Annotated in this window: 50 protein-coding genes, 1 pseudogene and 2 riboswitches (2 of these 53 running past the window's edge); of the genes and pseudogenes, 25 read left to right on the top strand and 26 right to left on the bottom strand. The window is 63.0% G+C overall.

What is annotated here, in order from left to right; genetic code table 11:
• Positions 1–385, bottom strand: partial view of a collagen-like triple helix repeat-containing protein gene (locus AAIL67_RS01790; protein WP_343483255.1) — the 5' portion only. It extends 1,169 nt beyond the left edge of the window; 385 of the gene's 1,554 nt are visible here — the first part of the coding sequence; its start codon is at positions 383–385; the stop codon falls past the left edge of the window.
• Positions 386–684: 299 nt separating this feature from the next.
• Here AAIL67_RS01790 and AAIL67_RS01785 point away from each other — a divergent pair, with 299 nt between their 5' ends.
• The gene (locus tag AAIL67_RS01785) at positions 685–1,881 is read left to right on the top strand and encodes a PLP-dependent aminotransferase family protein (protein WP_063660887.1); all 1,197 of its coding nucleotides are present in this window, start codon (positions 685–687) and stop codon (positions 1,879–1,881) included.
• Entirely contained in the window at positions 1,878–2,099 is a 222-nt protein-coding gene (locus AAIL67_RS01780; protein ID WP_003063015.1) for a SlyX family protein, read from the top strand. The genes AAIL67_RS01785 and AAIL67_RS01780 overlap by 4 nt, the downstream gene beginning before the upstream one ends.
• Positions 2,100–2,225: 126 nt before the next feature.
• Here the strand turns inward: AAIL67_RS01780 and AAIL67_RS01775 are convergent, their stop codons facing one another.
• From AAIL67_RS01775 to AAIL67_RS01765, 3 genes are all read right to left on the bottom strand, one after another.
• Positions 2,226–2,369, bottom strand: a complete 144-nt coding sequence (locus tag AAIL67_RS01775; protein ID WP_012837967.1) for a DUF3149 domain-containing protein — start codon at positions 2,367–2,369, stop codon at positions 2,226–2,228.
• Between the two features lie 216 nt (positions 2,370–2,585).
• On the bottom strand, positions 2,586–4,013 hold the full coding sequence (locus AAIL67_RS01770; protein ID WP_343483251.1) for a M20 family metallopeptidase: 1,428 nt from the start codon (positions 4,011–4,013) through the stop codon (positions 2,586–2,588).
• Between the two features lie 90 nt (positions 4,014–4,103).
• Entirely contained in the window at positions 4,104–5,129 is a 1,026-nt protein-coding gene (locus AAIL67_RS01765; RefSeq protein ID WP_343483250.1) for a tripartite tricarboxylate transporter substrate-binding protein, read from the bottom strand.
• A 467-nt stretch (positions 5,130–5,596) separates the two neighbouring features.
• Here AAIL67_RS01765 and AAIL67_RS01760 point away from each other — a divergent pair.
• From AAIL67_RS01760 to AAIL67_RS01695, 14 genes and pseudogenes are all read left to right on the top strand, one after another.
• Positions 5,597–5,967, top strand: a pseudogene (locus AAIL67_RS01760) (IS5/IS1182 family transposase); the annotation flags it as partial.
• A gap of 202 nt (positions 5,968–6,169) precedes the next feature.
• Complete coding sequence (locus tag AAIL67_RS01755; protein WP_343483249.1) at positions 6,170–8,839, top strand: LuxR C-terminal-related transcriptional regulator; 2,670 nt, start codon at positions 6,170–6,172, stop codon at positions 8,837–8,839.
• A gap of 300 nt (positions 8,840–9,139) precedes the next feature.
• A complete protein-coding gene (locus AAIL67_RS01750) occupies positions 9,140–10,198 on the top strand; it encodes a phosphotransferase family protein (protein ID WP_343483248.1) in 1,059 nt (352 codons plus the stop codon).
• A 21-nt stretch (positions 10,199–10,219) separates the two neighbouring features.
• Entirely contained in the window at positions 10,220–11,470 is a 1,251-nt protein-coding gene (locus AAIL67_RS01745; protein ID WP_343483247.1) for an acyl-CoA dehydrogenase family protein, read from the top strand.
• Between the two features lie 10 nt (positions 11,471–11,480).
• Positions 11,481–12,278 carry an enoyl-CoA hydratase-related protein gene (locus AAIL67_RS01740; RefSeq protein ID WP_343483246.1) on the top strand — a complete coding sequence of 266 codons (798 nt, stop codon included), beginning with the start codon at positions 11,481–11,483 and terminating at the stop codon, positions 12,276–12,278.
• Positions 12,279–12,317: 39 nt separating this feature from the next.
• Positions 12,318–13,319 carry a nitronate monooxygenase family protein gene (locus AAIL67_RS01735; RefSeq protein ID WP_343483245.1) on the top strand — a complete coding sequence of 334 codons (1,002 nt, stop codon included), beginning with the start codon at positions 12,318–12,320 and terminating at the stop codon, positions 13,317–13,319.
• Positions 13,320–13,324: 5 nt separating this feature from the next.
• On the top strand, positions 13,325–14,944 hold the full coding sequence (locus tag AAIL67_RS01730; RefSeq protein WP_343483244.1) for an AMP-binding protein: 1,620 nt from the start codon (positions 13,325–13,327) through the stop codon (positions 14,942–14,944).
• A gap of 14 nt (positions 14,945–14,958) precedes the next feature.
• Positions 14,959–15,765, top strand: coding sequence for an enoyl-CoA hydratase-related protein (locus AAIL67_RS01725; RefSeq protein WP_343483243.1), 807 nt, complete (start codon positions 14,959–14,961; stop codon positions 15,763–15,765).
• 9 nt (positions 15,766–15,774) lie between these two features.
• Entirely contained in the window at positions 15,775–16,299 is a 525-nt protein-coding gene (locus AAIL67_RS01720; RefSeq protein WP_343483242.1) for a MaoC family dehydratase, read from the top strand.
• A 251-nt stretch (positions 16,300–16,550) separates the two neighbouring features.
• Positions 16,551–17,858, top strand: coding sequence for an MFS transporter (locus tag AAIL67_RS01715; protein ID WP_343483241.1), 1,308 nt, complete (start codon positions 16,551–16,553; stop codon positions 17,856–17,858).
• 679 nt (positions 17,859–18,537) lie between these two features.
• The gene (locus tag AAIL67_RS01710) at positions 18,538–19,440 is read left to right on the top strand and encodes a glutamate ABC transporter substrate-binding protein (protein ID WP_343483240.1); all 903 of its coding nucleotides are present in this window, start codon (positions 18,538–18,540) and stop codon (positions 19,438–19,440) included.
• Between the two features lie 3 nt (positions 19,441–19,443).
• Positions 19,444–20,106 carry an amino acid ABC transporter permease gene (locus AAIL67_RS01705; RefSeq protein ID WP_045839036.1) on the top strand — a complete coding sequence of 221 codons (663 nt, stop codon included), beginning with the start codon at positions 19,444–19,446 and terminating at the stop codon, positions 20,104–20,106.
• Positions 20,103–20,903, top strand: coding sequence for an amino acid ABC transporter permease (locus AAIL67_RS01700; protein ID WP_343483239.1), 801 nt, complete (start codon positions 20,103–20,105; stop codon positions 20,901–20,903). The genes AAIL67_RS01705 and AAIL67_RS01700 overlap by 4 nt, the downstream gene beginning before the upstream one ends.
• Before the next feature lie 267 nt (positions 20,904–21,170).
• Entirely contained in the window at positions 21,171–22,178 is a 1,008-nt protein-coding gene (locus AAIL67_RS01695) for a LysR family transcriptional regulator (protein WP_343483238.1), read from the top strand.
• A 118-nt stretch (positions 22,179–22,296) separates the two neighbouring features.
• On the opposite strand, the gene cobF is transcribed toward AAIL67_RS01695, so the two are convergent.
• Genes cobF through cbiE form a run of 4 tightly spaced genes read right to left on the bottom strand, consistent with a single transcriptional unit; the run spans position 22,297 to position 25,482 of the window.
• On the bottom strand, positions 22,297–23,055 hold the full coding sequence (cobF, locus tag AAIL67_RS01690) for a precorrin-6A synthase (deacetylating) (RefSeq protein ID WP_343483237.1): 759 nt from the start codon (positions 23,053–23,055) through the stop codon (positions 22,297–22,299).
• Positions 23,055–23,849: a precorrin-4 C(11)-methyltransferase gene (cobM, locus tag AAIL67_RS01685; protein ID WP_063660912.1), complete on the bottom strand. Its 795-nt coding sequence runs from the start codon at positions 23,847–23,849 to the stop codon at positions 23,055–23,057. The genes cobF and cobM overlap by 1 nt, the downstream gene beginning before the upstream one ends.
• A complete protein-coding gene (locus AAIL67_RS01680; protein ID WP_034407857.1) occupies positions 23,846–24,289 on the bottom strand; it encodes a cobalamin biosynthesis protein in 444 nt (147 codons plus the stop codon). The genes cobM and AAIL67_RS01680 overlap by 4 nt, the downstream gene beginning before the upstream one ends.
• Entirely contained in the window at positions 24,286–25,482 is a 1,197-nt protein-coding gene (gene cbiE / locus AAIL67_RS01675) for a precorrin-6y C5,15-methyltransferase (decarboxylating) subunit CbiE (protein WP_343483236.1), read from the bottom strand. Before cbiE ends, AAIL67_RS01680 begins: the two co-directional genes overlap by 4 nt.
• On the opposite strand from cbiE, the gene AAIL67_RS01670 reads away from it, so the two are divergent.
• Positions 25,475–26,230, top strand: a complete 756-nt coding sequence (locus tag AAIL67_RS01670) for a cobalt-precorrin-6A reductase (RefSeq protein WP_343483235.1) — start codon at positions 25,475–25,477, stop codon at positions 26,228–26,230. The genes cbiE and AAIL67_RS01670 overlap by 8 nt on opposite strands.
• 31 nt (positions 26,231–26,261) lie before the next feature.
• On the opposite strand, the gene cobJ is transcribed toward AAIL67_RS01670, so the two are convergent.
• The 13 genes from cobJ to AAIL67_RS01605 form a co-directional block, all read right to left on the bottom strand.
• The gene (cobJ, locus tag AAIL67_RS01665) at positions 26,262–27,050 is read right to left on the bottom strand and encodes a precorrin-3B C(17)-methyltransferase (RefSeq protein ID WP_343483359.1); all 789 of its coding nucleotides are present in this window, start codon (positions 27,048–27,050) and stop codon (positions 26,262–26,264) included.
• Positions 27,051–27,075: 25 nt separating this feature from the next.
• Positions 27,076–27,816, bottom strand: coding sequence for a precorrin-2 C(20)-methyltransferase (gene cobI / locus AAIL67_RS01660; protein ID WP_343483234.1), 741 nt, complete (start codon positions 27,814–27,816; stop codon positions 27,076–27,078).
• Between the two features lie 11 nt (positions 27,817–27,827).
• Positions 27,828–28,457: a precorrin-8X methylmutase gene (locus tag AAIL67_RS01655; RefSeq protein ID WP_343483233.1), complete on the bottom strand. Its 630-nt coding sequence runs from the start codon at positions 28,455–28,457 to the stop codon at positions 27,828–27,830.
• Positions 28,441–29,712, bottom strand: a complete 1,272-nt coding sequence (locus tag AAIL67_RS01650; protein WP_343483232.1) for a nitrite reductase — start codon at positions 29,710–29,712, stop codon at positions 28,441–28,443. The genes AAIL67_RS01655 and AAIL67_RS01650 overlap by 17 nt, the downstream gene beginning before the upstream one ends.
• 197 nt (positions 29,713–29,909) lie before the next feature.
• Positions 29,910–30,150, bottom strand: a riboswitch (cobalamin riboswitch).
• Positions 30,151–30,323: 173 nt separating this feature from the next.
• Complete coding sequence (locus AAIL67_RS01645; RefSeq protein ID WP_343483231.1) at positions 30,324–30,944, bottom strand: VWA domain-containing protein; 621 nt, start codon at positions 30,942–30,944, stop codon at positions 30,324–30,326.
• Positions 30,945–30,988: 44 nt separating this feature from the next.
• A complete protein-coding gene (locus AAIL67_RS01640; RefSeq protein WP_343483230.1) occupies positions 30,989–32,203 on the bottom strand; it encodes an ATP-binding protein in 1,215 nt (404 codons plus the stop codon).
• Positions 32,200–36,036 (bottom strand): cobaltochelatase subunit CobN, encoded by a 3,837-nt coding sequence (cobN, locus tag AAIL67_RS01635; protein WP_343483228.1) that lies wholly within the window; start codon positions 36,034–36,036, stop codon positions 32,200–32,202. The genes AAIL67_RS01640 and cobN overlap by 4 nt, the downstream gene beginning before the upstream one ends.
• A 63-nt stretch (positions 36,037–36,099) precedes the next feature.
• A complete protein-coding gene (cobW, locus tag AAIL67_RS01630) occupies positions 36,100–37,146 on the bottom strand; it encodes a cobalamin biosynthesis protein CobW (protein ID WP_034351882.1) in 1,047 nt (348 codons plus the stop codon).
• 21 nt (positions 37,147–37,167) lie between these two features.
• A complete protein-coding gene (locus AAIL67_RS01625; protein ID WP_063660926.1) occupies positions 37,168–38,025 on the bottom strand; it encodes a (2Fe-2S) ferredoxin domain-containing protein in 858 nt (285 codons plus the stop codon).
• Positions 38,022–38,837 (bottom strand): ABC transporter ATP-binding protein, encoded by an 816-nt coding sequence (locus tag AAIL67_RS01620; protein ID WP_082877225.1) that lies wholly within the window; start codon positions 38,835–38,837, stop codon positions 38,022–38,024. The genes AAIL67_RS01625 and AAIL67_RS01620 overlap by 4 nt, the downstream gene beginning before the upstream one ends.
• A complete protein-coding gene (locus AAIL67_RS01615; RefSeq protein ID WP_343483227.1) occupies positions 38,837–39,973 on the bottom strand; it encodes an iron ABC transporter permease in 1,137 nt (378 codons plus the stop codon). The genes AAIL67_RS01620 and AAIL67_RS01615 overlap by 1 nt, the downstream gene beginning before the upstream one ends.
• Complete coding sequence (locus AAIL67_RS01610; protein WP_063660928.1) at positions 39,970–41,013, bottom strand: ABC transporter substrate-binding protein; 1,044 nt, start codon at positions 41,011–41,013, stop codon at positions 39,970–39,972. Before AAIL67_RS01610 ends, AAIL67_RS01615 begins: the two co-directional genes overlap by 4 nt.
• Positions 41,014–41,101: 88 nt before the next feature.
• Positions 41,102–43,234, bottom strand: a complete 2,133-nt coding sequence (locus tag AAIL67_RS01605) for a TonB-dependent receptor (RefSeq protein ID WP_343483226.1) — start codon at positions 43,232–43,234, stop codon at positions 41,102–41,104.
• A 156-nt stretch (positions 43,235–43,390) separates the two neighbouring features.
• Positions 43,391–43,634: riboswitch (cobalamin riboswitch) on the bottom strand.
• A gap of 261 nt (positions 43,635–43,895) precedes the next feature.
• Between AAIL67_RS01605 and AAIL67_RS01600 the strand changes: the two genes are divergently transcribed.
• Positions 43,896–44,393, top strand: coding sequence for a DUF2721 domain-containing protein (locus AAIL67_RS01600; RefSeq protein WP_343483225.1), 498 nt, complete (start codon positions 43,896–43,898; stop codon positions 44,391–44,393).
• A gap of 14 nt (positions 44,394–44,407) precedes the next feature.
• Positions 44,408–44,737: a hypothetical protein gene (locus AAIL67_RS01595; RefSeq protein ID WP_063660932.1), complete on the top strand. Its 330-nt coding sequence runs from the start codon at positions 44,408–44,410 to the stop codon at positions 44,735–44,737.
• 1 nt (position 44,738) lies between these two features.
• On the opposite strand, the gene AAIL67_RS01590 is transcribed toward AAIL67_RS01595, so the two are convergent.
• Positions 44,739–45,659 carry an HTH-type transcriptional regulator ArgP gene (locus tag AAIL67_RS01590; RefSeq protein WP_034407878.1) on the bottom strand — a complete coding sequence of 307 codons (921 nt, stop codon included), beginning with the start codon at positions 45,657–45,659 and terminating at the stop codon, positions 44,739–44,741.
• Between the two features lie 91 nt (positions 45,660–45,750).
• Between AAIL67_RS01590 and AAIL67_RS01585 the strand changes: the two genes are divergently transcribed.
• Complete coding sequence (locus tag AAIL67_RS01585; protein ID WP_003062963.1) at positions 45,751–46,401, top strand: LysE family transporter; 651 nt, start codon at positions 45,751–45,753, stop codon at positions 46,399–46,401.
• A 58-nt stretch (positions 46,402–46,459) separates the two neighbouring features.
• Here AAIL67_RS01585 and AAIL67_RS01580 read toward each other — a convergent pair whose 3' ends face one another.
• Positions 46,460–46,768: a hypothetical protein gene (locus AAIL67_RS01580; RefSeq protein ID WP_003062961.1), complete on the bottom strand. Its 309-nt coding sequence runs from the start codon at positions 46,766–46,768 to the stop codon at positions 46,460–46,462.
• 164 nt (positions 46,769–46,932) lie between these two features.
• On the bottom strand, positions 46,933–47,409 hold the full coding sequence (locus AAIL67_RS01575; RefSeq protein WP_003062959.1) for an Lrp/AsnC family transcriptional regulator: 477 nt from the start codon (positions 47,407–47,409) through the stop codon (positions 46,933–46,935).
• An 88-nt stretch (positions 47,410–47,497) separates the two neighbouring features.
• Here AAIL67_RS01575 and AAIL67_RS01570 point away from each other — a divergent pair, with 88 nt between their 5' ends.
• The 4 genes from AAIL67_RS01570 (at position 47,498) to AAIL67_RS01555 (ending at position 53,761) form a co-directional block, all read left to right on the top strand.
• The gene (locus tag AAIL67_RS01570) at positions 47,498–48,397 is read left to right on the top strand and encodes an EamA family transporter (RefSeq protein ID WP_034369627.1); all 900 of its coding nucleotides are present in this window, start codon (positions 47,498–47,500) and stop codon (positions 48,395–48,397) included.
• A gap of 465 nt (positions 48,398–48,862) precedes the next feature.
• Positions 48,863–50,785 carry a PrkA family serine protein kinase gene (locus tag AAIL67_RS01565; protein ID WP_003062956.1) on the top strand — a complete coding sequence of 641 codons (1,923 nt, stop codon included), beginning with the start codon at positions 48,863–48,865 and terminating at the stop codon, positions 50,783–50,785.
• Between the two features lie 76 nt (positions 50,786–50,861).
• Positions 50,862–52,130, top strand: a complete 1,269-nt coding sequence (locus AAIL67_RS01560) for a YeaH/YhbH family protein (protein WP_034352205.1) — start codon at positions 50,862–50,864, stop codon at positions 52,128–52,130.
• Positions 52,127–53,761, top strand: a complete 1,635-nt coding sequence (locus tag AAIL67_RS01555) for a SpoVR family protein (protein ID WP_343483224.1) — start codon at positions 52,127–52,129, stop codon at positions 53,759–53,761. Before AAIL67_RS01560 ends, AAIL67_RS01555 begins: the two co-directional genes overlap by 4 nt.
• 239 nt (positions 53,762–54,000) lie before the next feature.
• Here AAIL67_RS01555 and AAIL67_RS01550 read toward each other — a convergent pair whose 3' ends face one another.
• On the bottom strand, positions 54,001–54,786 hold the full coding sequence (locus AAIL67_RS01550; RefSeq protein WP_003055852.1) for a MetQ/NlpA family ABC transporter substrate-binding protein: 786 nt from the start codon (positions 54,784–54,786) through the stop codon (positions 54,001–54,003).
• A gap of 167 nt (positions 54,787–54,953) precedes the next feature.
• Between AAIL67_RS01550 and AAIL67_RS01545 the strand changes: the two genes are divergently transcribed.
• Complete coding sequence (locus AAIL67_RS01545; RefSeq protein ID WP_012838051.1) at positions 54,954–55,193, top strand: DUF3820 family protein; 240 nt, start codon at positions 54,954–54,956, stop codon at positions 55,191–55,193.
• A gap of 220 nt (positions 55,194–55,413) precedes the next feature.
• On the opposite strand, the gene AAIL67_RS01540 is transcribed toward AAIL67_RS01545, so the two are convergent.
• Positions 55,414–56,554, bottom strand: partial view of a sensor domain-containing diguanylate cyclase gene (locus tag AAIL67_RS01540; protein ID WP_034377502.1) — the 3' portion only. Its footprint extends 689 nt past the window's final position; only the last 1,141 of its 1,830 coding nucleotides appear in the window; the start codon falls outside the window, past its right edge; its stop codon occupies positions 55,414–55,416.

Raw genomic sequence — 56,554 nt, 5'->3', positions numbered from 1 at the left:
CAGTGTCGCGCACCGGCGTGAGCGGAGTGCTTGCCACAGGCGGATTGCCCGTGCCGCCATCACCGCCACCGGTGTTGCCACCACCAGTACCGCCGCCTGTGCCTCCACCTGTTCCACCGCCAGTTCCACCGCCAGTTCCACCGCCAGTTCCGCCTCCGGTACCTCCACCAGTTCCGCCTCCGGTGCCTCCACCAGTGCCTCCACCAGCAACAACATCTCCGCCGCCGGTGCCGTCGGGTCCGAGGTCGCTGCGCAGAGAGCCGCTCGAGCCACAGGCAGCCAGACTGGCAACCAAGGCTACGGCACACAGGCTGCGCAGGCTCAGCGGGGTCTTGCCATCAATGGCAACAGACAGGGCCTTGCCGGTAAAAGTAGTAGTACGCATAAATCCTCCATCCCAAAAACAAGTGAAAAAATCCGTCAAATACGCGGTCCGTTGATCGGTAGGCGTATGTTCTTGTCAGAGGCTTGGCGCTGTCCAATTCAAAGTTTGAGACACGAAGTTATGCGCAATTAACAATTGCTATCAACTTTTGCAAATTGGTAGGAGTTTGATTACTTGCCGCATGGAATCGCGCCTACATAAAAGCCACTTCCTGTCTCTGGAGCTATTCGCGCGCCACAATGGGCATCTGCCGCTCAAGCAGCGACGAGATTCCCGTAGCGCTTTAACCTAGAAAACGTATGCAATTTGCCAATCGACTCGATAACGTAGAAACCTCTGCGATCCGCGAACTCTTCAAGCTGCTGGGCAAGCCAGGCATCATCAGCTTTGCGGGCGGCTTTCCGGACAGTGCCATGTTTGACGTAGCCGGGATCAGCGCTGCCTCTGCGGCAGCCCTGCAGCAGGAGGCGGGAGCCGCATTGCAGTACGGTGCGACAGAGGGTTACCAGCCGCTGCGCGAGCAACTGTCGTCCTTTATGGCCGGCAAGGGCGTGCCCGATGTGTCGCCTGATCAACTCATCGTCACTACCGGCAGCCAGCAGGCGCTGGACTTGCTGGGCAAGACCATGGTGGGAGAGGGTGACAAGGTCATCGTCGAAGGCCCGACTTTCCTGGCCACGATTCAGTGTTTCCGCCTCTATGGCGCAGAGGTGATCTCCGCCCCTGTGGATGAGCATGGCGTGAAGACCGACGAACTGGAGCACCTGATTGCCGAGCACAAGCCCAAGCTGGTCTATCTGATCCCGACCTTTGGCAACCCCAGTGGTGCCATGCTGAGTCTGGAACGCCGCAAAAAGGTGCTGGAGTTGGCCGTCAAGTACCAGACTCTGGTGGTGGAAGACGACCCCTACGGCGATCTGTACTTCCATGAAGCGCCTCCTGCCAGCCTGCTGTCGCTGACACGCGAAGTCCCCGGCAGCCGAGAGTGGCTGGCTCACTGCGGTTCATTGTCCAAGGTGCTCAGCCCCGGTCTGCGTATCGGCTGGCTGATTGCACATCCCGAACTGCTTGCTCGCGCCGTGATGTGCAAGCAGTTCAGCGATGCTCATACGAGCACCTTTGCCCAGGCCACTGCAGCCCAGTATCTGAAGTCCGGCGCCATGCCCAAGACCCTGGCCCATGTGCGCGAGGTCTATGCCAAGCGCGCCGAGACCATGGGCGATGCGCTGCGTGAGCAACTGGGCGATGCCGTCGAGTTCGTACAGCCTGCGGGCGGCCTGTTCATGTGGGTGCGCCTGACGGGCGCGCGTGGCCAATTGGCGGATGCGGCTGTGCTGGCCAAGAAGGCCATTGAAGAGGGCGTGGCCTTTGTACCGGGCGCTCCGTTTTATGCACAGAACCCTGATACGGCGACCTTCCGCCTCTCGTTTGCCACGGCTGACGAGGACAAGATTCGCGCAGGCATTGCTCGTCTTGCCAAGGCGCTGAAGTCATGAGCGACAGTCACGAAGCGCTGCAAGAGCGAATCATGGAGCTGGAGATCAAGGCCAGCTACACCGAGGATTTGCTCGAGCAACTCAATATGACGATCTACCGCCAGCAGCAGCAGATCGATCTGTTGATCAATGAGGTGAGGGAACTCAAGCGCCAAGCGCCAGAAGGCGGGGGCGCGATGGTGCGCAATCTGCGCGACGAGCTGCCGCCGCATTACTGAGCACGAATGGGCGATGCGGTCAAGAAAAAGGCCGGAGTGAAAGCTCCGGCCTTTTTTGTGCCCAAACTGCGTCATATCGCCAGCAACCCAAGGCAGTGCATGTGCAGCGCGCTATGAAGTTTGGATTTACTCCAATGGGGTGCTGGCAACGTTCTTCATCTTGCCCAGGAAGAGGCGGGTAAAGAAAGCGGCCATGACGATGATCAGCAAAATCACGGCCAGGCTCATCAGTCCGTAGTCGGTGGAAAAGAGATCGATCATCAGCTTCATGGTGCCTCCCTGTTGAGTTTCCGCAGTCTTGCGGCATGTCTCACTATGGCCGTTTGGTCTGGCTGGAGGCTTGTGCTGCATCAAGCTTTGACTGCTGCCGCTTTGAGGCAGAGCAAGCTGGCGCGCATTGCGAATCCTCAATCCTGGCGGGAGTTTTCAGGGATTTTTGCTTTGAAGCTGCCGAAATTCCTTTCAGAGGAGGGAGCCGTTGCCAACTTACTTTCGCAAAAATGGCAAAGCCACCTCTGCAGGAATGGGACAGACATAGGGCTTGCCCTCGCGGCGTTGCAGCAGTTCTTCCTTGGCGCGTTCCAGCAACTCGGGCTGGGCGAACAGCTCCACGGCGGTGGCTGTCAGAATTTTTGCGGCGTGCACCATGCCGGTGTGAGCCAGGCCGGACTGACCTTGCGACACCATCTGCCAGGAGTGCAGCGGCGTGCCGAAAGCATAGCAGGCCACCCAGGCCTGAGCCGTGGGCGTGATCCAGCTCACATCGGCCACGTCGGTGGAGCCGAACATGATGTCTTTGGCGTTCGGGTCGTAGGGCGTCAGACCTTCAAAAATGGCCGGCACCTTGCCGCGCAGCACGCTGGCCAAAGGGCGGCTGACGGCATCGACATCGTTTTTGTCCAGCGTGGCCTGGAACTGGCCGGCAACAGCATGCGCCTGTGCATCGGCTTGCAACTGTCCCAGTGCCTGCATCTGCGCATGCATCACGCTGTTCAGCGTGCTGTTTTGCAGCAGATTGGAGCAGGCCTTGTCGAAGATGATTTCGAGCTTGCAGTCCGTCATCAGCGCGGCGCCACGCGCCACGTTCTGAACCCGCTCATAGAGTTCGGTGGCTTCGTGGTTGCGTGCAGCCCGCACCAGGTACAGCACTTCGGCGCGCGCCTGCACGACATTGGGCGACAGACCACCGCTATCGGTGACAGCGTAGTGCACGCGGGCGTCCGAGGGCATGTGCTCGCGCAAATAGTTCACCCCTACGTTCATCAGCTCCACTGCATCCAAAGCGCTGCGGCCCAGGTGGGGAGAGTGCGCGGCATGCGATGCCTTGCCGTGGAAGACAAACTTCGCCTGAATATTGGCCAGCGTGCTCTGGCTGAACAGACCGGTGTAGCTGGCTGGGTGCCAGGTCAGTGCTGCATCCACATCATCGAACACACCGGCGCGGGCCATGAAGGTCTTGCCGGAGCCGCCTTCCTCGGCCGGACAGCCGTAATAGCGCACGCGTCCATTCGTTCCGGTGCTTTTCAGGTGCTGTTGCAGAGCAATAGCAGCAAAGTGCGCCGAAGTGCCCAGCAGATGATGGCCGCAGCCGTGGCCGGCCAGACCGGGGCTGTCGGTGGACGGGGTGCAAACCAGAGCACCGCTTTGCTGGTTCAGGCCTGACAGGGCATCGTATTCACCCAGCAAAGCAATGACCGGGCCCGCATCGCCCCATTCGGCCATGAAGGCGGTGGGGATGCCCGCCACATCGCGCATGATGCGAAAGCCAGCCTGCTGCAGCGCATCGATGTGGAGCTGGACCGAAGCGTTCTCGGCATAGCGCAGCTCGGCCAGAGACCAGATCTGGTCGGCCAATGCCGTCATGCGCGGTGTCTCGCGTTGAAAAAAATCCTGCAGGGCGCTCATCGCTTGCATGGCAAAAGGGTCCTTGAGCTGTGGTGAAGAAGATAGGGCATGAAGAAGCAACCGGCCGGCTGCAGCGAGTGCCGGCTGCAGGGCGGGCTCTTATTCGGGCTTGACGCCGGCCTTGTCGAGCAGGGCCTTGTTGCGCTTGAGTTCGGCGGCGATCTGGGCCGGGAACTGGGAGGGCGCTGCCTCGGTCGCCGTCGCGCCCAGATTCTTCAGATGCTTTTGCACCTCGGGCAGGTGTACTGCCTTGACAGCCGCATCCTGCAACTGCTTCACGATGGGGGCCGGTGTGTTGCTGGGGACGACCAGACCGAACCAGCTGATGCCCAGTTCGTTGAGTTCGTCGTAGCCCAGTTCCTTGAAGGTCGGCACATTGGGCAGGTCGGGTGAGCGGCCATGTGAGGCCACCACCACAGGCAGCAGCTTGCCGCCCTTGATCTGTGGCATTGCCGAGGGCAACTGGTCGGTCATGATCTGAACCATGCCGGCCAAGGCGTCATTGAGTGCAGGTCCGTTGCCGCGATAGGGCACGATCTGGATCTGGGTCTTCATGGTTTCGTTGAACGAGGCAACCATCAGGTGTCCCAGCGTTCCCAGCCCCGGTACTCCGGCACTGTAGGTGCCGGGCTGGGCCTTGACCTTGGCGAGAAAGTCCTTGAAGTTGTTCACGCCCATCTTGGGGTGAGCCATATAGACCGACGGCATGGTCACCAGATTGGCTACCGGCAGCAGCTTGCCTTCAATCTTGCTGGCGCGTTTGTAGAGCAGGGGGTTGATGGTGGCCGTGCTCACGGTAGCCATGCCAATGCTGTAGCCGTCTGGAGCTGCCTGGGCGATGGCCTCGCTGCCGATCAGCCCCCCGGCGCCGCCCTTGTTGTCCACGATCACTGGTTGCCCCAGCGTGGTGCGCATGCCTTCGGCAATCACGCGGGCCACGATGTCGGTGGAGCCGCCGGCGGCAAAAGGCACGATGAGCTTGACAGGCTTGCTTGGATAGACGTCAGCGGCCAGCGCTTGCGACGCGGCCAGGGTCCACAAGGAGCTGGCAACCGCCAGCGAGAGCAGGCCGACGCGGCGAGTGAGGCCATTTGCACAGCCGCGAGTGCGTGAAGAGATGGGCATGGAGGGCTCCTGAAAGATATCGGCCAACGCGTGCCTGCACCATCAGTGCGGCTCACGAATTTCTGCCGTCATGGAAATGGAATATAGAAATTTCGGAGCCTAGGCAGTACATGTTATTTGCGGTTATCTATAAGCTTTGCCGATACCTTGAGTGCACCTCTCTCTATGGGTTGTGATGTTGACTGGTGAAAACCCTTATATCTATCGCAGTCATTGAGATCATTGATCACGTTTGCCATGGACACTGCCTGGGACAGAGATGCCGCTCGACATCGCTGGATCTATTGATGGGTCGTGTGTATCTGTTCACGCTCGGTGACGGCGGAGGTTTCGACTTCTCAAGTTGATGACTTGAAAGCTGCCGTCGAGGTGCTCTCAGCAGTTTGCCTTGGCGGTGTGATCGAGTAGCAGCAAGATTGCCTTGCCTGCAGCAGGCGCTGCTTAGCCGGCTTGGGCGCCAGAAATCGCATCTGGCGATGCTGATGCGACTGCGCGAATATGACGAGATTGATTGGAGCCGGGCCAGCATCGATGGCACATCGGTACCAAGCCCCGGGGGGCAGGAAACGGGCCACAACCCCACCGACTGCCGTGCTTACTTGATGCCGCGCGGTATCGTGAGCAGGATTGCCAGACGAGGAGTCGAGAGCAGCGAAAAGCTGAGCAAACATCGCAGGGGTGTGGAGAGAATGCACGGATGGTTTGCAGGCTTTGGCAAGCTGCGCATCCGCTTTGAAGGCTGGACATCCACGAAGCATTGCTGAAACTGGTCGCTGCGATCATCTGTGTACGCTTCGTGAATCGGTGGTGTTCGCCGCTCTTAGGGCATTCGGCATGATCGTCCATGCGGCGACATTGCCCTAGGTATCCGCTGGGTGGCACGGGTGCAAGTCTGATGGCCGCGTTGCTCCCTGCTCTGCAGCAGCAGAGTGGCCGTCACGGCGGAGACCAGGATGGCAAAGCGAATGTGGCCGTGATTGAGCGGTTGTGGAAGTCGTGACACCATAAGGGGATAGACATGCCGTGCAACGACAAGAACAGTGACCGAGACAAATCCCACACTTCCCCGCCTGGAGCCCCGGCGCATTGAGCGCAAGCATCTTCTGGCGCGCCTGTCCGAGGCTCGCAACAAAACCTGCCTGCTGATCCACGGCCCGGCGGGCAGTGGAAAAACCTCGCTGGCGCTGCAGTGGCGGGCGCAGGCGCTGACCTTTGGCCATGACGAGGCCTGGGTGACGGTGCAGCCCGGCGACGACGGGCAGGCGCTGATGGCTGCGCTCTTCGATTCGCTGGACCGCATTGACCGCGATATCGCGCGGGAGGCACGCCTGCTGTCCAACCGGGGTGGCGAGGCGCGTGCCGACGCCATCGTCATCGCCTTGCTGCGCGCTTTTTTGGCGCGCAGCCGGCCTTTGCTGGTGGTGATCGACGATTGGCAGAACATGGGCGACGCGCGCGCGGGCGAGGCGCTACAGACGCTGCTGGATTTTGCGCCGGCTGCCTTGCGGCTGGTGATCGTCTCGCGCAGCATGCCCCAGCTGCTGTTTGCGCGCCTGCGTGACCAGGGCTTGCTCGAAGAGATCGGGCCCGCCGAGCTGCGCTTTACCCTGGAGGAGGTGCAGCAGTTTCTGCAGGCCCGCCAGCAGCGTGCCACCAGCCCGGCTACGGCGCGCCAGCTGCTGGAGGTGACTGATGGCTGGGCCGCAGGCCTGCAGCTGCTGGCACTGCAGCCGCGTACCCCCGCATCGCCGGTGCAGAACGCGCAGGATTTTAGCGCCTACTTCAACCGCGAGGTGCTGTGCCGGGTCGACAAGGACGAGATCGACGCGATGACGCGGCTGGCCGCGGCGCGCAGCTTCAACCAGGCGCTGGCGATCACCGTTGCCGGCGAGCCCGTGGGTCCCGCCTTGCTGGAGCGCCTGCAGCGCGAGAACCTGTTTGTGCTGCCCCTGCAGGATGCCGCCAGCCAGGGCTGGTACCGCTTTCACCCCTTGTTCCGCGAGCTGCTGCTCACCCGCTTCAAATCACTGCCGCAGGCTGAACGCCAGCGCACCCACGCTGCATTGGCGCAGTGGCTGGGCGCCCGGCGCCATCTGCGCGATGCCGTGCACCATGCGGTCGAGGCCGGTGACATGGAGCAGGCCGTGCACTGGGTGGAGCGCTGGGCGCGCGAGCTGTTTTTGAACGGCCAGTTGCAGCAGCTGGTGCGCGCCGTGTCCGAGCTGCCACGCGCCATCGTCAATGCCCGGCCGGCGCTGCTGCTGTGGCTGGGCTGGACCCAGTTGTGCTACTACAAGCTAGCCGCCTGCCACGAGACCCTCAATGCGCTGCGCACGCAGCTGGGCGAGCGCGACCATGAAGGCCGCGCGCACTGCGTGCTGCTGGCCTTCTCCCTGGCCTTGCAGGAGGACGACCTGGGCACCGCGCAAGCCTTGCTGCCCGAGCTGATGTCCATCCAGCAGGGCGATGATGCCGTGCTGGTGGGCGGCAAGCGCAATTTGCTGGGCTGGATGTACGGCCACAGCGCCGAGTACGACAAGGCCCGTGAGGTGCTGCGCGGCTCGCCGCCGCTGCTGGAGGACGGCACGCCGCTGCTCGATTCGGCCTTTGGCCATTTGATGACCGAATCCCTGCGCGGCCTGTCCTGGCTGTATGCCGGCGATGTGCGCAATGCCGAGCCGGTGCTGCGCGACGCGCTGGCCCATGCCGAAAAAGCGCTGGGTCGTCACAGCGAGATGGCCTGCAACGCCGCCGCTTATTTGGCGGCCGTGCTGTATGAAACCAATGAGCTTGACGAGCTGCGCCAGCTGCTCGATGGCCGGCTGGACACCACCGAGCGCGTGGTGCTGCCCGATGCGCTGGTGACCGTGGCCTTGGTCTGTGCGCGCCTGAGCCGGCTCGACGGCAACCCGCTCGAAGCGATCGAGGGTCTGGCGCGCATCGAAGAAATCGCCCATCGCCGCTCGCTCGACCGCTTGCTGGCCTTTGCGATGGGCGAACGTGTTCGCTGCCTGATGCAGATGCGCGATATGGATGGCGCACGGCAGATGCTGCTCCAGATCGAGCTGCTGGCCCAGCGCCATGCCGACGCCCGCAGCCCCGTGAGCCTGCGCATCACCGGCATGGCCCGCTACACGCAGGCACTGTTCCACGAGGCCAACCTGGATGACCGTGCCGCGCTGGAGGCGCTGGGTGAGCGCGGCAAGGACGACACCGCGCTTTTGCAGAGGCGCGACCGTTGCGCCATCTTGGTATTGCGTGCGTTGCTGCTGAGCCGCCAGGGGCGCCAGGAACAGGCGTTGGACGTCATGCGCGATGCCTTGCTGCAAGGCATGCAGCTGGGCTTGGTGCGCAGCCTGCTCGACTTGGGCGAGCCCGCGCTGGTGCTGGCTGAGGCCTGCGCACAGGCCTTTGGTGCCTCCGATCCCTTGCTCGCCTTTTATGTGGAGCGGCTGCAGCAGCAATCGCGCCGTTACCGCGGCGCGCAGCAGCCCGCCGATGCGGAGATCAGCGAGCCCCTGTCCGACCGGGAGCTGGAGATCTTGCGGGCGCTGGCGCACAGCATGTCGAACAAGCGCATTGCCCAGGTGCTGGGCATCTCGCCCGAGACCGTCAAATGGCATTTGCGCAATGTCTACGGCAAGCTCAAGGTGGTGGGCCGCGATGATGCCGTGGCCCGGGCGCGCGACCTGGGGCTGGTGCAGGGCTGACCGCCAACATGGCAAGGGGAAACCCGAGCCACCCACATCGGGTGGGGCGGGGTGGGGCGGCTGGCCGCATGATGGCTAAAAATAGCAAAGACAGGAGACAAGCCATGTTCGCATCCATCATCCGCCTGGCGGAAAGCAAACCTGCTCCCTTGCACAGTCTTGGCACTGACGCCATAGCGCTCCGCCGTCCTGCGCGCAGCTAAGCGCTTTTTTCAACCTCAACACCGCTATGCCGTCTGCGGACGGCCAGGGCGCAGCTTTGCCTGCCTGCCATTGCAACCCATTCAATCCCCTTGCTCGATGACCCCCTCCAGCACCCCTCCTACCCTTCCGCAAGCCTTCGACCCGGCCCGCCTGGATGACTTTCTGCGCTCGCAGTTGCAAGGGCTGCAAGGGGCGATGGCGCTGCAGGCCATTGGCGGCGGGCAGTCCAACCCGACCTTTTTTGTGAGCTACGGCAGTCGGCATATGGTGCTGCGCAAAAAGCCCGCTGGCGAGGTGCTGCCATCGGCCCATGCGGTGGACCGCGAGTACCGCGTGATGAAGGCGCTGGCATCGACCGCGCTGCCTGTGCCCCAGATGCTGCTCTACCACGCAGACAGCGATGTGGTCGGCACGCCTTTCTATCTGATGGAAAAGGTCGAAGGGCGGGTGTTCAGCGATAACGCACTTGCCGGCATGCGCCCGGCCGAGCGCCGTGCGATCTACCTGGCGATGGCCGACACCCTGGCCAGCTTGCATGCGGTGGACTGGCGTGCCGCCGGGCTGGAGGGCTTTGGCAAGGAGGGCGGTTTTTTTGAGCGGCAGCTGCACCGCTGGCAAAAGCAGTGGGATCTGTCGCGCATAGCACCCAACCCGGCCATTGATGCGCTGCTCGCCTGGTTGGGCGCGAACCGCCCCAGCGATGACGAAACCACGCTGACCCATGGCGACTTCAAGCTCAACAACCTGCTGTTCCACCCCACGGAGGCGAGCGTCGTGGCCGTGCTGGACTGGGAGCTGTCTACCCTCGGCCATCCGCTGGCCGATGTGGCCTTCAACACCGTGGCCTGGCGCACCCTGCCCGAGGAGTTTGGCGGGCTGCGCGGGCTGGACCTGGCCGCGCTGGGCATTCCGTCCGAGTCCGAATACCTGGCGCACTTCTACCAGCGCGCCGGCCGCAGCGATCCGGCCCGCCAGGCCGCCCCTTTCCACTGGGCCTTTGCGTTCATGCGCTGGGCCGTCATTTTTGAAGGCATTGCCGCCCGTGCCGCACGGGGCAATGCGGTGGCCGACAACGCCTCGGAGGTGGGCGCCATGGCCCAGGCCCTGGCCCGGCGCGGGCTGGAGGCCATCGAGGCCCCAGCGGCGGTGTTTTGAATTTTTATCGAGGAGACGCTCTTGAACTTCCAGTACCCAGAGGACACACAGCAGATGCAGCGCACGCTGCGCCAGTTCATGGAGCGCCATGTGCTGCCCCGCTACCACGACTACGAGCGCATAGCGGCAACGGGCGCCTATCCGACCGAGGTGGTCGAGCCCCTCAAGCAGCTGGCGCGCGAGGCTGGGCTGTGGAACCTCTTCCTGCCCGGCCTGCGCGACGATGAGCCCGGCACCCGCATGAGCAATATGCAGTACAGCCCGCTGGCCGAAATCATGGGCCGCGTCTACTGGTCGGCCGAGGTGTTCAACTGCAATGCGCCCGACACCGGCAACACCGAGCTGTTGCACCTGTTTGCCACGCCCGAACAGCGCAAGCGCTGGCTGGTGCCCTTGCTCGATGGCAGCATCCGCTCGTGCTTCTCGATGACCGAGCCCGATGTGGCCTCGTCCGATGCCACCAATATCTGCACCACGATCCGCCGCGAGGGCGATGAGTACGTGATCAACGGCCGCAAGTGGTTCACCACCGGTGCGCTGCACCCAAACTGCAAGTTCGCCATCGTCATGGGGGTGAGCGACGAGAGCCCCGATGCGCCCCGACACCGGCGCCATTCCATGGTCATCGTGCCGTTGGACACGCCGGGCCTGAGCATCGTGCGCAACGTGGCCATCATGCACCACCACGCCCCCGAAGGGCATTGCGAGGTGACCTACACCGATGTACGCGTGCCCGTCAGCAACCTGCTGGGCGAGGAGCACAGCGGCTTTGCGCTGGCCCAGGCGCGCCTGGGCCCCGGCCGGGTACACCACTGCATGCGCACCATCGGCCAGTGCGAGCTGGCGGTCGAGATGATGTGCGAGCGCGCACTCACCCGCCGCGCCTTTGGCAAGCACCTGAGCGATTACGCCAATGTGCAGGACTGGATCGCCCAGTCGCGCGTCGAGATTGACCAGGCACGGTTGCTGGTGCTGCAGGCGGCCTGGAAGATGGACATGTTCGGCAACAAGGCCGCGCACATCGATGTATCGGCCATCAAGCTGGTGGCGGCGCAGCTGCAGACCCGCGTGCTGGACCGCGCCATCCAGGTGTTTGGCGCCATGGGCATCACGCCCGATACCCCCTTGTCCTACCTCTGGTCCTGGGGCCGGGCGATGCGCTTTTTTGACGGCCCGGACGAGGTGCACCTGCGCGCCATTGCCCGCGCCGAGCTGGCCCGCGCACGCGACAACCTGGGCGCCACCGCCGCCTACTACAGCACCAGCCACTGAAGCGCTTGCAATGACCTATCCCGACCAGAACTCCGACGGCAGCGTCCTGCACTGGCGCAGCGGCGCCGTGGCCCACATCCGCTTCAACCGCCCCCAGGCGCTCAACGCCATTGACCGTGGCATGGCAGCCGCCTTTCACCAGGCCTGCCAGGACGTTGCCGGCGACCCACTGGTGCGCGCCGTGCTTATCAGCGGCGAAGGCCGGGCCTTTATGGCCGGTGGCGACTTGGACGAAATGCGCGCCGATCCGCAGCAGGCCGCTGCGCAGCTGATTGCCGGCATGCATGGCGGCATCCGCTTGCTGACGGCCTTGCAGGCCCCCGTGGTCTGCGCCGCGCAGGGCGCGGTGGCGGGGGGCGGCCTGGGGCTGATGCTGGCCTGCGATCTGGCCATTGCCGCCGAGGGCACGCGCTTTGGGGTGGCCTATCCGCTGATCGGCGCGAGCTGCGACTGCTCCACCTCCTGGGGCCTGCCGCGCGTGCTGGGCCTGCGCAAGGCGATGGAGTTGGCGTTGCTGGGCGACAACCTGGAGGCGACCGAGGCCCTGCGCCTGGGCCTCGTCAACCGCGTGGTGGCGAAGGACAGCCTGGCAGCCGAGGCCGAGGCCCTGGTGCAGCGCCTGGCCCAGGGCCCGACCCATGCGCTGGGCCATATGAAGCAGCTGCTGCGCAGCGCCTTGGAGCGCGGCCTCGATGCCCACCTCGACAAGGAAGCCGACAGCTTTACCCAGTGCGCCGGAACGGCCGATTTTCAGGAAGGCATCAGCGCCTTCCGCGAGAAGCGCGCGGCGCGGTTTCAAGGCCGCTGAGCGACCCACCCATTCATGAACGCAAGCCACAGGCATCCTATGAAGACACGTATTACGCAATTGCTGGGCATCCGCTACCCCATCATTCAGGGCGGCATGCAGTGGGTGGGCACGGCGGAGCTGGCGTCGGCCGTCTCCAACGCCGGCGGCCTGGGCGTGCTGACGGCGCTGACCCAGCCCACGCCCGAGGCGCTGGCGCGTGAGATCGCCCGCTGCCGGGAGATGACGGACCAGCCCTTTGGCGTGAACCTGACGATTCTGCCGTCGGCCAAGCCGCCGCCCTATGAGGCCTACCTGGATGCAACGATCGACAGCGGCGTGCGCGTGCTGGAGACCGCCGGCAACAGCCCCGTCGCCTTTATCGAGAAAGCCAAGCGCGGCCATATGCGCATCGTCCACAAGTGCACCAGCGTGCGCCATGCGCTGTCGGCCGAGCGCAATGGGGTCGATGCGGTCAGCATCGATGGCTTTGAATGCGCCGGCCACCCGGGCGAAGACGATGTGGCCGGCCTGGTACTGATTCCGCTGGCCGCCCGCGCGCTGCGCATTCCGGTGATTGCGTCCGGCGGCATTGCCGATGGGCGCGGGCTGGCCGCTGCGCTGGCTTTGGGCGCCGAAGGCGTGAACATGGGCACGCGCTTTTGCGCGACGGTCGAGGCGCCGATCCACGACGACATCAAACGTGCCCTGGTAAACGCCGGCGAGCGGGACACCCAGCTGATCTTTCGCAGTTTCCGCAACACCGGCCGGGTGCTGAAGAACGCGATCTCGGACCAGGTGGTGGCGACGGAACGTCGGCCCGGCGGCTGCGAGTTTGTCGAGATCCACCCGCTGGTCGCCGGCCAGCGCGGCCGTGCCGCATTGCACAGCGGCGATGTCGATGGTGGCCTGGTCTGGGCCGGCCAGGTCGTCGGCCTGGTGAACGATGTGCCCGACTGCGAAGTGCTGATGCAACGCATGGTGGCCGAGTGCCAAGAGGCACTGGCCAGCGCCGCGCGCCGCGCTGGCGTGCCCGAGGCAGCCGTACTGCAGGAGGCTTGATGATCATGACCGCATCCACTCCCACCACCACACCCACCCCCCAACTGCGGCTGGAAACCCATTACGACCAGCGTGTGATGCGCTGCTTTGCCGAGCGGCCCAACGATGTCATCACCATGTGGCAGCAGGCGGCGCAGCGCCAACCCCAGGCCGAAGCGCTGGTCTGCGGTGCGCAGCGCCTGAGCTGGGCGCAGCTGCAAGACCAGGTCATGCGCTTGGCTGCCGCGCTGCGCACACGTGGTGTCACCAAGGGCGACCGCGTGGCGCTGCTGCTGGGCAATGGCACAGAGTTTGTGATTGCGTCCTACGCCACCATGGCCATCGGCGCGGTTGTGGTGCCGCTGAGCATCCGCGACCAGTCGGCCGGCGTTGGCTATATCCTGCGCGACTGCGAGGCGGTGGTACTGATCCATGACGCAGCGCTCAGCGCTGTGGTGGCCGGCATGGGTGAGACGCCCGCGCTCCGGCACCAGGTGGTGGTGGGCGGCGCGCCCGATGCGGCCCAGGCCTTTGCGCAGTTGCTGGCCCATGCGCCACTGCCGCAGTGCGAGGCCTTGGACGAGGAAGACCTGGCCATGCTGGTCTACACCTCGGGCACCACCGGTTTTCCCAAGGGGGCGATGCTGACGCACCTGGGCATTGTGCATACGATCCTGCACTACGCGCTGGCGCTGGGCCTGGATGCCACGGTGCGGAGCTGCGCCGTGGTGCCGCTTAGCCATGTCACCGGCCTGGTGGCGCTGATGGCGGTGACTTTGGGCCTGGGCGGCACTCTGGTAGTGGTGCCGCATTTCAAGGCAGCCGAGATGCTGCCGCTGGCCGCTAAAGAACGCATCAGCTTCACCATCATGGTGCCGGCGATGTACCAGTTGCTGTTGCTGCAGGAAAGCTACCGCCAGCACGACCTCTCACACTGGGCGGTGGGCGGCTTTGGCGGCGCGCCGATGCCGCCCGAGACCATCGACCGGCTGGCGCAGTGGCTGCCGGGGCTGCACCTGTCCAACTGCTATGGCGCGACCGAGACCACGTCGCCGGTGGCGGTGATGCCCGCGCAGCTGACGCGCGAGCACCTGGCCAGCGTGGGCCTGCCGCTGCCCTGCGCCGATATCGCGGTGATGGACGATGATGGCCGCCCCTTGCCTGCCGATGAGGTCGGTGAGCTTTGGCTCAAGGGCCCGATGGTGGCCAAGGGCTACTGGAACAACCCGCAAGCCACGCAGGAGAACTTTGTCGATGGCTACTGGCGCAGCGGCGATGTGGGCCGCATGGATGCGCAGGGCTTTGTCTATGTGATGGACCGGCGCAAGGACATGCTCAACCGGGGCGGCTACAAGATCTTCAGCGTGGAAGTGGAAAACGCCTTGTGCGAACACCCCGATGTGCTGGAGGCCGCCGTGGTGGCCAAGCCCTGCCCGGTGCTGGGCGAGCGCGTGCATGTGTTTGTGACCCTGCGCGACGACAAGCATACCGAGGCCGAGGCGCTGCGCCGCTTTTGCGCAGAACGCCTGGCCGACTACAAGGTGCCCGAAAGCTTCACCGTCAGCCGCAATCTGCTGCCGCGCAATGCCAACGGCAAGCTGCTCAAGCGCGTGCTGCGCCAAGAGCTGCTTGCCGCACAGGCTTGAAGGAGGGCGCCCGCATGCCAACAGATGCCGCCACCCTTGAGACCCTGCAGCCGGGCATTGCCTTGCTGTGCCTGACGCGCGCCGCGCGCCTCAATGCCCTGAGCCTGCCGGACCTGAAGTTTCTGCACGGGTTGCTGGACACCTGCTTGTCGGATACCAGCCTGCGCGTGCTGGTCATCAGCGGCGAGGGGGAGGGCTTTTGCGCCGGGCTGAACCTCAAATCCTTGCTGGACGAGAACGGGCAGCTGCCGGCCACGGTGCGCGAGAACATGGACTTGCAGCAGAGCTTTGCCGGCCTGGTGCAGCGGCTGCACGATACCAGCGTGGCGGTGATCGCCGCCGTCAACGGCGTGGCGGTGGGCGCAGGCATGGCGCTGGCCTTGGCGGCGGATGTGCGTTTTGCCGCGCAGCAGGCCGCCTTCCATGTGGGTGCCGTGAAGATCGGTATCACCGCCGGCGAATGCGGCATCAGCTACCACCTGCCGCGCCTCATCGGCGCCGGGCGTGCCTTTGAGCTGATGCTGAGCGGCCGCCCGGTCGCATCGGACGAGGCGCTGCGCATAGGCCTTGTCAGCGAGGTGCTGCCAGCGGCCGAGCTGCTGGAGCGGGCCTTGCAATGCGCGCGCCAGATCGCCGCCCATGCGCCGTATGCCACGGCCCACACCAAGCGCCTGATGTGGCAGAACCTGGATGCCCCGAGCCTGGCTGCAGCCATTGAGCTGGAGAACCATGCCCAGGTGCTGGGTCTGATGACCGAGGATTTTCAGGAGGCGGTTCAGGCCTTTTTGCACAAGCGCAGCCCCGTGTTCCAGGGGCGCTAAGGAGGCGATATGAACGAGTTACTGAACCCGCCCGCCCAAGGCCACGGCCTGCAGGTAGCCGTCTGCCAGAACGTGGATGACCTGCAAGCCCTGACCGGCACCGAGCTGTATGCCAGCCCTTGGGTGGAGGTGGACCAGACCCGCATCGACCGCTTTGCCGAGGCGACTGGCGATTTTCAGTGGGTGCACGTGAACCCGGCGCGTGCAGCGCAGGAGTCCGGCTTTGGCGGCACGATTGCGCATGGCTTTTTGACCCTTTCCCTGCTCGGCAAGCACTACGAGGACTTCATGCCCCGGCTGCTGCCGTTCTGCGACCTGGGCATTAACTACGGCCTGAACCGGGTGCGCTTTATGCAGCCGGTACGGGCGGGCAGCCGGGTGCGCAGCCGCTTTGTACTGACGGAGGTCAGCCTGGTCGCTGGAGGCCTGCAGATGCTCTTCAACGCCACGGTAGAACTGGAGGGCCACAGCAAACCCGCCTGTGTGGCCGAGTCGGTGGTGCGTCGGCTGTTCAAACAAGGGGGCGCGCGATGAAGGCCCTGATGTGCGAACAGTTTGGCCCGCCTGCTGCGCTGGAGGCCGTGCGCCGGCGCCAGGTCATTGGCAAAGGAGTCGTCGTGACGTAGCGCTTAAACAACCAAGCATTTCCCGGTTTCCCTGTTTCCGTCTTGAACACTGGTGCCACGAGACAAGGGGGCGACAAAGCCCTCGGCGCCGATGTGAACCCCGGGGTGACTCTTGTGGAGTTGCCCTCTATCCAAACCACCTTTCCGAATGGATGAATCATGACGAATGCGAACACCTTGAGCGCTGGGGCAGCAGCGCAGGCCAGTGAGAGCGGGGCACCCGCCGATGCCAAACGCGCAGCGGTTTCGGGTTTTGTGGGCACCTTGATCGAGTACTACGATTTCAGCCTGTATGGCTATATGGCGGTGGTGATTGCGCCGCTGTTCTTTCCCAGCGGTGACCCGACGGTGTCGCTGCTGGCTGCGCTGGCGGTGTTTGGCACTGCCTACTTCGTTCGCCCCCTGGGCGGCATCGTGTTTGGCCATATCGGCGACAAGTACGGCCGCAAGACAGCGCTGCTGGGTACGCTCATCTGCATGGGCATTGGAAGCACCTTGATGGGCCTGCTGCCCACCTTTGAGCAGATGGGCTACTTCGCCACCGCCTTGCTGGTGCTGGTGCGCCTGCTGCAAGGCTTCTCGGCCGGTGGCGAAGTAGGGGGCTCGGCCACCTTTATCTCGGAGTCGTCCCCACCGCACATGAAGGCCACCTTTGGCGCCTTCACGCCGATGGGATCGACGGGGGGCTTTGCCGTGGCAGCGGCCGTGGCCGGTGCGGTCACCGCACTCACCACGCCCGAGCAGATGAGTTCCTGGGGCTGGCGCATCCCCTTTTTGCTGGCACTTCCGCTGACCCTGCTGTGCATCTGGGCCCGTACCCGCGTCAAGGAAACCTATGAGGGCAAGCCCGAGAAAAAAGAGCATTCGCCCATTGGTGCCGTCTTCCGCCTGCAGACCAGGGCCTTGCTGCAATCGACCGCGATCAGCGCCGCCACCAATGGCACGGCCTATATCGGGTTGACCTACATGAGCATCCACCTGGTCAAGCAGCTGGGCTACCCCGCCGGCAATGTGTACTGGGTGGCTACCTTGGCCATCGGCCTGTCTGCGCTGCTGATGCCGCTGGGCGGCTATATCGGTGACCGCATCGGTCTGCGCCGCCTGATGCTGGTGGGCCTGATCGGCTACATCATCCTGACCTACCCGATGATGGGCCTGATGGAGCGCAGCCTGATGGTTGCCGCCTGGGCCTATGTGGTGCTGATGCTCAACACCGTCGCCACCCAGGTCAGCGCCTACACCTTGCTGCCGCTGCTGTTCCAACCGCAGTACCGCTACACCGGCGTTGCCACCGGCTGGAATCTGGGCGTGATCATTGCTGGCGGCACTGCCCCCTATGTGGCCGTCAAGCTGGTACAGATGACCGAGAACAAGCAGTCTCCTGCCTATTTTGTAATCGTCGCAGCCATCATTGGCCTAGTCGGTGTTCTATCCATCCGCCGCGATGTTGCACGCTCGGTCACTTGAGGCTCATCTTGAAGGAGCAATGGGCGAGTCTTGATGACTCTATGGGGGGCACATTCGGCGACCTTCCAACACATCTTTGCGTTATAGAGCACAAGGGCCAGCCGCTGATATCAGAGAGAGCCTCCCAGCTTAGCCACATCTCAAGGCTAAGCTGAGCGTAGAGTATCGGGCACTTAGCATTGCGGTCCTTATGCTACTCGCAGTCCAGCGGCGATGTTTGGGCTGTTGCCGGTTTCAAAGACACCTTGTTAAGGAGGAAGATAAAACCGGAGGTGGTTTATGGGAACGAGACGGCAGTGCAGCTGGGAATTCAAGGTTGAAGCGGTCAAGCTGGTGACCGAGCGGTCTGGTTGGTGAGGCCACGTAGGCAGCATAGCCTGAGTGATGGGCGGCAGCAATATTGCCTTGCCTGCGGCAGGCGCTGCTTAGCCGGCTTGGGCGCCAGAAATCGCATCGAGGTTGAGTTCAGACTGTTCACTAGTTGCCATAGCCGGACGCCGGCCGGGCCAGACTCTCGAATGAGTGCTAGGCAAGGCCTGGGACTGTTGGCGGCGTCGTGCCCTGTTGGGCACAAGGGCTGTATTGTGTGCACAATGGTGGCTACGCTCGGACGAGCGGCTCGCGCATTCCAAATGCTGCTTTATATTGATTCGCGTCGCAGACCATCCAAGAAGACCGCATGTCGATCAAATCCATTCTGAAATCCACCGTGGTGGCACTGACGATCGTGACCGGTGGGTCGCTTTTCGCACAGGGCACTCCCATCAATGCAGCGGCCTATGACGCTCTGGTTGCGCAAGGGCCTGTGGCCGATGCGGCGACCATCGCATCGAGCACCTGGGCCAGCAAGATCAAACAGGCTGGCACGCTGCGCCTCGGCAGCACGCAAACCTCGAATCTTTTCTCGCTGCTCAATGAGAAAGACGGCAAGATCCGCGGCTTTGACCTGGGTCTGGCCCAGCTCATCACTCGCTACATTCTGGGCGATGCCGCCAAGTACCAGTTCACGCAGGTGACCTCGTCCACGCGTGAGCAGGTCCTTATCAATAATCAGGTGGACATGGTCTTCGCCACCTACTCCATCACTCCCGCTCGCGCCGAGAAGATCTCGTTTGCAGGCCCTTACTACACATCGCAGTCTGGCGTGCTGGTCAAGTCGAACAACAAGACGATTCAGTCTTACAACGACCTGAGCGGCAAGAAGGTGGCCACGCAAGCGGGCTCTACGGGGCCTGCGATATTGGCCCAGTATGCCCCCAAGGCTGTCGTGCAAGAGTTTCAGACACATCAGGAAGCCCTTGATGCACTGCGTCAGGGGCGCGTGGATGCCTACGTGACCGATTACACGCTGCTGCTCAATGCCCTGAGCCTTGGCACCAGCAACGCGCGGCTCGCGGGTGCGCCATTTGGCGCGCAGGACCCCTATGGAGTTGGACTGCCCAAGGGCTCGGACGGCGTAGCATTCATCAATGCCTTCCTGAAGAAGCTGGAGGCTGACGGTACCTGGGCCAAACTCTGGACTATCTCCATAGGGCAGCGTACCGGTAGCACGACTGTTCCGACGCCGCCCGCTCTGCCTTGAACGATGGGTGAGGTTTCCAGGCTCCTGGCCGATTATGGGCCTGCCTTCTGGCAGGCCCTCTTGCTGACATGGAAGCTCACGGTGGTGTCCTTTGTGCCCGGGGTCATGCTGGGCACGGTCGTCGCGGTGCTTAGGCTTATGCCATTGCCGCCGTTGCGCATGGCACTGACCGTCTACGTCGAGATCTTCCGCAATATTCCCAGCGTAGCGCTGCTGATCTTCATCGTTTTCGCGCTACCCGATCTCAACATCGTGATCGACTATGAGCCCAGCGTGATACTGACGCTGACGCTGGTCTGCTCCGCATTCACGGCGGACTACCTGCGCTCGGGTATCAACACCATTCCCGGCAGCCAGATTGAGGCAGCACTCAGCCTGGGCATGCGGCCGCTGCAGATTGTTTCTGCCGTGGTCTTGCCGCAGGCGCTGCGTTCGGTGGTGCAGCCGATGACTTCGTTGCTGATTGCATTGATGCTGTCGACCTCTTTGGCGTCGCAGTTGCCGTTTCCAGGCCGGGAGCTCACTGCGCTCGTATCCAAGATCGCCAACGATTCGGCGCTCGGCATTGCCGCGTTCGCAGTGGCTGCCACCATGTATGTGGTGACAGGCCTGCTCATCGCCTGGGCCGGCGCAGCTCTGGAAAAGAAAGTGCGGATACTGCGATGAGCCGCTCTCTGGAGGATATTCTGTTTGCTGCACCAGGCCCCCAGGCCCGGGCCGTTACCAACGCGGTGAGCGCAATCGCCGCAGCCGTGCTGCTTTTGCTGGCGGTGGCCATCGTGTTCCGCTTCCATTCGGCAGGGCAGCTCGATGCCCCGTATTGGGAATTCTTTGCCTGGCCGACGACCTGGAGCTTTCTTGCCAAAGGTCTGCTCGGCACGCTGGCATCGTCGGCGATGGCCGCGGTCATTTCTCTGGCCCTCGGGCTGGTGCTGTTGCTGGGGCGGCTGTCGCGGCTGAGGCTGATGCGTTGGCCCAGCATTGCTGTTATTGAGTTCCTGCGCGGCACGCCAACGCTGCTGCTCATCTATGTCTGCTTTCTGGTGCTGCCATCGGTCGGGATCAAGCTGAGCACCTATTGGATGCTGACCTTGCCCATAGGCCTGAGTACCGCAGCCGTGGTTGCCGAGGTATACCGCGCGGGCGTGCTCGCCGTTCCGCGTGGCCAGACCGACGCCGCGCGAAGCCTGGGGTTGACCGAAGTCCAGGTCTTTTTCTTCGTCGTTTTTCCTCAGGCCCTTCGCTACATTGTTCCTGCACTGGTTGCGCAACTGGTCATTGTGGTCAAGGACACCACCTTTGGCTATGTCGTCACCTATGGTGAACTCATGCAGAACGCCAAGGTGCTGATAGCGAACTACCGCTCGCTGGTGCCTGTGTACCTGGTCGTGGCGGCGCTTTACTGCCTTGTGAACTATGCGATTTCAAAGGCGAGCCAGCGACTAGGTAGACCCATGCATTGAGCGCTCTCGGGAGGTCCACGGGCGGCTGGTACGGCGCTCTGTCATCAGCAGACGGGGCAATTGCCACGACAATGCGGTGTCGCGGCGTTTCCTCCGACCGTTCAAGCGGGAGTGAATGCACAGTCGGATGCGTGCAAACCATCCGAACCACGGTCACTTCGATGCTCGATGCGAGCGGCTCGCTCTCGAACACCGGGGGTGTTCGGTGCCAGTGTTGGCGAGAGGCTGGAACGAACATTGTGGAAGCGATCGACACCCGTTGAAATCATGGCTGCTGACTCTTCTTTTTCTCAAATGCAGGCCGGAGCAGGGGCTGCAAGCCCCGAGGGCCGCTTGCTCTTTTCCCGTATGGTCAAGCAGGTGCGGCTGCGTCAGTTGCAGCTTTTGCTGGCTTTGCAGCAATGCGGCTCGGTCATGCAGGCGGCAGTGGAGCTGAGCATGAGCCAGTCAGCGGCTACCCAGGCCCTGGCCGAGTTGGAGCGGGTGCTGGACATCAAGCTGTTCGAGCGCCATGCGCGCGGCATGCGGCCCACAGTGGCAGGCCAGGCCCTGATTGATGCGGCACGCAGCATGCTGGTGGGATTGCAGGAAGTGTCCGAATCGCTGGCCTCCATCCGTCGCGGGGCTTCGGCAGCGTTACGCCTCGGGGCCATTCCGGCAGCTGCGCTTTCGGTGCTCTCCCAGCTGCTGCCGCGCTTTTACGAGGCACATCCGCAGGTCTATGTGGATGTACATGAGGATGCCAGCGCCCCTTTGCTGTCGCAGCTCATGGCCTCCGGTCTCGATGTGGTGTTCTGTCGCCAGCCCCCGCTTTTGCCGGTGGAGTTTTCCTTCGAGCCGCTGCTGCTGGATGCGGCCGTGGTGATCGCGGATGCTGATCATCCGCTGGTCGGGCGGCGCGATGTACCGCTGCCTGCCTTGAGGGGCGCGCGCTGGGTGTTGCCGAGCTTTGGCATCGCGGTGCGCAATATCGTGGAGACCGAGGTGCTGCCCGTGCTGGAGGATGCCTCCTGGTTTCCGGCCTCCACCGTGTCCCTGCCCGTGCTCGAGGGGCTACTCACCCAGCCTGGGGCCGTATCGCTGGTGCCTCGCAGCATCCTGCCGGGACTGCGTTCCCAGGGGCGTGTGCGTGCGCTGGATGTGCGTATAGAGGGCGGTTTGCCGCCGCTGGGGGCGGTGTATCGCACAGACCATGCGCCAGCGCTGCTGCAGGAGATGCTCAGACTCTGGCATCGGCTCGAGCTGCCTCATGCAGCAGTACCGGCGTCCGCATAGGCTGGCATCGGCAAGCAAGCTGAACACCCCGAGTCATCGAGTCCTTGATGAGGTGAAGCACACCGCACGGTGATCCGGTGTGCCTGCCAGGCGACGGATGCGCCTGGGCGACCTTGGGTCAGGGGGCCGCGATCCTGCGCAGCAGGTAGATGTCCATGATCCAGCCATTTTTTTCGCGGGCCTGGGCGCGCCTGCTGGTGATGTCTGGCGCGATGTCGCAAAGCCGGCCATGCATGAGCAATTGCTGGGGCATGCCCAGATAGGCACCCCAGTAGATGTCGACATCGGTGTCTTTCAGCTGTTCATAGCTGCGTTGACCATCCAGCATCACGACCAGGGTGTTCACCCCGGATGGCCAGCCATTTTCACGCAGCTGGCGACCGGTGGTGATCAGAAAGGACTCGCCGATTTCATTGAGGGCAATGCCGTGGGCACTGCACAGCACCTGCATGGATGTGATGCCAGGCACGACGCGTACCTGTTCGCGGGCCAGGCCCAGACGCGAGGCAATGCGCAGCGTGCTGTCGTAGAGGGCCGGGTCGCCCCAGACAAGCAGGGCCACACGTCCCGAGCGAGCAGGCAGACGGTCCTGAAGACTGGCTTGCCAGCGCCGGGCAATGGCCTCATGCCATTCGTCCACTTGCTGGTCGTAGTCCGATCCCTGCTGGCGGCGTTGCGGCATGTCGAAGTGAGCAATTCGGCTCTCTTCCACGGCCAGGCTTTGCAGCAGCGACAGGCGGACCTGGGCCAGCTCTGCCTTGCTGTCCTCCTTGTGTGGCAAAAGAACCAGGTCGGCGCTGCGAATCGCTTTCTCTGCTTCCCGGGTGAGGTGATCGGGGTTGCCGGTGCCGATGCCGATCAGGAATAGTTCCAGCATCAGGCGCCCTCGGTTCCGCAAGGAAAGCGCGGTTCGTCGCCGCGCGGCCGATAGCGGCGATCATAGTCATTGGCATAGAGCCGGCTGCTGCCGAAATCCTGCTGGCTCAGGGTGGCCCCGACCAGAATCAGTGCGCTGCGCTGCAGCGGATTGGATCGGGCTGTGCTGGCGATATCTCCCACGCGGGTGCGCAGCAGTTGCTCGTCGGGCCATGAGGCGCGCCAGACAATGGCTGCCGGGCAATCCGGGCCGTAATGGCTGGTGAGTTCCTGCTGTACCTGCTCGGCCACATGGACCGACAGATGAATCGCCAGTACGGCGCCGGTCGCAGCGAAGGCGGCCAGGGTCTCGCCGTCGGGCATGCTCGACGCCCGGCCCGAGGTGCGTGTCAGCACCACCGATTGGCAGGAGCCGGGCAGTGTCAGCTCGGCTTCCAGCGCAGCGGCTGCGGCACTGAAAGCGGGGACACCGGGCGTGACGGTGTAGGGGATGTTCAGCTCGCGCAGGGCGCGCAACTGCTCACCCATGGCAGACCAGATGCTCAGGTCGCCGGAATGCAGGCGGGCAACATCCAGCCCTTGCTCGTGTGCGGTCTGGATTTCGGCCACGATGTCTTCCAGCGACATGGGGGCAGTGTTGACGAGACGGGCACCTGCAGGGCAGTGCGCCAGCAACTCGCTCGGTACCAGCGAGCCTGCGTACAGACACACAGGCGAGGCGGCCAGCAGATCACGCCCGCGAACGGTGATGAGGTCGGCCGCACCGGGGCCGGCTCCGATGAAATGAACGGTCAAGGCAAAACTCCAGGGATAAATGGTGTGGGCAGCGGCAAGCCGGCAATCGCCAGCGTCGCACGTCGGTCTGCCGAAACGGTGCGCAGCACCAGCAGCCGGCTATGGGCCAGGACTGCGCCGGCATGCAGGGCCAGGGCTTCTGCAACGCTGCCCGTGGCAAAGCGCTGCTGCAATCTTGCCGAATGGGATGGTGTGGCGATATGCGCAATCGCGCTTTCGGCACAGGTCTTCCAGTCGATATGGCCAGGAATCTGGCTCGCCCAATCCTGCAAGGCGCGCGCCGCTGAGGTCTGGCTCCTGGTGGCCAGCAGGGCAAAGGTCCAGCGGCAGGGTGCTGAATCCGCACCTCCAAGTCTCTGGCAGGCCTGGGTCCAGCAGCTTTCGAATGATTGAGGCAGAGCACCGGCTTGAAAGCCCCAGCCTGCGAACAGATATCTCATGGGCTGCTCCAGACCCACTGCACCAGGGGGCGGGCTGGGGACCAGGAATGCATGCTTCCCAGGCTCTGAGCTTCGCTCCATTGCAACTGATACAGCTGGCCGCCATGCGTACGGTGCAGCTCCAGCAGCAGTGCCTGGGTGTGCAGCGCCACGGCATTCACCACGAGGCGCCAAGGCCCGGAAAGACGCATGCACAGGGCATTGAACAGCTCCGCGCTGAAGCCGCCGCCGACAAAGACGGCCTGCGGCTCTGGCTGCAGACGGGGCAGGGCTGCCAGGGCATGGTCATGAACCACTTCGATCGCTGCCGCATAGCGCTGCGCGTTCTGCGCAATATTGGCCGCACGCGCGGCGTGCTGCTCCACGCAGATGGCCTGGCCGCCAGCCAGACACCACTCGACGGCGACCGAGCCCGAACCCGCACCCAGATCCCAGAGCCACTCGCCTTGGCGCGGTGCCAGCGCGGCCAGCGTCATGGCCCGCACCGGGCTTTTGGTGATCTGCCCGTCATGCGCAAACTCACTGACGGGTCTGCCTGGTACCCTGGACACACCTTTTTCGCCGCGCGCTTCGAAAGCCGCAGTCACGGGGGCCTTGGCTGGCTGGGTTGCCAACAGGGCGGCCAGTTCGCGTACCGTGCCACTGCGTATGTCTTGCTGATTGCTGCCTGCCTGCTCCACCAGCCACAGAGGGCTGTCGCCCCAGCCCTGTTGCTGCAGCCATTGAGCCAGAGTGTGAGCGGCCGGGCCATCACGCAACAGGCAGATAAAGCGCTCTTGAGGCGCCAGCAGAGGCGTCAGGCTGCTCAGGCTGCGGGCATGCAGGCCTAGGCAGTGGGTGCGCTCCTGGGACCAGCCCAGCTCGCCTGCAATCCAGGCAAATGTCGAGGCTTGAGGGTGGTTACGCCACTCGCCCGGCTCCAGGTGCCTGGCCAGCGATGCACCGGCACCGAAGTGAAACGGATCGCCGGACACCAGCACGGCCACGCCTTGCTGTCCACGCAGCTGCAGCACGGGCTCGACGCTGAAGGGGATCGGCCAGGCCCTACCGCGCGTCCCTGCTTGCGCCAGCGCCAGATGACGCGGACTGCCGAACACAACACTGGCATCATCCAGGGCTTGTCGCGCTGCGGGGCTCAGGCCTTCCAGCCCTGACGGATGAATTCCGATAATTGAAAGCCACGGATTGGCCATGACCCAAGTTCTCCTGTTAGGCGGCACTTTCGATGCCTATATCTTGTCCACGCTGCTGCATGAGGCCGGGGTGCAGGCCATCTATTCCTATGCCGGGGCCACCCAGACGCGCCGTACTCAGGCCTTGCCCGTGCGTGTGGGCGGTTTTGGCGGCGTGCAGGGGCTGGTCGATTACCTGAGTGCGCATCACATCACCCATGTCATCGACGCCACCCACCCATTCGCGGCACAGATGAGTGCCAATGCCATCGCGGCCTGCGCCCAACTGGATCTGCCCTTGCTGTCCATGGAGCGGCCAGCCTGGCAGGCGCAGCCCGGCGACCAATGGCAGCATGTGCCCGATATGGCGGCTGCCGCACAGGCCTTGAGTCGGTCTTTGAAGCGAGTGTTTCTGGCCATAGGACGCAAGCAGCTGACGGCGTTTGCAGGCCTGGCCGACGAGCACCAGTTTGTGCTGCGCGTCATCGACCAGGAGGGCGGTGCCTTGCCGTTGCCGGCATCCAGCTATGAACTGATCGTTGCGCGCGGTCCGTTTCGGCTCGCCGACGAACTGGCGCTGCTCGGGCAGTACCGCATCGACTGCATCGTCAGCAAGAACGCCGGTGGCGCAGATACCTATGCCAAGATCGAGGCCGCGCGCCAGCTGGGTATTCCGGTCATCATGGTCGACAGACCAGTGCTGGAGCCGCGCACCCAGTGCCAAAGCCCGCAACAGGCCATGGAGTGGTTGTACCGGCAGCGCTGCTGAGCACTTTTGCCTGGCAGGACCTTGCGCGTACTCAGGCATGGTCGCTCACGATGGAAGGGGCGCTGCTGCAGGCTTCATAGCTGCGCGGGGTGTAGACATGCTTGCCCACCTGCCTGGTCTGACTGTTGCCCACAATCACCACCGTGCGCATATCGGCCATATCGGCCCGTGCGTCCAGCAGCTTCACGACTCGCAGCGTCTCATCGGGGCGGCTAACGTTGCGGGCAAAGCAGATCAGGCGCTCGGGCTGGCACTCCTGCTGCAGCACCTGCAGGGCGCGCGAGAAACCCTCGGGGCGCGAGCGCGAGCAGGGGTTGTAGAACGCCATGGCGAAATCGGCCTGGGCGGCCAGACGGATGCGGCGCTCGATGATGCTGGCGGGCTTGAGGTTGTCGGACAGATTGATGGTGCAGAAGTCATGTCCCAAGGGGGCGCCCAGACGCGCTGCTGCGGCCAGCATGGCGGTGATGCCCGGCTGCACCTGCACGTCCACGCCCTGCCAGCGGGCATGCTCCTCGGGGCTGGCCTGCTCCAGCGTCTCGAACACGGCACTGGCCATGGCGAACACGCCCGGGTCGCCCGACGAGAGCATCAGCACCTTGCGGCCCTGGGCTGCAAGATTCAAGGCGTTGCGCGCACGCTCCAGTTCCTCGCGGTTGTCGCTGGCGTGCAGTTGCAGATGTTCGAGACCCTGCAGCCGCTCTACATAGGGAAAGTAGCCGAATGCATCGCTGGCGCTGGCAATGCTGTCGCGAACCTGCTGCGTCAGCAGGGCATCATCGCCGGGGCCCAGGCCCAGCACCAGGAGTTGTGGAGGCATTGTGGTTGTGCTCATGACAGCGCATTCACATGTCGTTTGCCGGGCGACGACCTTGGCCGTGCACGACGATGATGGCGAAATAGGGGCAGCGCTCAGGCGCCTCGCTCAGCGGCATGACCTGCTGATCGCTCATGGTGCCGTTGATGACCAGCCAGGCACGCTCCAGCTTGCCTTGCTCGTCCAGCAGCGCACGGATGCGGCCCAGATGCCGTCCCACCTTCATGATGACCAGTGCGTCCGAGCGCGCCATATGCTCGCGCAGCGGCGTATCGGGCAAGGTCGCGGGCAGCACGCTCATCACATCGTCACCCCAGGTCATGGGAATGCCGGTGGCATGCCAGCAGCCCACCATGCCGGGTATGCCGGGCAACACCTCCACCGTCACCTGTGCCGCCTGGCGCAGGCGCACATAGAGGTGCATGAAGGAGCCGTAGAAGAATGGATCGCCTTCGCAGAGCACGATCACATCCTCGCTGCGCGTGAGCTCCGTCAGCCGGGCCTGCCAGTCCTGATAGAAGCTGGACAGCTGGGCGATATAGCGGGGGTCGTCGTGCGGGATCTCCGTGGTCAGCGGGTACTCCATCGGGTACTCCGTGACCTCGGCATGCAGCAGGCCGTTGACCAGTTGCCGTGCCTTGCCCGGGTGACCGCGCTTGCGGAAGTAGGCAACATGGCGGGCGTTTCTCAGCAGACGGTCTGCCTTCACGCTCATCATGTCGGGATCGCCGGGACCCAGTCCCACGCAGAAGATTTTTCCGTGATTCATGGTGACTCTTCCTACTCCACCGTGGTTGCCAGCGCGTTGATGGCGGCAACCGTGATGGCGGAGCCGCCGAGGCGTCCTTGCACGATGGCAAACGGAATCTGTCCCCATTCGCGCAGCGCGTCCTTGGACTCCGCAGCTCCCACAAAGCCGACCGGGCAGCCGACGATGGCGGCCGGGCGCGGACAGTCCGGGTCCTGCAGCATATGGAGCAGATGAAACAGGGCAGTCGGCGCATTGCCGATGGCGACCACGGCGCCGTCCAGATGCTCGCGCCACAGCTCCAGTGCTGCGGCACTGCGGGTGTTGCCCATGTCGGCTGCAAGCGCTGGCACACGCGGGTCCTGCAGGGTGCAGATGATGGGGTTCTGGGCCGACAGGCGCTTGCGCGTGATGCCCTCGCTGACCATGCGTGCATCGCAGAGCACGGGTGCTCCGCGCTGCAGCGCGGCTTCCGCCGCTTCGGCAAAGGTCGGGGCGAAATGGATATGTGCGGCCAGCTCCACCATGCCGGCTGCGTGAATCATGCGGCAGGCGACCCGCTCTTCCACGGGGTTGAAGCGCTTGAGATCGGCCTCTCGGCGGATGATGCTGAACGATTGCCGGTAAATCTCTTCACCGCACTTTTCATAGTTGTAGGTCATTGAGTTGTTGCTGTATATCGTGAGGATCGGAGTTCAGAGGCCGATAGGGAATGGATGCCCTGGCTGACGGTTGCGCTTCAGCGGGGCTGGCGTGCAGCCATATCTGGCCCGTTGTGTCCTGGCTGGCAAACACCACACTTGTCGCATCGGCAGGCAGGGCACAGAGCTTGGCGCAGCCGCTGATATGAAGATGCCGGTCCGCCGCCTGTGAGCTGGCGAATTGCAAGGCCATGGGCTGGGCCGGGATATGGGCCTGAGGGCAGTTGGGGGCTCCGGTGCAGGCCGAGACCCGCAGGCGCACATCCGCGGACTGGCTGATCCAGTCCCTGGCATCGAGCCGGGCAGGCAGTGAATCCAGGTGCTTGTTCGGCAGAAGCAAAGATTTCCAGGGCGTGACCCGGATCTCCGCTTGTTCGGGCATGAGAGCTGCCAGCTTCTGTATGGCCCATGCGTCCAGGCGTCCCAACGGGGCGCCGAGCAGCAGGCCGTGAGGGTTGGGCGCTCCGGGCCGCAACGATCTGGCAGCGTTCCTGTCCAGAGTCCGGGACTCAAGGTGATGACTGGCCTTGGCGAGTCCGCAGGCCTGAAGGTCGATGGGCTTGGCAAGACCGCGCAATCGGCCTGCCGCCTGCGAACTGCGCTCACGGGCAAACCACAGGGCAATCTGTATGGTTGCCTGCACGGCAGCCGGTGCAGTCTCAAAGCCATACCAGTCTTCCGATTGGCCCAGGGCAAGCCCATAGCCTCCATCGACGCAGGCCCATAGCTGAAGGTCGGAGCTCAGGCTTCGGAGATGACACTGCGGATCGTCGACCAGCATGTCGAATTTGCCGGGCAGGGCCGGCATGTTCTGCTGTCGCAGGGCCAGGGGACTGAGGTCACGCGCCGCTGCACTGGAAAGCGCCAGAGCCAGTGCATGGGTGCGATCTCCTCTTGTATAGAACGGAGTGCAATGCACGGCAGGTGCCAGATCTGCCTGTTCATCGGCTGGGGCCAGCCTGGAGACAACGAGCGCCGTGCGCAAGGCAGGCAGGGCCGATTCGTGCATGCCGCGCAATTGCAGATTGCCGAGGCGGGTCAGCTCGATCTGGCCCGAGGCATGGGTTCGTGCGAGTTCGGCCAGTACCAGCCACTGAGCGGCGGTTAGAGACGCGCAGCGAGGGCGCACGCGCACAATCCAGCCGTCCTGTGCCTGCATGGGCTTCCAGGTGCTGGGGCACCAGCCACGAATCTGGATGGGCTCAGGGCTAGGCAAGCTCTGCTCCAGGCGACGAGGCCAGGGCACCGCCGGCCCGCTGGGGCAAATCTGACTGGCAAATTCCATGCAACATAGGTCATCCACGGTCGGTTTGGCCGATACCCGGGCCAGACAAACAAAATGTGCAGAGGGAAATGAAGAGGTGATGAGCCGCACGCAGGCGCTGGCATATCACAAGCCACATGCAACCCCGCTGCGCCTTGTACACACCAGGCCGGTCTCCGGACTTACAGAGCCCACCTGAGGGTGGCATGTCGATGCGCCTTCCCGCTTTCGCAGTGGCGGCCATGGCCGTGGGCCAGAGCATGCATCTCCATATCTCTGATTACCGTTGCGGGTGCAGTGCAGGATTGGTGGGAACTCCATTCACCTGCTTCTCGTTTCACCTCCGCGTGCAAAAGCACGCCATGAGGCACCTGTGGTGGCGCGATCTTACGCGATAACCTGGTGCACACGGCCGAACTCATCGGCCTGGCAGCAGCTTTCCTGCCGCTTGTGCGGCGACCGGATATCGATAGGGCGGGCAGGGGGCGGCGTGATGTCCTGTCAGATGATTATCAAAATAGATAGCTATTAACGCTTTCCTGTTAAGCGGTAGATGCCTTTTCTTAGCTAAATCTCAGCGGCAGTCGCAAGGTATCCGGCCAGACCTTTGCCAACCGCTCGGCACCGCCAAACAGACGCTTGCTCTGGACCGCAGCGGTTTCACAGTCCACCAGAACCTGTGCCACGGCAGGTGCAGGCCAGCGCTCCAGCTGTAGCACATCGGGGCTGCGGAAGTCGCTGATCAGCCACAGGCAGGATGATTGCCGAGAGTATCTGGCCGTCATCTGCCAGCCCGCCTCCAGGGCCTGGGCCAACGGCGTGCCGCCTCCGCCGCGTAGCGGCTCGATCAGATCGGCATTCCAGCGTGGCGCCCGCGTGGGCTCCAGCAGCCAGTGCAGCCGGCCTGCGCCGAAGCAGAGCAGGGCCACGGATTCGCGCTGCAGATAGGCCCGGCGCAGCCACTGCAGCAGCAGGCCCTTGGCCTGGGCGAATGCGCCGCTCTCCACCATGGAGGCCGAGCAGTCCAGCAGGAACAGGTGTTGCCTGCGTACAGCTCCCTCGGGCTGGCGCCAGCGCAGATGTGCGTGTGCCAGTGGCTGGCCCTGACGCTGGCGCAGTGTGGCTGTCCAGTCAATCGATGCCCCTGGCATCTTGTGGACGCTGGGTACGGCATGGCTGGCCAAGGCCAGGCCATGGTTTTCGGAGCCGATTTGCCCCCGGCCGGCGCTCAGCGCAGCGGACCGGAGGCTCGGGCTTTTTTTGCGGCCAGGGCCTCCAGGGCTGCCTGTGCCATGGCATCGGCCTGTTGTGCATCGAAGGCGGTGCTGCTCACGGCTTGAGCCTGTCCCCAGCCGGCAGGCGGCTGTTCGAGGCTCGGGCCTGCCTCTTGAGGCAAGGAGCTGGTGGCGCCGGGCTCGCGGGTAGCCGGTGAATGAGATGCTGGTGCCTGGGTATCGGGCTCTGTGCGGGCTGCGCTGCCCGCGCCTGACGGTGTGGCGGGCGTTGCCGGCGGCTGGGCGGAAGGCGTGGCTGCGGGGGGCTGCCGCAGCTGGCTGGAGCTGCCCGGATCTGGCTGGCTGGCGCGATGCTGCAGCACCAGTGGCGCGACTTCGGACACATGTGCGGGCGTGATGCTCTGACTGCCTTGCCAGGCCGCCAGAGCGCGTGCAGCACGCAGCATGACCAGGTCGGCGCGCAGCCCGTCGACCTGGGCGGCAATGCACTGCAGGGCCACGGCCTCGTGGACGGCATCGCTCCATGTCAGCTCCGAGGCATTGCGGCAACGGCTGCGGGCCAGCGTCAGCCTTTGGCGAATCTCCTGCTGCTCGGTTGCATGAGATCGGGCGAAGCCCTGGGGATCCTGATCAAAGCGCAGCCTTGCCTTGACGATGCTGCTGCGCAGCTGCGGGTCCTGAGCATTGTCCAATTGCACACAAAGGCCCAGTCGGTCCAGCAGCTGTGGCCGCAGCATGCCTTCTTCGGGGTTCATGGTGCCGATCAGCACAAAGCGCGCGGCATGGCTGTGCGAGATGCCGTCGCGCTCTATGCGATTGATGCCGGAGGCGGCCACATCAAGCAGCACATCGACGATGGCATCGGGCAGCAGATTGATTTCATCGACATAGAGCACGCCGTCGTGCGCCTTGGCAATCAGACCCGGAGCGAAGCCCACTTCGTGGCCTGAGAGCGCCTTGGACAGGTCCAGACTGCCGGTCACATGCTCGATGGATGCGCCTAGCGGCAGGGTGACAAAGGGCGCAGGGGCCAGCAGGTCCGCCAGCGCGCGGGCCGCCGTGGACTTGGCCGTGCCGCGCGGGCCTCGAATCAGCACGCCGCCCAACTGCGGCTCTATCGCGGCGAGCAGCAGGGCCTGCACGAGGGCGGGCTGTCCCTGTATGGCAGAGAGTGGGAATACGGGTGCCGGATCGTGGTTCGGGCTCATTGGGAAACCTGTCCTTCCATGAATTCTTCGTGCTCCAGCATCTGGGTCAGCAGGCTCTGGCGATGCTCGCCGGGCTGCTCCCACATGCCACGGTCTATGGCTTCCAGCAGGCGCGAGACGATATCGCCCAGCGCCTGTGGATTGTGCTGGCGCAGAAACTGGCGCACGCTCTCATCTTCCACATAAGCCTGGGTGACCATGGCGTAATGCTGGTCCGAGACCAGCGCGGTGGTGGCATCGAAGCCGAACAGATAGTCCACCGTGGCCGCCATCTCGAAACCGCCCTTGTAGCCGTGGCGCATGGCGCCCGCAATCCACTTGGGATTGGTGACGCGGGCGCGTACCACGCGGCCGATCTCCTCGGCCAGGGAGCGAATCCTGGCAGACTGAGGATTGCCGTGGTCGCCATGATAGACGGCAGGGTCGCTGCCGCCCAGGTGCCGCACGGCCGCCACCATGCCGCCCTGATGCTGGTAGTACTCGCTGGAGTCCAGCAGGTCATGCTCGCGGCTGTCCTGATTCTGCAGCACCACGTCCAATGCCTGCAGACGCCGCTCCAGAGCGGCGCGGGCCGGCACGCCATCGGCCTGCTGGCCGTAGGCATAGGCACCCCAGTGCAGGTAGTGGCGTGCAAAGTCGCCCGCGTCGGTCCACTGGCCGCTACGCAGCATCTCATGCATGCTGGCACCATAGCTGCCGGTGGGCGCTCCGAAAACGCGCCACAGCGCCTGTTCGCGGGCCGCGTCGGCGCTCAGGCCCTGATCCACGGCAGCCTGCGTATCTCGCAGCACGCGCGCGCGGATGGGGTTGTCCTCGGCGTCCTCATCGAGCTCGGCCACGGCACGCACCGCGGCATCGAACATCTGCACCACGTTGGGAAAGGCATCGCGGAAGAAGCCGCTGATGCGCAAGGTCACGTCGACACGCGGGCGACGCAGCCCCACGGCGGGAATGACTTCAAAGTCGGTCACGCGCTGGCTGCCGGCCGCCCATTTGGGACGAACCCCGATCAGGGCAAAGGCCTGGGCGATATCGTCACCGCCGGTACGCATGGTGGCTGTTCCCCAGACGGAAAGACCGATGGCCTGTGGATATTCGCCATGCTCCTGCAGATAACGCTCCAGCACGCGCTGCGCGGACTGCTGCCCCAGTGCCCAGGCGGTCTGGGTGGGGATGGCACGGGTGTCCACGGTGTAGAAGTTCCGCCCTGTGGGCAAGGTGTCGCAGCGCCCGCGCGAGGGCGAGCCGCTGGGGCCCGGCGGCACAAAGCGCCCCTGCAGTGCTCGCGAGAACTGCAGCAGCTCCTGCGGGCCGCAGGCATCCAGTGACGGTGCAATCTGCTGCTCTATGCGCGTCAGCACTTGTAGTGTGTGCGGCCAGTCGCGGGCCAGCGTGGGATTGGCAATGACCTGCAGGGCCAGCAGCTCGAGCCGCTCGCGCGTGTCCCCGCCATGGCGCCAGGTGCCGGCATCCTGCTGCTGCAGCGCGGCCGGACGCAGGCCGTTCCAGGGGGCTGCGGCATCCATGTCCAGCGGGTTCCAGTCCATGGCCGGCAGCAGGTCGGCTGCAAGTGCATTGAGCAGGCCTTGCTCGTTGCCGGCATCGCCGGGATAGCGAGCCAGCGAGACCAGGGTGGATTCGCGCAACTGGCCCTGTGGCGAGCTGCCGAAGATATGCAGGCCATCGCGGATCTGGGTTTCCTTGAGTTCGCACAGATAGGCATCGATGCGTTCCAGCAGCAGCTCGTCGGCACCGGGCTGCGCGCCCGCCGCTTCGAGACCGAGTTCGCGCAGCAGATCCTGCTGTCTGGCGCAGTCCAGAATCTGCTTGCGCAGCATGCCGGAACGGCGCAGATCGACCAGCAGGGCTTCGTAGTACTCGTCCACCAGGCGTTCCAGCTCCTGCATGGGACCGTGGTTTTCGGCGCGCGTGAGCGGTGGCATCAGATGGTCGATGATGACGGCCTGGCTGCGGCGTTTGGCCTGAGCCCCTTCGCCGGGGTCGTTGACGATGAAGGGGTAGACATGCGGCAGCGGGCCGAGAATGGCATCGGGCCAGCATTGCTGCGACAGCGCGAGGCTCTTGCCCGGCAGCCATTCCAGATTGCCATGCTTGCCCACGTGGACCATGGCGTCCACGCCAAACACATCGCGCAGCCAGAAGTAGAACGCCAGATAGTGATGGGGCGGCACCAGCTCGGCGTCGTGATAGCTGGCGTAATCATTGCGCCCGTCGAGAGAACGTGCGGGCTGTATGCCGACAAAGACATGGCCCAGCTGCAGGCCCGCAATCATGAACCAGCCATCGCGCAGCATGGGGTCTTGCTCGGGCGCTCCCCAGCGCTCGGCGATGGCCTGGGCCATATCGCCGGGCAGTTGTGCCAGACGCTGTTGATAGGCCTGCAGCGAATAGCCCTGACTTGCAGGGCGCAACGGCCATTTTTTGGGGTCATTGGCGATGCCTTGCTGCAGCAGGCCCATCAGCGCCAGGCCGGAGTCGGGCCGCGCAGCAGCATCCCCCAGTTGCCAGCCGTCGCGTGCCAGCTGATCCAGCAGGGCAATGACGGATTCCGGCGTATCGAGACCCACGCCGCTGCCCATGCGTGCCTCGCTGCCCGGGTAGTTGGCCAGTATCAGCGCGGCTTTCTTCTGAGCCGCAGGCTTGCTGCGCAGCTGGCACCAGCGCCAGGCCAGCTCGGCAATCCAGGCAATGCGGTCGGGCTCGGCCTGGTAGCTGATCACATCGGTTTGCGTCAGCTCGCAGCGATGGGCCAGGCCTTTGAAGCTCATGGCGCGTGTCATGATGCGACCGTCCATCTCGGGCAGCACCACCTGCATGGCAATGTCGCGCGGGCGCAGGCCCTGGCTGTCGGCCAGCCAGTCCTCGCGGTTGCTGCCGCTGGCAATCACCTGCAGCACGGGAATGTCGCCGGCCAGCGCGTCGGCCGCCTCGCCGGTGCGCGCATGTTCTCCGAGGGCAGCAAACGCCGTGGTGTTGAGGATGATCTGCACCTGGTGGGTGATGCACAGGGAGCGCAGCGTCTGCAGGCACAGCCCGTCCTTGAGCGACTCCAGGGCCAGCGGCAGCGGGTTCAGGCCGCACGCGAGCAGGGCGTCGGCCATGGCATCGAAGGCCTCGGTATTGGCCGCCAGCAGATGCGAGCGGTAGAAGACCAGCATGGCCACGGGGGCACCGGGCAGCCAACGTGCCTGCAGGTCGTCCAGGCCCGCAAGATGCCCAGCATCGTCAGCCAGCCAGCCTTGCGGCACATGCACGGCCACGGGGGGCAGCACCCGCACCGGCGCTCCCTCGCGGCCTCGGTTCAGGCCCCAGGCTGCCGCCATGCGCAGGAACTCGCGGGCATTGCCCAGGCCGCCGGCGCGCAGGTACTGCCACAGCGCGCGGCTTTGCTCGGGCTCCAGCGTGCCTTTGGCCAGCAGTTCGGGATCTTCCTGGTTGTCGCCCGAGAACATGGCCAGCTTCTGGCCCTTGCGGCGCGCCAGCTTTTGCAGCTGCTCGATGCCGTAGGGCCAGGTGGACTCGGCTCCCAGATGATCGACGATGACCAGCCTGGCATGCTGCAGCACCTCGTCGATATACAGATCGAGCGAGGCGCTCTGGCGCAGATGCAGCAGGTTGGCCAGGCGCAGCGTGGGCGTGGACCCTGCGGCCCGGGGCTCGGCCTGTAGCCACATCCGGTAGGCATCGGCCAGCAGCGACAGCGTGGTGTCGGCAGAGCTGAGCACCACCATGTCTGCAGGCGTCTGGTCCAGACGGGTGATGATGCTGTCGTCTTCGACAAAGCCGCCGGGGCGGGAGCTGAGCAGGTGCATGATTCAAAAAGATAGCTTTATCCGCTTGCCAGTAAAGCGATAGAGGCCGATTTGGCTAGGATTTTATGCCTGGGCGCCCATCAAGGCCTGGCGCAACATGGCGGCGTCCAGCTGCTTGCCGATGAACACCAGACGCGTGGCCGCAGCTTCGCCGTCGGCCCAGGCACGGTCGAAATAGGCATCAAAACGGCGGCCCACGCCCTGCACCAGCAGACGCATCTTCTTGCCAGGCAGAGCGGCAAAGCCCTTGACGCGCAGCACGCCATGCTGCTCAACGATGGACTGCAAGGCCTGCATCAGGCGGTCGCGGTCCACGGCACCCAGGTCGAGGTGCAAGGAGTCGAAGGCATCGTGGTCATGGTCTTCGTCATGGTCATGGTGGCTGTGCTTGTCGTCGATCGACAGCTCGGCGGCGCGATGCTGGCCCAGCAGCACGTTCAGGGGCACCTGGCCCTGCACGGCTTCGATCATCTTCACGCTGGCCGGTACTTCTTCGGCCACCAGGGCTCGCACCTGACCGAGTTGTTCGGCCGTGACCAGATCGGCCTTGGACAGCACCACCAGGTCAGCGGCCGAGAGCTGATCCTCGAACAGCTCATGCAGGCTGGCGTCATGGTCCAGATTGGGGTCGGCCTGACGCTGCTCGTCGACAGCATGCGGATCATGGGCAAACTGGCCGGCGGCCGCAGCGGGCGTGTCGACCACGGTGACCACGGAATCGACGGTGAAGACATTGGCAATGTCGGGCCACTGGAAGGCCTGGACCAGGGGTTTGGGCAGGGCCAGGCCGCTGGTCTCGATCAGCAGCACATCGATGTCGGCGCGGCGTTCTGCCAGGGCCTTCATGACGGGGAAGAACTCTTCTTGCACGGTGCAGCACATGCAGCCGTTGGCCAGCTCGTAGATCTGGCCGTCTGCGCCGCCTTCCTCCTTGCAGCCTATGGCGCAGGTCTTGAGGATTTCGCCGTCAATGCCCAGTTCGCCGAACTCGTTGACGATGACCGCCACGCGCAGGCCCTTGGCCTGCTCGAGAATATGGCGCATCAGCGTGGTCTTGCCGCTGCCGAGAAAACCGGTGACGATGGTGGCGGGGATTTTGGTGGTTTGCATGGATCACTCTCCGGATGGGGATCAACAGGGAAATTCAACAGGTAAAACTGATTCGTGCAGCGCGGGCCGTGGCCCATGCACGCGCAGGTGTTCGTGGGGGCAGTCATGCTGCTGCACATGGGCTGTCAGCACGGGCTCGATCGTCGTGGCATCCATGGGGCCGTACCACACGCCTTCGGGGTAGGCGATCATCAGCGGGCCATGGTTGCACGGGTACTGGCAGCTGGTTTGCAGCAGCATCACCTGCTTTTTGAGCAGCGGGTTTTGCTGCACGGTGCGTGCCAGTTGGGGCCACAGCGCGACGGCTCCCTTGGCCGCGCAGCGTGGGCCCACGCACCACAGCACATGGTGCTGGTGCTCCGGCACTTGGGACCAGGCTTTGGGGTCGCGCTCCCAGTCTTCATCGGCCAGCAATTGCGGCACATCGGGCTGCTGCAGCGCGCTGGGAATGGTGGCGGCCAGCAGCTCGGCCAATGCCGGCAACTGCAGCAGGGGTTGAGCAAAAACGATGCGAGGGGCGTGTTTTCCGGGTTGCCCTTCAGCCTGTTGCTTGGCGCGCCAGCGCATGATGAGCTTGTGCAGCCAGCGGCGCAGCGAAGGCTCGTCGGGCACCATGACGGTCAAGATCAGGATCTGATCGGCATCGGCGCACAGGTCCAGCGCTTCGGGCAAGGCAGGCTGTGCTCGGTCCACAAAGGCGGGTTGCACACGCAGCACAGGCGTTTGTGCGGCAGCCAGCCGGGCCTCAAGCTGCGTTGCCAGATCGCTCAGTTCCGTCAGGCCGCCCGCATAGGCCGCACCGCGGCTGAGCACCACGATGGCCAGGCCGGCGTTGGCTGCAGGTAAAGAGGGCGTGGGCTCAGTGCAGGTCTGGGTCATAGCAGCTCATCTGGCATGAATTCGATCACGGGCTTGCCCGTGCGTGCGCTGGTGTGCACCTGGGCGCGCACGCCGTAGACACGGGCAATGGTCTCTGACGTCAGCACTTCGGTCGGAGTGCCTTGCGCCACCAGTGCACCGTGCTGCAATAGGTAGATGCGGTCGCAGTAGTGCGCGGCCAGCGGCAGCTCGTGCAGAGCGGCCAAGGTGGTCAGGCTCAGGCCGCGAATCAGGTTCATCAGCTCGAACTGGTGGCGCACGTCGAGGTGGTTGGTGGGCTCATCCAGCACCAGCAGTGGCGCTTGTTGGGCCAGTGCGCGGGCCATGAGCACGCGCTGCTTCTCACCGCCCGAGAGCGTGGAAAACATGCGCTCGGCCAGTGGCTGGGCCTGCACCCGCGTCAGCGACTGGGCGACGATGGCAAAGTCTTGCGCGCTGTCTTTGTCAAAGGCGCTTTGGTGCGGCGTGCGTCCCATCAGCACCACATCGCGCACGCGCAGATCGAACTCGCTGGCATTTTCCTGTGCCAGCACGGCCATGGCACGGGCGTTGTCGCGGGCACTGTGCCGCCAGACGTCGTGCTCCTGCATACAGACCGTGCCGCTGGCGGGTCTGAGGATGCGGTAGACCATGCGCAGCAGCGTGGACTTGCCACTGCCGTTGGGCCCGAGCAGGCCCACGAACTGGCCACGCGCCACTTGCAGGCTGACATCACGCACGATATGCGCCGCTGCGGCCTGAAAGTTGAGCTGACTGGCCTGCAAAAGCAGCTCGCTGTGGCTGGGTGCCTGAGCTTGATGGGCTTGGAACATCACAGGCTCAGCCTTTCCCGGGCATTCTTGCGGCACAGCATCCAGACAAAGAAGGGGCCGCCCAGCAGCGAGGTGATGACGCCCACAGGCACCTCGGCCGGAGCAAAGCTGATGCGCGAGAACACATCGACCCAGACCAGAAAGATGGCGCCAACCAGCGCCGCCACGGGCAGCACGCTGCGATGCTCGGCCCCCACAAGCATGCGCGTGACATGGGGCACGATGAGGCCCACAAAGCCGATTGGGCCTGTCAGCGCCACCAGCACGCCGGTGACCAGAGAGACCAGCACAAACAGCCAGCGCCTGGTGCGCGTGGTGTCCACGCCCAGCGTCATGGCGGTTTCTTCGCCTGCGAGCAGGGCATTGAGTGAGCGCGCCTGCGTCAGCAGCAGCACCACGCCTGCCAGCAGCAGCAAGGCAGGCAGGCCCAGTTCGTCCCAGCGCGTGCCGGCCAGGCTGCCCAGCGTCCAGGTCAGCACCGAGTTGGCCAGCTCGCGCTGATCGGCCGTGAGCACGATCAGGCTGGTGACGCCGCCCAGGCAGTAGGCAGTGGCCACGCCGCCCAGAATCAGGCGCGAGGCCAGTAGCCTGCCGTGGGCATGGGCGAGAAAATACACCGTGGTGCAGGCGGCCAGCGCGCCGCCAAAAGCGCCCAGCGGCAGGGCCAACTCGCCCGCAAACGCCAGTGTGCCAAAGGCCAGCACGCTGACCGCGCCTACCGAAGCGCCAGACGACACGCCCAGTAGATAGGGGTCGGCCAAGGGGTTGCGCACCATCGCCTGCATGGCCACGCCCACCACGGCCAGTCCTGCTCCGGCCAGAGCGGCCAGCAGCACGCGCGGCAGGCGCACGCGCCAGACGATTTGCTGCTGGGCCACGGTCCAGTCACCTCCGGACCCACCAAAGCTCAAGCCGAGGTTGTTGAGCTGCAGGCCTATTTCATGCGCCGTGATCTGCCATGCCAGTTGCGGCGCCATGCGCACCGGCCCCAGCGTGATGGCCAGCGTGAGCGAAAGCAGCAACAGCGCGATCAACGCCGCCAGCCACAGTGCCAGTTGACGGCGCTGGGCCGAGAAAGCATCGGCGGTGGCGCTGACCGAAGCCGCACTGCTTGGGTGCTCGGCGGTCTGCATCATGGCTCGCTCACCTGCTCGGGTATCTGCTCAGGGTGCAGCGCATGGGCCAGGCGCAGGGTGGCGGCGACATTGCGCGGGCCTGGCGTTGCCTCGGCAAACTCCAGCAGCACGAACTTTTGCTCGCGTATGGCCTTGAGGTGGGCCAGCTCGGGCTTGGCCAGCAGAAACTGGCGTTTGCCGTCGGTTACGGGTCTGTCGTTATCGACGATGACTATCCAGTCCGGTTCGCGGGCAATCACGTCTTCCCAGTTGCCGCGCATCCAGCTGCTGTCCAGATCGTCAAAGATATTCGTTGCGCCCGCGGCCTCGATCATGGCCTGGGGCATGGCATAGCGGCCCGTGGTGACGGGGATGTCTGTGCCGCTGTCAAACACAAAGACCTTGGGTTTGTGGCTCACGTTCTGGAGGGCATCGGTCACGCGCTGCAGCTGGGCGCGCTGCTTGCCCACCAGCGCCTGGGCGCGTGCTTCGATGTTAAAGATGCGGCCCAGGTTGAGCAGGTCGTTGAAAGTGTCTTCCAGCGAAACGCGTTCGCGAGCCACCTGCCGTATGCAGGATTCGCTGAGCACATAGCTGGCAATGCCCAGCTCCTTGAGGCTGGCAGGAGTGATCTGGCCGGGTCTGAAGCCATAGGACCAGCCGCTGAAGACAAAGTCCGGCTGGGCGTTGAGCAAGGTTTCCAGGTTCATGCCCTGGCTGGACAGATCGGGCACGCCGGCCAGCAGCGGCTGCATGGCGGTGGGCAGGCGGCTGATGTCGCGCAGACCGCCATAGCCCACCAGCCTGTCCTGCAGGCCCAGGGCAAGAAACATCTCCAGCAGATTGATGCCGTGCACCACGGCACGCTGCGGAACTTTGTCATAGACCACGGGCTGGGTGCAGACATCGATGGTGAGCGCTGTTTTTGCCGGTTTGCTGGGTGATGTTTGCGGGATGCTGCCGGCCTGATGGCTTTCGCCGCAGGCGCTGAGCGCTGCTGCCGAAGCCAGCACCGCGACAAACCATAGCGGTTGCTTCAGTAACAGGAGCTGCTGGTGCATGTATTTAAAGGACTTCATGGCTGAAAGTGTCTGAACTCAAGAAAATACAAGCGCAGGCAGCTACTGTTATCAAAGCGATGCATGGCACTTAGAACGTGAACTCGGCCGTGAGATCGACGCGCCGCCCCTCACCTGGGTAAGCCTGTGACGCCCTGGCGCTGGAGACGGCCGAGTAGGTGTAGAGCTTGTCCGTCAGGTTGCGCAGCGTCAGGCGATAGGTGCTGTGCGGCTGGGGACGCCAGCTCAGTGCTGCATCCCAGACGGTGTAGCCGCCGCTGCGCGCGGTGTTGGCGTTGTCCGCAAAGCGGCTGCCCACTGCACGTGCGCCCAGCGATGCCTGCCAGCGGCCCAGGGTGCTGTGGGTGGTGTAGTGGGCCCATAGATTGGCGGTGTTGCGCGCCACATTGGTGGGACGCTTGCCGGAGCGGTCGGCGCCACCGGCTTCGATCAGTTGGTCATACTTGGCGTCGACAAAGGCGTAATTACCCTCAAGGCGCCAGTTGGGTGACAGGCGCATCACCGCGCTCAGCTCCAGCCCCTGCGAGCTTTGCTTGCCGCCTTGCACAGACAGCAAAGCGTTGTTCGGGTCGCGCGTGATGATGTCTTTCTTCTCGATGCGATAGGCAGCGGCCGTCCATTCGCCCTGGCCCTGGGCGAACTGCTGCTTCAGGCCCAGCTCAATCTGGCGTGCCGTGGTCAGCTTGAAGGGGCTGTTGCCCAGGTTCAGGGTCAGCACATTGGTGACGGGGTCATGGCCTTGGGATAGCTGGCCGTAGAGGCTGGTCTGGGCACTGAGCTTGTGCGTCAGACCCAGGCGCCAGGCCGTTCCGTTCAGACGTTTGTCGAAGGAGCCGCTGCCCACCAGGTCATTGCGCTCAAAGTCCGTGAGGGCGCGGCGTATGCCGGCCAGCAGCAGCCATTTGTCGCTCAGCGTCCAGGCATCCTCGGCATAGAAGTCATGCGTGGTGGCCTGAGTGCGATAACTTGGCAGCATGGGCGAAGTATTGGGCCAGTAGCCCAGCGAGGGCTCGTTCACGCCGATGGTCGCGCTGCCCGCATAGTCGTTGCGTGCAAAGTTGAACCGGGCGCGGCTTACCTCCCAGCCCGCTACTACTTTGTGCGCACCGGCCTGGATGGTGGTTTCCAGCCGATTGCCGGTCTGGGCCAGATCGTGGGCCAGCTCCAGATAATCACCCAGCGTCACTTGCTGCTTGCTGGGGTTGTAGCTATAGGCTTCGATGTTGCGCCAGTAGCGATCGGCCTTGAAATGGTAGAGCTCGTTGCTCACGCTCAGCCAGTCGTTGACCTGGTACTGGGCTCGGGCGCGCACGCGCTTGTCCTTGATGCGGATATCGCTGTCAGCGGTGTTGAAGTTGCGTCCCAGCAGCTCGGGCACGATGGCACCGTTCACGGTGGGTGTGCCGAAATAGCGTGCAGGTTTTTCGTCGCTGACATCGGCCAGCAATTCCATGCGCAGGGCTGCCGTGGGCTGCCAGCGCAGCGTGCTCATCAGTTTGCCGCCGCTGGCGCGGCTCATGTCGTGCTCGCCATTGGTGTGGTGGCCATAGGCATCCAGGCGGTAGCTCAGCGTGTCGCTCAGCGCGCCGCCCATGCCCAGACCGAGCTTGGCCGTACCGTGCGAGCCGGCCCCGACCAGTACTTCGCGCACCGTCTCCTTGCTGGGCTGCTTGCGCACCACATTGGCCGTGGCGCCCACGGTACCCGTGCCATAGACGATGGAGGCAGGGCCGCGCAGCACTTCCACGCGCTCATAGCCCCAGCTGTTGGCAGGGTAGGGCGTGGTCGACGAGGCCACGCTCAGGCGCACGCCGTCTTCGGCGATGCCCACCGAGTTGGTGCCGGTGAAGCCGCGCGTGCTGAAGGACAGGCTGCTGTAGCTGGTGGCAGACAGTGGCGTCATGCCCACGGTGCGGCCGATGATGTCGGCCATGCGGCTGTCACCGCGCTCCTGCCAGGTCTGCTCGTCCACATAGTCGAGGCTGGCGGGCAGGTCGCGGGTGGCGATGCCGGTCCGGCTGCCCGATGTTGTTGGCTGCGACAGACCCAGTCCGCCAGGGGCGTTGTCCGTGACCTGTACGGTGGGCAGTTGTGCTGCCGAGGAGAAAGTGGAGGGGCTTGAGCTGTTGGCCGAAGGTTCTGCGGCCAAGGTCAAGGCAGGTGCCAGGCCGATCAGGGCAGCAGGCAGGGCGAAAGATTTCATGTCGTCAGCGAGAACTGACCAGCCTGCATGCATGTGACGAGACCATGACCGGCGTCCGGAGTGCGCCTGGGTGTGCGCGCCTGTCGCCGATCAGTTGCCGTCACGCTGCTCCCCGCAGACGGTCGTTGCAAATGCCGACTGCCGGAGTTGCACCCGGACGGTCAGCGCTTAACAGGCCGGTATCCGGGCTGGCAGATTGCGCGAGGCATGCCACTTCGTCTTCCCAGCGCTGCCGCGCACCTCTTTAAGAGGCCACGTAGAACGCCAGTGACTGGCTCTTGCTGGTGCAAAAGCCGTGAAGTGGATTGATCTGCTTACCGTTGCGGGGGCAGCCAAGGCTTTGAACCTTGTTCCCGTTTAACCCGATGAAACATCGGGCACCTGCTACGTTGAACAAGCTTGGCAGACCGCAGTCTGAAAGATCGTTCGCTAAAAATTATATAGCAGCAGCCATCGGCAGTGACTACGAGGCGGGATCCATGGCGACAAGGAAAGACACAGGGCCAGCATCGGCATCGCGGCAGGCATGCCAATTGTCGTCAAACATCTGGCGCAGTAGAAAAACAGCCATGACTGTTTTTTTGAGTGAATTCAGTCAAAACTGAGCTGACATTTGTGCATAAAAATAGAGGCTGAGACAGCCCCTGATTTTGAGGACACCATGAGCATCTGGTCCATCGACGCACAGACCGTCACCCACAGCATTCAGCTCGCTGTTGCGCCGGTTTTTTTTCTGACTGCCGTGGCCGGCATGATTGGCTCCGTAGCGGGGCGGCTGGCCCGCATCATTGACCGCGCCCGCAAGCTGGAAGAAAGCCTGCGCACCCTGGACGATCACGATCTGATCGCCCGCCATCTCAAGGAGCTGCATTTTCTGCGCGAGCGCGGGCGGCTGGCCAACGTCTCTATCGCGCTGCTGACGCTGTGCGGCATGTGCATAGGGCTGACCATCGTGCTGCTGTTCGTGGGCCAGGCCTATGGTGTCAGCGGCCACGGCTATGCCGTTTTCAGCTTTCTGCTGGGGGTGCTGGCCTTTGTGCTGGCGCTGTGCTGCTTTCTTTGGGAGACCATCATGGCAACACGCATTCTGGACTTTCATATGCTCAGCCAGGCCAGGGCTGCAGTGCGCCATGTGGCGGAGTCAGAGCGTCGTCCCTGATTGCGCTGCGAGACATGTTCTTCCTGCCTCTGATCCTGGTGCCCATCGTCTTTCTGATGGCACTTGCTCGCCTCTATCAGATTCCCGTGCAGCTGTGTTCGGGCCGGTTGCTGCTGGTCGAGCGCGGCAGGCCGGTCTTGCGTCTGACCACCTTGCTGGCCTATGCCGGCCTGCTGGCAGGTAGCGGGGCATTGCTTGCGGTCTTGGTGTATGCAAGCTTTTTCGCGGCCGACCGATGGTCGGCCTATCTGCATCTGGCCCCTTATCTGGCGCTTTATCCCTTTCTGTATCTGGCAGCAGCCTGGGTGTTCTATTACGGCCTGAAAAAGTCTTCAGCAGACTGAGCTAGTCCTGCATGGGCTCCAGCCAGGCAGCTGCGGCATGGATGATGCAGTCGGTCAGTCGCTGCAGGCTGGCCTGGGCATTGCGGGTGTGGGCCCAGTACATGGGGATGTGGAGATCTCTGCCTGGAAGCAGTTCCGTCAAATCGCCACTGGCCAGCTGCGGGGTGATCAGCTGTGCCGGGTGCATGCCCCAGCCCATGCCCAGCTCCACGGCACGGGTGTAGCCCTGGTTGGAGGGCAGAAAGTGACGCGCATTGTTGCGCCGTCCGTCCAGCCCCAGGCCGTGCAGCCATTGGTCCTGCAGGCTGTCCTTGCGGCCGTAGTACATCATTGGCGCCTTGGCCAGCATCTGGGCCAGCTCCCGATCCGACTCGGCCTGGGCCAGGTGGCGCTGCACAAACTCCGGGCTGGCCACGGCGATATAGCGCATGCGGCCCAGCGGCCAGGTGTTGCAGCCTGCAATCGCCGAGCCCGTGGCCGTGACGGCGGCCATGACTTCGCCTTCCTTGATGCGTTTGGCCGTGTGGTCCTGGTCGTCAATGCTGATGTCCAGCAGCTCGTTGCCATCCTGCGTGAAGGCCGCCATGGCATCCATGAACCAGGTCGACAGGGAGTCGGCATTGACCGCCAGCTTCAGCGTGGGCAGGGCGGTCTGTCCTTCGGGGACCAGCTCGGGATTCTTGCGCCGCAAATCGTTTTCCAGCAGCGCCACCTGCTCCACATGCAGGCACAGGCGTCGGCCGGCCTCCGTGCCGGTGCAAGGCGTACCGCGCAGCACCAGCACCTGTCCCACGCGTTCCTCGAGCAGCTTGATGCGCTGGGAGATGGCGGAGGGGGTGACATGCAGCTTGCGCGCCGCACGCTCGAAGCTTCCCTCGCGCAATACGGCGGCAAGCGCTTCCAGTCCCGCGTAGTCCAACATTAGAAATTCTTCATTGAATTGAGTAAATGTAATTTTACTTAATTGCTTCGCAGAGCAAGAATCCGGGCCGGTTTGGAGGAGTCAGCGGCTCATGGACATGACAACTAATTTTTATTCCGCCTGGATTGCAGGCTTTACGGTGTGCGCTTCGCTCATCGTTTCCATAGGTGCCCAGAACCTGTATGTGCTGCGTCAGGCAGTGCATGGCGAACATGTGAAGGCCTGCGTGGCTCTGTGTGTGCTCAGCGACGGGCTGCTGGTTGCGCTGGGTGTGGCCGGCATGGCGCAGATGCTGGCCAGCTATCCGGCATTGGCTCAGTATCTGACGCTGGGTGGCGCCGCATTCTTGCTGGCCTATGGCCTTTTCGCCTTGCGGCGCATGTGGCTGGCCCCGGATGCCGCCATGGAGGCCGGCGAGCGCAGGGCTGCACCACGCGGAATGATGAGCGTGCTGGCTGCGCTGGCAGCCATCACTTTGCTCAATCCTCATGTGTACCTGGATACGGTCTTGCTGATGGGCTCGATTGGCGCCCAGCAGGAGGGTGCGGGCCGCTGGTCCTACGTGATGGGTGCGGCCTCGGCCAGCTGCCTCTGGTTTGTGCTGCTGGCGATGGCGGGGCGCCGTCTCAAGCACTTGTTTGCCAACCCCGGTGCATGGCGCGTCATGGACGGCATCACCGGTGTGATGATGCTGTGTCTGGCCTGGTGGGTGGCAAACAGCGCTTTGGGAATGGAGATTTGAGTCTCAAGTTGCGCCAGCGCTATTCATTGCAGGCTCTTTCATACCCCCACATCGGGTTTCAAGCCTCTGCGGCTTGCTCCCACAGACCCACGGCTTCGATGAGGTTCCAGCTATTGCATTCAATGCGGTAGTGGCCTGTGGCTCCGGTTTTCTGGCTCTGGCCCTCGATCACCACAATATGCCTGCCATGGCGCTGGGCTTCGGAGAGCGGGCGGATCTTGTCGTAGTTGTGCCTCTCGGCAATGTCGCCACGAAAGGCAATCGTCACTTGCTCGCGCCGGGGGAAGTAGTCCTTGGCATATTTGTCCAGAGTGCGATCGGCAACCAGCGTGGCCATATCGGGCGAGGTGGCGGAAGAAGCGTTCATCGTGTCTCCTCAAGAGTGGACTCTTGTTTGTGTGCGGAATCTGAGCCGGTTTATGATGTAATTGTTGCATTTTGTTTCCGGTGGCGCCAGTGCCAATCTACATGGCAGATGGCAGACCTCGTCCTGCATCAACTCCGGCAGGGCGGTCGCACGGCGGAACCGCCTTATGGCGCAGACAACGGCAGCTGCAGACCTGTCTTGATGCGCTCCAGCGCGATCGAGGTGCTGTAGCGGCGAATGTTCTCGTCCCCTTCGAACAGGCGTTTGCAGATGGCCTGGTAATCATCCATGTCGGTTGCCGTGACGACCAGGATGTAGTCGGTTTCGCCCGTCACATAGAAGCACTGCTGCACAGCCGCTTCGTCGGCGATACGCGCCCTGAAGCCGCGCGACAGATCCGGCCTGTCGTTGACCAGCTGCACGGTGATGACCGCAGTCAGCGTGCGGCCCACCTTGACGGGCTCCAGCACGGCCACATTGGCGGCAATCACCCCGGTTTCCTGCAATCGTTTGATGCGCCGCTGCACGGCTGGGGCCGAGAGGTTGATGTGCTCAGCAATCAGACGCTGCGGCATGAGGTTGTCACGCTGGAGCAGGGCAAGAATCGCGTGGTCAAAGGAGTCCAGGTCGGCAGCAGGCATGGTGTTGGATGGGTTGAGAGCGAAACTTGCAGATTCAGGGCTGAAAACGAGCAAATTTCGCGGGTGACATGCAATATCGTACCCACCTATGTCAAAAAACAGCTGGAATCATTGGTGGCCCGTGTTGGCCGTGTTGGGCTCGGTCACTGCACTCGGGCTGGGGACTTCGCTGGCCAAGCAGCTGTTTCCTTTGATTGGTGCCCAGGGTACATCGGCACTGCGAGTGGGTTTTGCCGCGTTGATTCTGGTGTGCGTCTGGCGGCCCTGGCGCTGGTCGCTCAACCGTCAGCAGGCACTGGCTCTGCTGGTTTTCGGCATGGCACTGGGCGGCATGAATCTGATGTTCTACATGGCGCTGCGCGATATTCCGTTTGGCCTGGCCGTGGCCATCGAGTTTTCAGGACCGCTGGCCGTGGCCATCTATTACTCACGCCGCGCGCTGGACTTTATCTGGCTGGCGCTGGCGGTTGTCGGCCTGGCTTTGATTCTTCCTCTGGGTGGCAGTGCTTCGGGCCTCAACCTGTCCCCGGTGGGTATTGCCTGCGCGCTCGGAGCCGCCATCTGCTGGGCCTCCTACATCGTTCTGGGGCGCAGGCTGGGCCATATCCCCAGCGGCCAGGCCGTCTCCCTGGGCTTGCTGTGCGCGGCGTTGGTGGTGGTGCCGTTTGGTGTGGCCGAGGCTGGAGTCAAGTTGCTGACGCCGTCGATTCTGCTGTTCGGGCTGATGGTGGCGGCCATCTCCAGTGCCTTGCCTTACTCACTGGAAATGCTGGCTCTGCGCCGTCTGCCGCCTGCCACCTTCGGCATCGCGCTGGCGACCGAACCTGCCATTGCAGCACTGATGGGCATGCTGCTGCTCAGCGAGAACCTGACGGCCACGCAGTGGACCGCCATTGCCTGCATCATGGCTGCGGCCATGGGCAGCGCCGTGACGCGCCCAGGTACCAAATCGCCTGCGGTGGATGCTTCGGCAGCCACTTCCGGATGAATACCCATGCTATGAAAAGAGATGCTGCTAGCGCTTGCTCATCAATGCTTTGCCGAAATATTTCTAGTGAATAACCCTTGGAGTTTGAGCGGCAAGCTCTGTTTTCTGTAGCTGCAATAGTTCGAAACGCTGCTTGTGCAGCGTTTTTTTGTTGCCACCCAGATTGCCTGTAAAGCGATGTTCCGATCAGTTTTTCGAGTCGTCGAAATCTTGAATGATGGCAGATAGATAGGGGGCTTTATTGCTTCCATGAGGACAGGCTTCTATGCTCATTTCGAGTCATATTTTTTGACCGATTTTTGCGCTATCCGGTTTGCGGTTTTGGCTGTCGTGGCTACTGCGTATTTGTAGGAATCTCGGTCTATTCAAATTAGGAGCGAGGTGCTACAACGGACGCACACGGTAACGAATGCCTTGCAACTTTGCGGCACTGATTCGAGCCCTGGTGCCGCCACGGGAGGTCATATGGATGTCATCAGCAATTCCGCAGCACGCTACGTTCGCCTGCGTGAAGAAGAAATGTCGCTGGACGAGTACCTTAGCCTTTGCCAGCGTGATCCCATGGCCTACGCCGGAGCCTCACAGCGCATGCTGTCCGTCATCGGTGAACCCGAAATGGTGGATACCCGCAACGATCCCGTGCTGTCGCGTCTGTTTGCCAACAAGGTCATCCGCCGCTATCCCGCATTCTCTGAGTTCTACGGCATGGAAGATGCTATCGAGCAGGTGGTGAGCTTCTTTCGCCATGCGGCCCAGGGCCTGGAGGAACGCAAACAGATTCTCTATCTGCTGGGACCTGTGGGCGGCGGTAAAAGCTCGATTGCAGAGCGTCTCAAATACCTGATGCAAAAGGCACCGTTCTACGCGCTCAAGGGATCGCCTGTGAACGAGTCGCCGCTGGGTTTGTTCGACCCCGTGGAAGACGGCCCGGTGCTGGAAGACGAGTTCGGCATTCCGCGTCGCAGTCTGCAACATGTACTCTCGCCCTGGGCCGTGAAGCGGCTGGAGGAGTTCGGCGGAGACATTCGCCAGTTCCGAGTGGTCAAACGCTACCCCAGCATTCTCAAGCAGATAGGCATTGCCAAGACCGAGCCCGGCGATGAGAACAACCAGGATATTTCCAGCCTGGTGGGCAAGGTGGACATCCGCAAGCTGGAAAACTTTTCGCAAGACGACACCGACGCCTACAGCTACTCCGGCGGCCTGTGCCTGGCCAATCAGGGGCTGCTGGAGTTCGTGGAAATGTTCAAGGCTCCGATCAAGGTGCTGCACCCCTTGCTGACGGCCACGCAGGAAGGCAATTACAAGGGCACGGAAGGCTTTGGCGCGATTCCGTTTGACGGCGTGGTGCTGGCACACAGCAATGAAAGCGAATGGAAGGCGTTTCGCAACAACCGCAACAACGAGGCGTTTCTCGATCGTATCTACATTGTCAAGGTGCCTTACTGCCTGCGCGTGAGCGAGGAAGTTCGCATCTACGAGAAGCTGATCCGGGAGTCTTCGCTGGCCAACGCCATCTGCGCGCCTGGCACGCTCAAGATGATGGCGCAGTTCTCCGTGCTCACACGCCTCAAGGAGCCAGAGAACTCCAGCATCTTCAGCAAGATGCAGGTCTATGATGGCGAAAGTCTCAAGGACACTGATCCGCGCGCCAAGAGCTATCAGGAATACCGTGACTACGCGGGCGTGGACGAGGGCATGGAAGGCATCTCCACCCGCTTTGCCTTCAAGATACTGGCCAAGGTCTTCAATTACGACAGCACCGAAGTGGCGGCCAATCCCGTGCACCTGATGTATGTGCTGGAACGGCAGATTGAGCGCGAGCAATTTCCGGCCGAACTGGAGACCAAGTACATAGGTTTCATCAAGGAATATCTGTCCCAGCGCTATGCCGAGTTCATCGGCAAGGAAATCCAGACTGCCTATCTGGAGAGCTATAGCGAGTACGGTCAGAATATCTTTGACCGCTACGTCACCTACGCCGATTACTGGATTCAGGACAGCGAATACCGAGATACCGATACCGGCGAGGTGTTCGATCGCAATGCGCTCAATGCCGAGCTGGAGAAGGTGGAAAAGCCGGCCGGCATTGCGAACCCCAAGGACTTCCGCAACGAGATCGTCAACTTCGTGCTGCGGGCCAGGGCCAACAACCAGGGCAAGAACCCCAGCTGGACCAGTTACGAGAAGCTGCGCGTGGTGATCGAGAAGAAGATGTTCTCCAACACCGAGGAGTTGTTGCCGGTCATCAGCTTCAACGCAAAGGCCAGTGCCGAAGATGCGCGCAAGCATGAGGACTTCGTCACTCGCATGGAAGCCAAGGGCTATACGCCCAAGCAAGTGCGTCTGCTTTGCGAGTGGTATCTGCGCGTGCGCAAGAGCAGCTGACAGCGGTGTCGGTGGCCCGGCGCGGCCACCGACAGGACGGTTGAGTTGAGAACAGCCCCTGGAGATGGGAGCACAGATGGCACTGCATATCATCGACCGCAGGCTCGCAGGCAAGAATAAATCAGTGGGTAACCGCGAGCGGTTTGTGCGGCGTTTCAAAGAGCAGATCGCGGAGGCGGTGCGCAAAGCCGTGTCTGCGCGCGACATCCGCCATATCGATCAGGCGGAAAGCATCACCATTCCGAAAAAAGACATTCAGGAGCCGGTCTTCAGGCATGGTCAGGGTGGTATCCGCGATATGGTGCTGCCCGGCAATCGCGAGCATGTGCGCGGTGATCGCATTGCCCGCCCGCCTGGTGGGGGCGGCGGTTCGGGGTCGCAGGCCAGCGATAGCGGTGAGGGGCAGGATGACTTCACTTTCACCTTGACCAAGGAAGAGTTCATGGAGCTTTTCTTTGAAGATCTGGCGCTGCCGCGCCTGCTGCGCAACCACATCGGCAACACCTTGCAATACAAGACAAGGCGCGCCGGCTACAGCCATGACGGCACGCCCAGCAATCTGGCGCTGGTGCGCACCATGCGCGGCGCCCTGGGGCGGCGCATTGCGCTGACCAAAGCTTCACACCGTGAGCTCAAGGTACTGGAAGAACAGCTTGAAGCTCTGCTGGCGCAGGATGACGGCACCAGTGAGTCAGTAGCCGAGTTGCAACGCCGTATCGATACCTTGCGTGAGCGTATCGGCGCAGTGCCTTTCCTGGAGCAACTGGATCTGCGCTTTCGCAATCGCAGCAAGGTGCCCGTGCCCAGCAGCCAGGCCGTGATGTTCTGCGTGATGGACGTGTCCGGCTCCATGGATCAGGAGCGAAAGGAGCTGGCCAAGCGCTTTTTCATCCTGCTGTATCTGTTTCTCACAAGGCATTACGACAAGATCGAGATTGTTTTCATCCGCCACCACACCCAGGCCGCAGAAGTCAGCGAAGACGAGTTCTTTCACTCCACGGAAAGCGGCGGCACGGTAGTCAGCAGCGCGCTGGTCCTGCTCGAACAGATCATCAGGGCCCGCTACCCGGTCAACGACTGGAATATCTATGTCGCCCAGGCCAGCGATGGCGACAACTTCAGCGACGACGGCGGCAAATGCCACAGCCTTCTGGCCGAAAGAATATTGCCGCTGGTGCGCTACTACGCTTACCTGCAAGTGGTGCTCGAGGAGCAGAGTCTCTGGGAAGAGTACAGCCGCCTGCTGCCGCTGTTCCCCCATTTCGCCATGCGCAAGGTATCGGCAGCCAACGAGATCTACCCGGTGTTCCGCGATCTCTTCAAGAAGGATGGGGTATCGATATGAACCTCAATCTCTATCCCGTGCTGGATCTCAGCGCCAGCAGAAAGGCCGGAAATTCGCATGCCCAGGGGGAGCCGCGCTTTCGCGATGTGCCGCAGGCGCCTTTGATGGCGTCCCAGCGACCGGCGTCTCCCTTGCCCGACCCCAGCGACTGGACTTTCGAGCTGATCGAACAGTATCACGCGGCGATTGCGGCCACGGCTGAGCGCTACGGTCTGGATACCTATCCGAATCAGCTCGAGATCATCACGGCCGAGCAGATGATGGATGCCTATTCCAGCGTGGGCATGCCGGTCAATTACCGGCACTGGAGCTATGGCAAGGAGTTTCTGGCCACGGAGCGCCGCTACCGACGAGGTCATATGGGACTGGCCTATGAGATCGTCATCAATGCCAACCCTTGCATCAGCTATCTGATGGAGGAGAACAGCACGGCCATGCAGGCCCTGGTGATTGCGCATGCGGCCTATGGGCACAACAGCTTTTTCAAGAACAATTATCTGTTTCGCATGTGGTCCGACGCGGGCAGCATCATCGACTATCTCGTCTATGCGCGCGACTATGTGGCGCAATGCGAGGAACGCTATGGCTTCGACACCGTGGAGCAGTTGCTGGATTCCTGCCATGCGTTGTCGAACTTTGGTGTGGATCGCTATTGCCGTCCCTCGCATAAAAGCCTGTCGCGTGAGCGCGCCGAGAGAGAGGCGCGTGAAGCCTATGTGCAGCAACAGGTCAATGTGCTGTGGCGTACGCTTCCAGCCCGAAGGGACAAGGACAAGGACAGCACGACGCAAGGCAGCGAGCGCTTTCCCCGAGAGCCCGAAGAGAACATCCTCTATTTCATCGAGAAGAACGCTCCCTTGCTCGAACCCTGGCAACGAGAGATCGTGCGCATCGTGCGCAAGATCGCCCAGTATTTCTATCCGCAGCGCCAGACTCAGGTGATGAACGAGGGCTGGGCCACCTTCTGGCATTACACATTGCTCAACACTCTGTATGACGAGGGCTGGCTGACCGATGGCGTGATGCTGGAGTGGCTGTCATCGCATACCAATGTGATCTACCAGCCGCCGGCTGGCCACCGGGCCTTCAGCGGCATCAATCCTTATGCGCTGGGCTTTGCCATGTACCGTGATATTCGGCGGATCTGCGAAAAGCCGACCGAGGAAGATCGCCGCTGGTTTCCCGACATGGCCGGCACACCCTGGCTGCCGGCGCTGCACCACGCCATGCGCAACTACAAGGACGAGAGCTTTGTCGGCCAGTTTCTGAGCCCGCACCTGATACGCGACATGCGTTTGTTCTCTCTGCACGATGACCCTGACGAACGTGATGTTCTGGTCAGTGCCATCCACGACGAAGATGGCTACCGCACGCTGCGCCAGTTGCTGTCTCAGCAATACGACCTGGGGACGCGCGAGCCCAATATTCAGGCCTGGAGCGTGAATCTGCGCGGCGACCGCAGTCTTACTCTGCGGCATACCCAGTACCAGGGCAGGCCGCTGGCGGAAGATGCACAGGAGGTTCTCAAGCATGCGGCTCGCCTGTGGGGATTTGGCGTGCATCTGGAAAGCGTCAACGGCGATGGCGAGACACCGGTTTTGCGGCACTCGGTGCCTGCACCCTCGCATTGAGAAATCTCAAGTGGAAGTTGCTTTAAGCCCTTGCCTGTAAAGCGCTATAAGCTATCAAATCAAAAGAAAAAAGCGCTGCAGAAGCAGCGCTTTTTGCTGGGTCAGGTCGTCAAGTGTGGCCGGCTGCCGGTTCTGTCCGGCCCCGGGGCCACAGCAGGTGCCTGTGCCCGTACCCTTCACAACGCGGCAGTCTCTCCTGTCGAGGAGGGGCGCACCAACGTTTCTAAGGCCTTTGCGAATCAGAACGCAGGAACCACGGCGCCCTTGTACTTTTCCTGAATGAACTTCTTGGTGTCTGCAGAGTGCAGAGCGCTCATCAGCTTGGCAATGTCGGCGCCGTTGGCGCGATCCTTGCGGGCCACCACGATATTGGTGTAGGGCGAATCGGCACCTTCGATGAACAGCGCATCCTTGGTGGGGTTGAGCTTGGCTTCGATTGCGTAGTTGGTGTTGATCAGGGCCAGGTCGACATCAGCCAGGGCGCGGGGCAGCAAAGGCGCTTCCAGTTCCTTGAACTTCAGCTTCTTGGGGTTCTTGACGACGTCCAGAGCAGTGGGGGTCAGGCTCTTGGGATCCTTGAGCTCGATCAGACCATGCTTGGCCAGCAGAATCAGTGCACGGCCGCCGTTGGAGGGGTCGTTGGGAATGGCCACGGTAGCGCCATTCTTCAGATCCTTGATGTTCTTGATCTTGCTGGAGTAGGCACCGAAGGGCTCCACATGAACCTTGCCGTTGGGTACGGCCACCAGAGAGGTCTTGCGGTCCTTGTTGTAGCTGTCCAGATAGGGCTGGTGCTGGAAGAAGTTGGCATCCAGCTGCTTGTCTTCCACGGCGGCATTGGGCTGCACGTAGTCGCTGAACTCCTTGATTTCCAGATCGATGCCCTGAGCCTTCAGTGCGGGCTTGATGTGATTGAGGATTTCGGCGTGAGGAACGGCCGTGGCGCCCACCTTGAGCACGTCAGCAGCCTGGGCCGACAGCGCCAGAGTGGCAATAGCGATAGCAGAGAGAGCTTTCTTCAACATTGGTTCTGACCTTCTTCAGCAAGTTGCAATAAATTCCGGGCCCCATCTGGACCGCAGCGAACTAAGGTGCATAGTCTAGTGCCGTGTACCGACGTCTGCAGGACATTTTTCTTATTTGGTTATAAGAGCGTCGTTTTTTATACAAAATCTGATCCCGATTGACTGCCATGAATCCCGAAATGCTGGAGCGCCTGGTGCGCGTGCCTATGCCTTATGGCAAGTACAAGGGCCGTTTGATTGCCGATCTGCCCGGCAACTACCTCAACTGGTTTGCCCGCGAGGGCTTTCCCAAAGGCGAGATCGGTCAGTTGCTGGCCTTGATGCAGGAGCTTGACCACAACGGACTCAGCGGTTTGCTGGAGCCCATTCGCAAGGCTGCAGGGCTGCCGCCAAGAGCACAGGAATAGGCAAGAGAGGGCTGGCTGCGGTCGGCAAGATGAATATGCGGCAGGCGGGCCTGCACAAGCTCTGGCAGCTTGCCTTTGGCCGGAAGCAGGTGGCTGGTCCTTGGGCTTGGCCGATTGAGGCCAGGCCGCGAGTCTCCAAAATACCCTGCTTTGGTCCTGAAGGCGTTGTCGATCCTAGGCCCTGGACATATACAGATGCAGCTGGTCGCAGGGGGCGGCCTCAAGCCTCGGAGTCTTGCGAGAGGTCCGAATGCTGAACAATGCGTCCCTTGCCTGCATGTTTGGCCGAGTACATGGCCTCGTCCGCACTCTGCATCAGGTTGGCCGAGGAACTATCTGCGGTGCTGATGGAGATACCGATGCTGCTGCCGACTTGCACCATCACTCCACCATTCAGTGCAATGGGCTGGCGCACGGCTTCCATGCAGCGCTTCATGACAGACATGGCCTCACCGGGAGTGTGCAAGCCCGATAGCAGCACCACGAACTCATCGCCACCCAGGCGGGCAACGCAGTCGCCGGCACGGGCCTGGGCCGTCAGTCGGGCAGCTACCACACGTAAAACCTCGTCGCCTGCGTCGTGACCCTGGGTGTCGTTGACCTGTTTGAAGCCATCCAGGTCCATGAAGCACACGGCAAGCATCTGGCCGTCAGCCAGCTCCTGGTTCAGCGTTTCCTCAAGTGCTCGGCGGTTCGCCAGACCCGTCAGAGCGTCGTGGTTGGCAAGGTGATTGGCGGCTTGTTCGCCTCGCTTGAGGGCGTCGATGTCCACCAGAATCCACAGCGACTCTTCGGCATTCAGCAGTGTGCCGGATGCATCCACCCACAAAAGCTTGCCCTCGGCATTCTGCACCTGGAACTGAGCGTGAAATTTGCCCCGAGCCAGCAAAGAAGCATAGGCTTTTTCGCCGATACGCCTGTAGGAGGCTTCGTCCGGGTAAAGCATGCGCGTGGATGCGCCCTGCAGTGCAGCTGCTGGCTGCTTGAGCAGACGGCGCATGGCGGGGTTGGTCCAGACGATCTTGCGCTCGCGCAGGCGAGCCATGCCGATCAGGTCGTTGTTGATGACCAGTTCCTGCTCTTTGCGGATGCGGCGTTCACGCTGCTGCAGCCGGTACAGGGCTACCGAACCCAAAGCAATCAGGGCAATGCACAAGCCGGCGAGACCCCATGCACGCCAGGCGGAGGCGCGCCACATGGCCATATAGGCTTCCGTACCCAGCCCGGTAAACACCGTCAAAGGATATCCGGGCAGCCGATGGTAGGCCGTGATGCGCTCCACGCCATCGATCAGGGTCGGTGTGATGTACCAGCCTTCCTCGCTGTTGCGGCTGATGGCCTGGTGATATTCGGACGAGACA

Origin of the sequence: Comamonas sp. A7-5 (assembly GCF_039581385.1) — a bacterium.
Classification (GTDB): domain Bacteria; phylum Pseudomonadota; class Gammaproteobacteria; order Burkholderiales; family Burkholderiaceae_C; genus Comamonas; species Comamonas thiooxydans.
Note: the sequence above shows the minus strand (reverse complement) of the source record. Positions and strands in the feature narration are given on the sequence as shown.

Excerpts from the sequence above, each read along its gene's own strand:
- AAIL67_RS01610 (WP_063660928.1), bottom strand. The coding sequence starts at position 41,013 with ATGCACCAGCAGCTCCTGTTACTGAAGCAACCGCTATGGTTTGTCGCG.
- AAIL67_RS01625 (WP_063660926.1), bottom strand. The coding sequence starts at position 38,025 with ATGACCCAGACCTGCACTGAGCCCACGCCCTCTTTACCTGCAGCCAAC.
- AAIL67_RS01780 (WP_003063015.1), top strand. The coding sequence starts at position 1,878 with ATGAGCGACAGTCACGAAGCGCTGCAAGAGCGAATCATGGAGCTGGAG.
- AAIL67_RS01740 (WP_343483246.1), top strand. The coding sequence starts at position 11,481 with ATGACCTATCCCGACCAGAACTCCGACGGCAGCGTCCTGCACTGGCGC.
- AAIL67_RS01545 (WP_012838051.1), top strand. The coding sequence starts at position 54,954 with ATGAATCCCGAAATGCTGGAGCGCCTGGTGCGCGTGCCTATGCCTTAT.
- AAIL67_RS01585 (WP_003062963.1), top strand. The coding sequence starts at position 45,751 with ATGGACATGACAACTAATTTTTATTCCGCCTGGATTGCAGGCTTTACG.
- AAIL67_RS01560 (WP_034352205.1), top strand. The coding sequence starts at position 50,862 with ATGGCACTGCATATCATCGACCGCAGGCTCGCAGGCAAGAATAAATCA.
- AAIL67_RS01730 (WP_343483244.1), top strand. The coding sequence starts at position 13,325 with ATGACCGCATCCACTCCCACCACCACACCCACCCCCCAACTGCGGCTG.
- AAIL67_RS01715 (WP_343483241.1), top strand. The coding sequence starts at position 16,551 with ATGACGAATGCGAACACCTTGAGCGCTGGGGCAGCAGCGCAGGCCAGT.
- AAIL67_RS01620 (WP_082877225.1), bottom strand. The coding sequence starts at position 38,837 with ATGTTCCAAGCCCATCAAGCTCAGGCACCCAGCCACAGCGAGCTGCTT.
- AAIL67_RS01590 (WP_034407878.1), bottom strand. The coding sequence starts at position 45,659 with ATGTTGGACTACGCGGGACTGGAAGCGCTTGCCGCCGTATTGCGCGAG.
- AAIL67_RS01550 (WP_003055852.1), bottom strand. The coding sequence starts at position 54,786 with ATGTTGAAGAAAGCTCTCTCTGCTATCGCTATTGCCACTCTGGCGCTG.
- AAIL67_RS01555 (WP_343483224.1), top strand. The coding sequence starts at position 52,127 with ATGAACCTCAATCTCTATCCCGTGCTGGATCTCAGCGCCAGCAGAAAG.
- AAIL67_RS01615 (WP_343483227.1), bottom strand. The coding sequence starts at position 39,973 with ATGATGCAGACCGCCGAGCACCCAAGCAGTGCGGCTTCGGTCAGCGCC.
- cobF (WP_343483237.1), bottom strand. The coding sequence starts at position 23,055 with ATGCTGGAACTATTCCTGATCGGCATCGGCACCGGCAACCCCGATCAC.
- AAIL67_RS01735 (WP_343483245.1), top strand. The coding sequence starts at position 12,318 with ATGAAGACACGTATTACGCAATTGCTGGGCATCCGCTACCCCATCATT.
- AAIL67_RS01785 (WP_063660887.1), top strand. The coding sequence starts at position 685 with ATGCAATTTGCCAATCGACTCGATAACGTAGAAACCTCTGCGATCCGC.
- AAIL67_RS01705 (WP_045839036.1), top strand. The coding sequence starts at position 19,444 with ATGGGTGAGGTTTCCAGGCTCCTGGCCGATTATGGGCCTGCCTTCTGG.
- AAIL67_RS01575 (WP_003062959.1), bottom strand. The coding sequence starts at position 47,409 with ATGCCTGCTGCCGACCTGGACTCCTTTGACCACGCGATTCTTGCCCTG.
- AAIL67_RS01565 (WP_003062956.1), top strand. The coding sequence starts at position 48,863 with ATGGATGTCATCAGCAATTCCGCAGCACGCTACGTTCGCCTGCGTGAA.
- AAIL67_RS01725 (WP_343483243.1), top strand. The coding sequence starts at position 14,959 with ATGCCAACAGATGCCGCCACCCTTGAGACCCTGCAGCCGGGCATTGCC.
- AAIL67_RS01695 (WP_343483238.1), top strand. The coding sequence starts at position 21,171 with ATGGCTGCTGACTCTTCTTTTTCTCAAATGCAGGCCGGAGCAGGGGCT.
- AAIL67_RS01655 (WP_343483233.1), bottom strand. The coding sequence starts at position 28,457 with ATGACCTACAACTATGAAAAGTGCGGTGAAGAGATTTACCGGCAATCG.
- cobW (WP_034351882.1), bottom strand. The coding sequence starts at position 37,146 with ATGCAAACCACCAAAATCCCCGCCACCATCGTCACCGGTTTTCTCGGC.
- cobN (WP_343483228.1), bottom strand. The coding sequence starts at position 36,036 with ATGCACCTGCTCAGCTCCCGCCCCGGCGGCTTTGTCGAAGACGACAGC.
- AAIL67_RS01605 (WP_343483226.1), bottom strand. The coding sequence starts at position 43,234 with ATGAAATCTTTCGCCCTGCCTGCTGCCCTGATCGGCCTGGCACCTGCC.
- cbiE (WP_343483236.1), bottom strand. The coding sequence starts at position 25,482 with ATGGCCAATCCGTGGCTTTCAATTATCGGAATTCATCCGTCAGGGCTG.
- AAIL67_RS01750 (WP_343483248.1), top strand. The coding sequence starts at position 9,140 with ATGACCCCCTCCAGCACCCCTCCTACCCTTCCGCAAGCCTTCGACCCG.
- AAIL67_RS01580 (WP_003062961.1), bottom strand. The coding sequence starts at position 46,768 with ATGAACGCTTCTTCCGCCACCTCGCCCGATATGGCCACGCTGGTTGCC.
- AAIL67_RS01710 (WP_343483240.1), top strand. The coding sequence starts at position 18,538 with ATGTCGATCAAATCCATTCTGAAATCCACCGTGGTGGCACTGACGATC.
- AAIL67_RS01720 (WP_343483242.1), top strand. The coding sequence starts at position 15,775 with ATGAACGAGTTACTGAACCCGCCCGCCCAAGGCCACGGCCTGCAGGTA.
- AAIL67_RS01600 (WP_343483225.1), top strand. The coding sequence starts at position 43,896 with ATGAGCATCTGGTCCATCGACGCACAGACCGTCACCCACAGCATTCAG.
- cobI (WP_343483234.1), bottom strand. The coding sequence starts at position 27,816 with ATGAATCACGGAAAAATCTTCTGCGTGGGACTGGGTCCCGGCGATCCC.
- AAIL67_RS01640 (WP_343483230.1), bottom strand. The coding sequence starts at position 32,203 with ATGAGCCCGAACCACGATCCGGCACCCGTATTCCCACTCTCTGCCATA.
- AAIL67_RS01770 (WP_343483251.1), bottom strand. The coding sequence starts at position 4,013 with ATGCAAGCGATGAGCGCCCTGCAGGATTTTTTTCAACGCGAGACACCG.
- cobJ (WP_343483359.1), bottom strand. The coding sequence starts at position 27,050 with ATGCCTCCACAACTCCTGGTGCTGGGCCTGGGCCCCGGCGATGATGCC.
- AAIL67_RS01570 (WP_034369627.1), top strand. The coding sequence starts at position 47,498 with ATGTCAAAAAACAGCTGGAATCATTGGTGGCCCGTGTTGGCCGTGTTG.
- AAIL67_RS01775 (WP_012837967.1), bottom strand. The coding sequence starts at position 2,369 with ATGAAGCTGATGATCGATCTCTTTTCCACCGACTACGGACTGATGAGC.
- AAIL67_RS01595 (WP_063660932.1), top strand. The coding sequence starts at position 44,408 with ATGTTCTTCCTGCCTCTGATCCTGGTGCCCATCGTCTTTCTGATGGCA.
- AAIL67_RS01765 (WP_343483250.1), bottom strand. The coding sequence starts at position 5,129 with ATGCCCATCTCTTCACGCACTCGCGGCTGTGCAAATGGCCTCACTCGC.
- AAIL67_RS01680 (WP_034407857.1), bottom strand. The coding sequence starts at position 24,289 with ATGAGATATCTGTTCGCAGGCTGGGGCTTTCAAGCCGGTGCTCTGCCT.
- AAIL67_RS01700 (WP_343483239.1), top strand. The coding sequence starts at position 20,103 with ATGAGCCGCTCTCTGGAGGATATTCTGTTTGCTGCACCAGGCCCCCAG.